The organism is Alginatibacterium sediminis (assembly GCF_003610775.1).
GTDB classification, from domain to species: Bacteria; Pseudomonadota; Gammaproteobacteria; order Enterobacterales; family Celerinatantimonadaceae; genus Alginatibacterium; species Alginatibacterium sediminis.
Genome location: NZ_RAQO01000012.1, coordinates 105,069 through 162,739, shown reverse-complemented (window position 1 = coordinate 162,739; position 57,671 = coordinate 105,069). Strand labels below are relative to the sequence as shown.

Genomic DNA, 57,671 nt, shown 5'->3' with positions numbered 1-57,671 from the left:
TGGTGGCGGTCAAAATGGTTGGTACTATTCCCCACTCGAAAGCGACGACTCTATCACTATCGCTGATCCCAACCTTTATTCTGATTGGTTATTTGGCCTATCATGCGGGATTAACCAAAGCCTTATTTGAAGCAGCCAAGCGTTGGGTTGGTTGGTTGCCAGGCGGCCTTGGCGTGGCTACGGTGTTTTCAACGGCGGGTTTTGCAGCCGTTTCGGGCGCATCCGTTGCGACCTCGGCAGTATTTGCGCGGATTGCGATTCCTGAAATGCTCAAACTGGGCTATGACAAGCGTTTCGCCGCCGGAGTTGTGGCTGCGGGTGGTACTTTAGCGTCCTTAATACCCCCGTCGGCAATTTTGGTTATCTACGCAATTATTGTAGAACAAGACGTTGGAACGCTGCTTATGGCAGGGTTTTTACCGGGTATCGTGTCGGCAGTTATTTACGGCGGCTTAGTGGTTGGTTTGGCCTTGCTCAAACCTGACCTAGGACCGCCAGTTAGAGGATTTACTTGGAAACAACGCTTTGAGAGTTTACCGGCAACATTCCCCATATTCTTTGTTGTTATCATTATTTTTGTATGTATCTATGGCGGCGTAGGCACCCCCACCGAAGCCGGTTCTTTAGGTGCATTTGTGATATTAAGTATGGCTTGGTATCGCGGCATGCGCTGGAAACAATTAAGCAGCGCATTAATGGAGTCTGCCAAGCTAACGGTAATGATTTTCACCATTATTTGGGGAGTACTAATTTACGTCCGCTTCCTTGGCTTTGCTGACCTACCCACAATTTTCGCAAATTGGATATCAAATTTAGACCAAGCGCCAATGCTGACTCTCATCTTTATATTGTTGGGCTACGCGGTACTGGGTATGTTTATGGATGCCATCGGTATGTTACTGCTGACCTTACCCGTGGTTTATCCAGCGGTAATTGCGCTAAATGGTGGTGAAATGGTGAGCGCAGCAGACTCTGCATTTGGCGTCTCAGGTGTGGGGTGCGCCATTTGGTTTGGTATTATTGTGGTCAAAATGGCTGAGCTGTGTTTAATCACGCCACCAATTGGTCTCAACTGCTTTGTCGTAGCCGGCGTTCGCAAAGATATATCTGTACAAGATGTATTCCGCGGGGCTAGTCCGTTTTTTGTTGCAGACGTAGCGACAATCGCAGTGCTGATTGCGTTCCCAAGTATTGTACTGTGGTTACCCTCAATGCTCTGAGTTTTCGTCAATAGATAGAAGCAATAAAGCAAAAGCCTAGCAACTCAAGCTAGGCTTTTCTTTGTACCAACGGTATCAATAGCATTGAAAACAGCTTGCTAAAGCTGCGCTACTCGCTCACTTCACGCACTTGCAGTTGCGCGCAGATCGCCGCATGGTCTGAGCATTGGCGATCACGCTCAAACTGATTGTTAAGCAAGTGACGGTCAAAAACCATTGCATTAGTGACGCCGGCCAAGGCAAAGTCACTGCTGCTCACAAACTCCTGTGATAACAATATATGGTCGATCCGTTGTCCGTGAGGCCCCCAGTAGTGAGTGGGTCGCGGGTGAGAGGGCAGCTCGCTGATATCAAACATAGAATGCAGGCTTATTTGCTGAGCATAGCTATGGATCTGATGGCTTAAATGTTTGTGTTCAATACCTATAAACGGCGGCCGTTTTCCTTTAGCGAAGGTTTCCAATACCGGGGATAACTCATGGTCATTAAAGTCACCAATAATTGCCGTTGGCAATTCACAATCGGCCTGTTGTTTGGCGAAATCAGCCAGTAACACTAAGGCTTCATGTTGACGTTGCACTTGCGACAAACTGCGGCCTAACTGTTGGGCTATGAACCAATCGTGGCTCGGGGTTTCAACGAGCTTGAGTTCATCTTTTAGCATAGAGCGGCCAGATTTAAGATGTAATACGTAAATGCGCATTCGCCCTAAGTGCGGTACATCAACAATTGAACGCAGCACCTGGCGGCTAAAACCAAAACTACTCAAGCCCAATTGTTCGAGCAGTTGTGGAGAAGGTTGAACTGCTTCTGCGCTTATAATGGGATAGCGACTTGCTAGGGCGACCACCGGGTCACTAAAAATGTAGTCATGTTCCAAGTTTGGGGTATCGACGCAAGCAAAATGACCTAGCTCGTGTTGTCCGGCGAGTGTTTGCAGTTGCTCAATACTAAACACCTCCTGAAAACCAATAATGTCGGCTTGCAGCTGTTCAAGCATGCTAGCGGTCCAGTCCCACTTATGCTGCCACTGTTGCTGATCAAGTATGTTCAGCGCTTCGTAGCTGGCATGGGGAGGCGCTGCAAAATTAAGCAGGTTGAGGCTTGCGAGGCGAAAGCTAAAGGACAAAGGTCACCATGATTGGACAAAGAGGTATTCATCTATATTAACAAACAATGAGACATTAGCGCAGTGATGGCTTTAGCGGTGCTAGAAATGTCACTACCTATTCGAGTACAAGATAGTAGATGCGTCGTAATGAACGCATGTTGGATATAACGTCCAATCCATAGAACTCAACTCCCACATTGTTTAGAGGCACGTATCATGAAAAAATCAATTATCGTATTGGCTATCGTTGCCACAACTAGCATTGGCTTTTTTGGTAATGCTAGTGCTAGTGCTAGTGCTAGTGCTTGTTCGCTAATGTACAAGAAGTTGTCGACTTCTTTGAAGCTGGCCGTTTTCAAACGGCGTGGATAACCGGCATTGGTGGCGTGCAGCATGGCTTCCATTTCTCTGTTCAAGATAAGTCAGGCGATATAGCCTTGTTCCAGCTCAATGAAGGCGGCGAAATGTTGATGCATCGAGGTGATGTCGACAGTGATTTGCGGGTGATGGCGAATGCGCCACTACAACAAGATCATCGCGCCTACGTAAAAACCTTTGATATGAATGATTCTTCTGCACTGCCTGGTTCGATTAGTTCTGCGGACCGCAATGTAAGAGGCTTGTATGCCACAGCCAATACCAATTTTGATAACGCGGATGCACAGTGGATAGATGTGCGTGGAAAAATGAAAGCCATGTTCGACTTTGGTAATAAAGTTCCCCAAGACCTAATTGACCCTAGCAACGATGAGTCTTACACAACTTGGGGAAACGTACGTGTACAACTTAAACTCCGGTGACATTACTTATTACAATGAAGGAAATGCCAGCCAAGTATCCTTAAACCTGAATGAGTTTACGGGTCTTGTCTCCGCCGGTGTGTGCTGATATTTACCAACAAGCAAAAACGACAGGTCAAATAAGCTTTAGTACTTGCCAGTCATAGAGCGTCCCGTATAGCTTGTTCTCTAGCAACTTCGTATAGACACAAAAAAGCCAGTCAATTTGACTGGCTTTTTGCTTAGAGTGCCAAGCGCTTAACCTAAGGTCACAACAACGTTATGCTCTCCACTATTACTTATCGGCAGGGTGTTGCCATCAATCAACTCACCGTTTAGTGAAACGCTAACAACGCCTTTGCTTACATGCTTAGGATTGAGTACTTCAATTTGGTATTTCGCACCGCGGAACATGCGCGTTACCTTGAAGCCTTCCCAAGACTTTGGAATACAAGGGTCAATTCGCAAGCCTTGCAAGCTGGGCTGAATGCCTAGTATGTGCTGGGTGCCAGCAACATAGGTCCATGACGACGTACCGGACAACCAGGCGTTACGACCCATACCAAATTGCTTGTGCTCGTCTCCCAAAATGTTCTGTGGATAGCAATAAGGTTCTGATTCAAAAATGTCTAGATTTTCATTGTGTGACGCCGGATTAATCTGATTGTAGTACTCAAAGGCGCGGTCGCCGTTGCCAGCAATCGTTTCTGCAATCATCACCCAAGGGTTAGAGTGCAAGAAGATACCACCGTTCTCTTTAGCGCCTGGAGGATAAGTACTCACGCCACCTAAATCGGGATCAAAGCCATTGTAGCCAGGGCCTGATAGCTTAATACCATATTTTGTGTTTAGCTTGTCAAATACCGATTGCAAGCCGCTAAGCATACGCTCGCCATCTGCAAATCCTGAGATTACTGGCCAGCTTTGACCATTAGTATAGATACTCCCATACTGGTTTTTAGACGAACCAATCGGCTCACCTTTGTCAGTGAAGTAGCGAACCCACCACTGACCATCCCAAGCATGCTGGTTCACTCGCTCTTTCATAATGGCGTGGTAGCTTTGGATTTTCTCAAGGTTGGCAGTGTCATCGATAGCGCGGCAAACTTCACTCAGCTCAATGATGGCTTTACCAAACAAGTTAGCGACAAATAATGACTCCGCGCCGGTCGGCAAGTTAACGGTATCATTCCAGTCGGCAAAACCCAGCAGTGGTAGCTGATGTTGGCCAATGTTATTCCAAGTGAACTCCAACGCGCGAAGCATGTGCTCGTATACGCTACCTTGCTCGCGTTCTTCTAATGCAAGGGTTTTGCTATAGAAGGGAATCGACTTGTTTAGAAACTCTAGGTCTCCAGTTTCTTTTAAGTATTGGCAAACCGCCAGTACGCTCCATAAATGATCATCACCGTAGTAATCTGGCAAGTGTTCTTCGTCACGAGAATCGCCTTCATTGGCTTCCATCGTTAATGGGAAATACTGATGCATGGCACTGCCATTCGGATTTTGAACCGACAATAGGCGTTCAACAAACTCGCGCGCTTCTTGAGGCATGTGTGACATAACTCCCAAGAGATCTTGCGATGAGTCTCTAAAACCGATGCCGCGGGCGCCATAACCGAGTTGATACAAAGACAAGTATCGCGACCAGTTTTTGGTGGTATGGCATTGACGTGGATTGTGTACGTTTAGCATGGAGTTCATGGCGGCATCAGGCGTATCAACTACCATAGTGGTTAAGTAGTCTTGCCAAAACTCACTGAGCTCTTCAAAAGCGGCGTCAATGTTCGCATGCTGACGGTAGCGTTGTATTTCATCTTGCGCTGCAGCCACACTGTCCGCTTGGCCCAATTGAGTAACGGTACGCTCAGTTTGCTCTGGAGAAAGCTGACCTAACTTGATCATTAAGGCAGCAATATTGTCACCACGATCACACTCTGAGTTGCTTAAATGCTCATTGTCGAGCGACAAAGGATGGGCCCAAGAGCCAAATTCATTGTCACCAAGAAATACGCGTCTATCGCCATCAAAACTGTCTACCGGCCGATCGCAGCTAACATAATTAATAGCCATGTCGCGTTTCATAAACGCATATTGCTCAAGCACTAAATGACCGCTGTCTTGCTTGTGAGCTTTAAGGGTCATGGTTTGTGGAACCCAATCGGCGTTAACCAGTTGCTTTAATGCATCAAAGTGCGTGAATTCATATACAGGAATAACATCGACATCGAGTACGTCATCACTGATGTTCGTTACTTGAATGTCTTGGGCTAAAGTATGCGAGCCTTGCGGTACAAACACAGTGATTTGAATACGAACGCCATGAGCTTCAACAGTCCAACGACTGTAGCTAAGACCAACGCGGCACTCAAAACTATCTAATGGTGTAAGCGTTGGCGCGAAAAAGGGAGAAAAAACCTGATAGCCTTTTTTGGTCTTTACGCGAACATAAATGGTTGAGCCTTTAAACTCAGATTGAGGCATCTGGGCAATGTACTTGGTAATTCGGTTAAGGGCAGGATCTTGCTTACAAATCAAACTGCCGCCGGTGCAATCAATAAGACCACCGAAATCAAGAGTTCCAACGTAGTTAGCCCACTTAATTGGCGTTTTAGGGGTATTAAGAACATATTCTTTGTTGGCATCATCAAAGTAGCCATATTGCTGTGACATAGTAACCTCGGAGCAAAGGAGCGACGCCTGCCGCTCAATTAAATTGAATGTGAATTAAGCTAAGGCTGAACCTAGTAGCATAGGTAAAGCGAAAATCATGCCTGGTCTAAAGTAGCGCCCAGCGGTATAACGCAGCCCAGTGTGATGCAGCAATTGGAACAAGCGTTGCTGTTCATCAACGCTTAAGTCGATGCTACTGACTACTGCGCTATAGGCTTCGAAATCTCGAGGGATTTCGGCGCTAATACGTCGGTCGTCTAGTACCAAGCCGCAGCTTTGTAGTTGTTCAAGCAGGCTCTGGGCAGGGATTGCAAATCCGGTTAATTTTTCAAGCTCAATACGGCTGGTTCCGTTAAATCCTTCGGGGGCTGCGAATGGTATGCGTGCATCGTCGTATAAGTTCTGATAACTGGCCTCTAGTAGCTCTAACGCTTGTTCATTAAGTCCAACTTCGTACATGGCGCAAACCAAAGAGTATTGAACCCCAATCCAAACATCGTGCGCTTGAAAGTTAAACCATTCCTTGGGTTCACCATTGAGGCCAACCAAATTTGCAGCGCCTATGCGGGCACTATTGGCTTTAAAATTGATATCGAACACCCGTTGAAGACTGCGAACTTTTTGTTGCTCACTGGCGATTGCTTTAAGACCTAATAGGTTGCAGTAACTGTCAGCCAGTAATTGATCGGCAAAGCTGTCATCGCTATCGTTGCGGATTTTGTTATAGAAGCTGGCGTTCCAAAAATCACCGGAGGCAAGCAAGGCCAGTTTTCTCATGCAGCGTCGTTGGCGGCGATTGGCTGTTTGTGGCCATGCTTCTTGGCAATGCATGTTCCAAAGCAACTCAAGAGCTTGGTATTCCTCGGTGGTCCATTGGTGGTCTGTATGCAGCCATTGATTGATGGCTCGAATAAAGCTGGCATCGTCTTGGACCTGTGTCCAATTTAAGCTCTGGGCGTGTACCGATGATTTTAGCGCAAACTCTAATTGGTCACGTTTATGCAGTTGTACATCTTCCATTTGCAGCGGTGTGACATAGAAATGATAGTAACCTTCATCTTCATCCCATAGCGCGGTATTGAATTCGATGCGGGCACTGTCAGCAAGCAGTTGGTACTCACTACTCAAGGCGGTTTGCTCCATCAAAGACGCAATTTCAGCGTAAGCTTGCAATCCAGCTATCCACAAGGAGCCACAATAGACAGAGATACCGTGTGAAGATAAATTGTCGAAGGTGTCATCTGTGCCGCGGGTTAGAGGGAACTGCTGACCATCTTCAACCATTGCACGTAAATGCTGCATGGCGGCTTTACAAGCGTTCCAACAGTCAGTGATCACGCTAACATCACCGGTTAAGCGATAATGGCGCAGTACCATCAAAATGTACTTCGGTGCTAGATCTTTCCATTCTTTAACGTTGTGCCAGTCGTAGGCATCTGGACGCGCATCAAAAGGGCTGCCTAAATCGTGGATAACGGCGCCAAAGACTGAGCGCGGACCTTCCAATTTTGGACTCGGCAAATCCGCATAGTCGTGCCCAACATATTCGTGATGACGGCGGACATCGTTGCCACTAGCAATGATGGCTTGGCCAAAATGACGCATGACCATACCGTCAAGTTGTGGTAACAAAGCGCACAAGCCAAAGGATCCGTAAAAGTAGACATCAAGCGAGTTGAAGAAGGGATAATCAGCACACTCACGCACCAAGAAGCGTTGTTCGCAATCCCAAACCGTCGCCTCAGCCAGAAATGACAAGGTGTTAAGTGCTAAGGTTTTCATGCGCTTGGATTGGGCTGGTTGTTCGCTGATTTGAGTTGCGACATTGTTTGGATATAAACGTTCTAACTGATCGACAAAGTCACTGCGAAGTTTAGCTTCATGGCGCAGTGCAAACTGAGCGATATTTAGGGCGCGCTGCTTAGAACTTGGAAACTGTAAGCAGTAGTTCTTTTGGCTCTGTAAGCCAGGCAGATTGATACTTGCGAAGTCTAGGCTTAAGCTAAATAGTACTTCTACACTTTCGCCTGGAGCAAGTTCACCGCTGACACAAAGTGCCGAACTACTAAGCTCTCGTCCGCAATGGATACCCACATCAAAGTGCTCGCTAATGTGGCCGCTAGCCAGCGCTCCAGATACCACCCGTTCTTGATGACAAGAATAAAAGTAGGGCTTAGCGCTAATACAGCAACTATCGGGGGCGCTAATACTCATGCACACTTCGCCGGCAAAGTCGCTGCGCTCCATTGATTCGCCTTGCTGTACCAGGTGCTTGATTTTGTGTCCAGGCAGTTGGTCATTATGAACACTAGTGTTTTGGTTTTTAGCGCTTCTAACCAAGGTAAAACTAGCGTCTTGAATACCGGGTCTATCTTTGAGTACTTGATAGCCACATATGTTTTCTAAGCAACGAACTAAATTAAAGTGACGGGTGTGTTTACTGTTATTGGTTAGCTTAATTCGAGTAAAGGAAATTGGCAGCGCGCACATTTCAGCGTTGCCAGCAACGATAGGGCTATAGTGGTACTTACTAATACTGATCCCATCTTCGTTGTTAAAGCCCTGGCGTGCGACTGGGTAGAGCGCTTCATAATCAACCTCAGCACTAGGCCAAGCTTGTTGACCCAAGTAGCTTTCTTGATGCCAGTCTGTCGTTAAGCTACTTTGCTGCTCGCTCTTGATTCCAATTGCGCCATCAAAATAATCCAGAATCCAGGCTCGATTGCGTTCGATGACACTGGATTTAGGGTCTGCTAGCAAGCGCTGGGTTGTCTCTGATAGCTCAATGCGCCAACGACTTAATGAAGCACGGTTCCAAGAGTAAAAGTGACTTTCTTCAAGTGCGGTATTTAGTTTTTCAAGGCTACGTTCAGGGCTGTCTTCGAAGGCATTGAGTAGCGCTTGCTCAAGGGCATTGAATAATGGATAAAACTTTAAGCGTTGGCAAAAATCGGAAAAGTTGACGATATACAGCTCTTGTTTATCGCAGCTGTATTGCGAAAAGTAATAGTCTTCAAGGCGCAAACCGTCATGGCTGCTATCTCGAACCTGTATTCCTGGTAACAAATTAAACACCGGGGTCGTACCGGCGGGGGTTAAAGTGTAGCAACTGCCAATACCGCCCAATGCAATACCAGTGCTATCTGGAGAGGTATCAAGAGGTGTGTACCAAGGTTGTTTGAAATCATCGGCAAGCCCAGCTTGCATGAGTTTAGAAACTTTACCTGCGTAGCTTCCGTGACTTAAATATTGGTCTAACATAGTGAACCTTTCAGCTAGCGGCCAAACTTTTACTGTGGATAAAGTAACAAGCAAAAGTATAGCGGATTGACAATGCGCATCTCATGTAAGCGCTTTCACGAAATTGTAGACCATGTTCTCCTATTTTCCGAGCTGAAAAGTGATGTTTTTCGTGATCAAACCCTATTTATTAGACTTTAGAGAGCGAATTTCCGTAACTAATCGAGAAGTTGAGCGAATTAAGTGAATTTAATTCGCTCAATTGGCACGCTTTCGTGTAAGCGCTTTCTTGGGGCGCTTTTAGCTTGTGAGATGTTTATCGAGATACAGTGAAATGAATAGTTTATTTAGACAAAGGCGTTGAGGGCCAATGGGAGCGCTGTTGTTTTTCGCAGCTTGCAAGGACTTTGGCAAGACTAGCAATAAGGTATTAAACAAGGTTGAAATCTAGACCGCTAGTTGCTGTAAAGCCTCAATATAGCGCCGAGGCACGCGGTCTAACTTCTGCGCGGCATATATTTTGTCGATAGGACAACTACAACGCATCGCCAATATGGATGCTGGAATACCTTGCTGACGCATTTTACGTGAAAATTGTTTACCGTTGATGGGGATTATGGCTGCCATATTTCTTCCTAATTCAGAAAACGAGCGTATTACAGCAAGGATTTATGACTTAGTTGTGACAGTTAAGCGTCAGTTAGGAGACAGCATCAAAAATGGTGATTTAGACAGTCATCTCCATTTTTACATAGGCAACATTGTGCTTATAAAAGAGTTTTGAGTTTTGCGATAGACCAAATCGTTGATAAAACCCCAGTGCATCTTGCCTCGCGTCACACCAGAACGTATCAATACCTGGATTCGCTTTTGCCATACGAATAATTTCATGTAGCACTGTTGAGCCTAAGCCTGAGTTTTGTAAACTGGTTTGACAGGCGAATTTGCGCAGCCTCAGTTTTCCTTGCTGCAAAAACAAAGAAGCAACGCAGACCAATTCTTTTTTGAAAAACAGTCCTAAATGCAAGCCAAAACCATCATCATCTACGCGGCTTTGGCTTAGTGGATAATCAGGCCATAGCACCGCTTGGCGCAACGCAAGTGTTTGCTCTGCGGTAATGGATTTGAGCTCAAATTCATGCTCTCCAATTAACAGCTGCTTAGTTTCAAAAGCGACCGTTTCAAAAATACGCGTTGGTATTTCCATTGCATCTTACCTAACTGATCAAAAGTGATTCGAATAGGAATCTTTACCGTTATTCGAACTAATAAAGCAGTCCGTAGACTGCCTCCAGTTTGTGCTATTTAAAGCTGTGCGACTAGTCCATCAAACAACGCACTATGTTTACTGGCCTTGCGATAAAACACGGGCGGTTTTCCGATTGGTGCTGCTATCGTGATCCAGCCACCTAGGAAAACCTCTCCAGTCCAGGCATGTACCCATTCATCTTTTGGCAAATAAAGTTCCCATTCGCTTTGCTTGGCTTGATGTACCGGTGCAACCAAAATGTCAGGCCCTAACAGATATTGATACTGGATATCATAGCAAGTTTCATCTTGCTCGTAGTGCATGAACAATGGCCGCTGTACCGGCGTGCCTTTGCCAGCGTTTTGGGCAACAATTTGTTTTAGGTAAGGTTTGAGATGCGTGTAGACTCGCGTCATTGAAGCGAGGTGCGCCATGCTTGCTGGGTCGTCAAAGTATTGGTGATTATCGTTAGGCCGATTACCTTCGTGACTGCGCATGATCGGCGTAAATGCAGCCATTTCGGTCCAGCGTAGCAACAGCTCTTGATCGCGTTTGTTGCCGTGTAGCGTTGTATAGCCACCAATATCGCTATGGTGAATACCGTTGCCGGTCATGGCTGTGGATAAAGCCCCCGGAATTACCGATGCTAAGCCATCATCCATTGACCAATCAACGCTTTGGTCACCAGCCCAAAGTGTATGACAGTAGCCCTGTATACCCGTGTAACCAGCACGCATAAAGAAAAGTATGTCGTCGGTTTTGCCAGACTCTGCAATAGCTTCATGGTTTATCTTAGCCCAGCGCCTTGGCCAGTCGTTATGCTCAAGTTCTGCGCTTTTTCCATTGTGCAGCACGCAATCAGTTGGTAGGTACTCGCCAAAGTCAGCCATCCAACCATCAAGGCCAAAGTCGATCATTTCACGCTTGATCACCTCTTTATACCAACGCTCACCTTCGGGATTGGTAAAATCGACAACACCGCAATCGAACTCTCCAAAATCTACAACATAGTCGCTACCGTCGATTTTCTTTGCTAGTAAGCCGAGTTCTTTGGCTTCATTGTAGAGCGGGTAGTCTTGCAGCACATATGGATTTATATACCCTAAAAAGCGAATACCATCTTCTTTGAGTTCATGGATGCGCTTGTCCAAATCGGGGTAAACCTCAGGGTTCCACTGCCAGTTCCATTGCAACCTTTTGCCGAAACTGGTGAACTTAATACCTTGCCAATCTTGGCACCATGCTGCCGATACTTTGATCCCGGCCTTACGCGCTTGTTCGACACGCTCAACAGTGAAGTCGGTTCCACCTTGAATGCCAAGGATAATACCGTTATAGACCCATTCGGGGAGTTCGGGCTGTCGGCCAAAGAAATCACTAAAATTTTCCATCAGGTCGATGTAGTTGTCTTCCATGCCAAACAGCAAATACTCCGGAATTTCCCAGCATTGCAGTTCATGGAATTGGTCATGACGGAAATCGAAATTAGCCCAAGCCGTGGTTTGTAAATGACAGAAATACTTTTGACTGGAGATAAAGGTTGGTTGAGGATAGTTGGTGGTGTAATAGTCACCGCCTGCTTTGTCATTTACGTCCGCTTGCCAAGTGGTGTAGGTTTCTTTGTTGCGACCAACTCCGGGCTCTGATGTCCACAACGGGAAGTCTTTACCGCGGAGATTGAAATGCGATAACTGCGCACCGCATCCATAAATGTTGTCGCTGGGCTTGGCATCAACACGAAGCCAAATTCGGTTGTAATCATCGCTAGCAGCTTCGAAGGCAATTTTTAGGCGTCCTTGCGCTGTGCTAGTCACAATGAGGCTTAGTTGAGTTGTACCTTCAATACTCAAATCGATTCGCGTGTTGTCGCTATTTTCTTGAATGGAAAATTGACGCAAGGCTAGGCGTTCAGTTAAATAATCAGCAATATCAAAGTTACCACGATACATATTAAACGTCGCATCGCCGCGACCTAAATAGAAAGCGGGCCGGTTATGGGAATGAGCAATTATAGTTCGCCCTTGGTGGCTAATTTGAAATTCACTTGTAGAGTGCTTAATGTCCATTTACTAACCTATTATTTTTATGGTTTAGATTTACCAATTGCTTGGTGATACTGACTAAAATGGGCGCAAAGCGCCCATATATCGAGTTATGGTTATTTTCAGCGCCCAATTTAAAAAACGCGTGATGATCGCTTCTTAGCCATAGGGCGCGTGTTGTTGCAATGCAATAAAAGCATCAAGCTCTTTTTGTGGCTGCACACTAAATTGAACTGAAGACATAATAGCTGCGCCGTCGACAACCGCTACTAGATAGTCTTGGAAACAAGAGCTGCATCTAGTTCTCCGTCAGCGGTCTTAAATAAGAATACGAAAACTTAAGTTAGTTGATGTAGCACAAAGGCTAAGCCCAGCTTATAGGTGGCAATGTTGGTGACGTCGTTAGTTCGACATATTAGCGGTTAAGATAGTTTACGTTTAAGACTCTTAAACAGTCATGTAAGAAAATAAAGAGCGATAATAAGATCGTAAGTCAGGGCTGAAAGCTATATCCACCTCGACTTAGGTTAGCGGTGTCACTGCTACAACTTGTGGTTTACCTGACTCAGTTATAGCTTATCGCCGATCCTTAACATAGTCGTGCTAATGCGCCGCACCGCGAATCCTATTACTAACTAAGTAAACCAAGTACACCAGCGTTCCCACCAAAATCCCTAGTCCAAAGTTGAATAAAACTGGGCTTATCGGCCCCCAAAATTGTTCTATCGTGGGTAGATGATCGAAAGCATCGGCTTGAGAATTGGACAAATGATGTAGCCAAGGGATCCCATGACTGAAGATACCTCCGCCAACTAGGAACATGGCGATGGTGCCAATTACACTTAAGGATTTCATTAACCACGGAGCAAAGTTAAGTAATCCCTGGCCGATGGACTGGTTAAGTGAGTTATCATTTGCTCGCCCGCGTTCTAACATCCATAAGCCTAAATCGTCGATTTTGACAATCAGAGCGACCAAACCATACACACAGACTGTAATTAAAATGGCGATGGTAGCGACAACAATAGCTTGCATTTGTAAGCTTTGATTTTGAACAGTGCCCAATGCAATAACCACGATTTCAGCCGACAAAATAAAATCGGTTCGAATTGCGCCTTTAATTTTTTCTTGCTCAAATTGCTGAACTTGCGCTTTGCTCATTGTTTGAGACTGGGCTTGGCTTGATTTCTGGCCTGGTTGTAGCTTGCGATGACGCCACCAGTGGCTAATTTTTTCTATCCCTTCAAAGCATAGAAAACAGGCACCACATAATAACAGTGGAGTAATTAGCCAAGGAATCAATGCACTAATCGCTAAAGCACTTGGGACTAGTATAAATTTGTTTTTAAAGGACCCTTTCGCGACTGCCCAAATCACAGGAAGTTCGCGGTCTGCTTTGACGCCACTGACTTGCTCAGCGTTTACAGCTAAATCGTCACCCAACACCCCAGCAGTTTTTTTGACTGCAACTTTGGATAGTATCGCTACATCATCTAGCAAGCTCGCAATGTCATCGAGAAGTGTTAATAAGCTGGCTCCAGCCATGGAAACTATCCTTGTAAGTTAGGTGGTCACTCTGAGCTTATACTAATCCCACTAATTCTATATCAGTTTAGTCGACTACAGTCACTTATCTCAGCGTCAAAAAAACTTGTCATTAGGTCAACTAGTAACTGCGCATTTTTTCTTGATCCAAGCAAATCTATATACGGCTAATGACGACCAACTAATGAGTAGGATTGGTAATAGTGGGGTTTGTGCGCTAGTACAAATTATTACCTTGATAGGTGGAAGTGGCGAGTTTGTCTTTAAATAGCAAGTGATTGGTACTAGCTTTCAACTGCATCTGAGACGAGTGTATTGAGCTTGTTAATTCGCTCTACAATAAACTTAAGAGCATGTACTCTTAAGTTTATTGAAAGAGCGCTTAGAGCGTAAATTGATGGCTGTGTTGATCTTGGGATTTAGCCAATACTTGTAACTCTTGTCCAAGCCCATTAAGTTCGTCAATCCGATTCTGATTCTCGTTAGAATCATTCGAAATAGCGTGAATGTGCTGAGATACATCACTTGCTGTAGCTGCTTGTTGGTCTGTTGCAAGTCTGATTTGTTCACTTTGTTGCGAAATCTCTCCCAGCAACTGATGGCTGGTTTGCATGTTTTCGTTTACTTCCCTGATCTGAGCCGCGTTGACATCGATTTGCTCGGCATTTTGGTGCAAGGCGACGGTTACCGCACTGCTGTCTTTTTGCAAACGATTTATTAACGTTTCAACTTGTTCGACAGATTCCCCCGTACGTTTTGCTAAGCTGCGTACTTCGTCGGCGACCACTGAGAAGCCGCGACCATGTTCTCCAGCGCGAGCTGCTTCAATTGCGGCGTTTAAGGCCAGCAAGTTGGTTTGATCCGCTATTGAAGAGATGACTTGTAAGATTTGGCCAATGTCTTTACTTGCACCATCTAGGCTTTTGCTATTTTCTAATGTTGCTTTTATTTGCTCAATGAGACTTGCTGTTGAACCGATGTTTTGCTGCATAATTGCTTGCCCTTGTTCGGCAACTTCATGCAATGTTTCAACCTGTTTTTGAGCTTGTTGAGCATTGTTGGATACATCAGTAAATGAGGCTTCCATTTGCGTGATCGCTGCAACAATGTTGTCTATATCACCACGTTGTGAACTGGAGGCTTGCTGGCTAGCGGCCGAAATTGCACTATTACGATTAGCAAGAGCCTGCATGTCCGCGCTGTCTTTGCTTAGCTGAGAAATAATAGCGTGTAGTTGCGAAACAACAGTGTTGATTGCAGTAGCGATTTGAGCGAATTCGTCTTGGCCTTGAATGTCAGTACTACGACTTAAGTCCCCACGGCTAACTTGATTTAAAACTTCAATAATATGCTTGAGCGGCTTTTTGATCGCGCGTCTTAGTCCTAGCATTGCCAAAAATGAAATAACCAAGGATACCAACAAAGCTGTGACCAGTGTTGAACTGGCTCTCATATTAGTATCATCAAGGTTTTGTTTTACATTTTCAGCGAGCTCCCCAACTAAATCTGAAAAGTTAGCTTGCTCATGCAGAGCGAAATCAACTTCTTTCGCAAACTTTTGTCGCTGAGTATTACTAGTTTCGATTGTTTCTAGCACCTGCAAGCGGGCAGCAAAAAGACCTTGTTGGTCGATGAATGCGCTATTAAGCAGCGCAATGTAAGGGCCCAATTTTTCGAATACAATTTCTGAGCCTTTTTCTAGCCTATCCATGCGCTGGGCGACTAGTTTTAAATCACCTTCAGCGGTAGCTTGAATGTCTAGTATTTCTGATACAGTTTGGTACGCGTAAATTTTGTTAATGTCGCCGCGCAAGCTAGCAACTTTTTGCACAGTATAGGTAATATCTGCTGCCAAGTTGGCTTTGGAGTAGTCCTCTTGTTGACCTAAGATCTGGGAAACTCGGTCTACAATTTTCATGTCATCGGTATAGCTTAGCCAAGCGTCACTTTGTCCTTGGTACTTGGTTTGGAAGTGCGCTTCTTTCTCAGCCAGTAAGTTCTGCGATTCAATTAGGCTTTTCCCGGTACTAAAACTCGCTTGCGCTTGTTGATTGATTTGTTCAATTTGGGCTTGCCACTGAGAATTGGATTGCATGAGTTGGGTTAGTGCAACTCGGCTAGTTTCGAATTCGGATATAGCTTGGGTAAAGGCTTGCTCTTGGGTTAACTTTAAGTCTGATTGCTTGGCAGCGCTATGTTCCGATACGGCCTTATTGGCATTTTGTGTTTCAAGCTGAATCAACGCGCTTAAATGCAAGGCTGGTAGCATTTCGTCGGTTAGGCTAGCCACTTGACGTGCAGCGTTGTTTTGGTTGAAGAATGCAACCACCGAGATGAAACCCATAAGCATTATAATAACTAGAATGACCAGAGTAACCTTTGCGATAAGAGTTCGCGTAAATGGGATGCGAGAGAGTATGGCACTCATTGGATAACTCCAGATAGTAATCGAGGGACGAATGTAGAGCTTAACGCAGCACGCGAGTACGTGCTGCGTTATGACTTAAAGGTAAAGAAACGACACTCCTTTATTATCAAACACATGCAATTTATCAGCTGGTGCTGTCAGGCTGATTTGGTCACCCTTTTTAACGTCAGCAATACCAGGTAACTTAGCTACAACGCTGTCTTCACCACCGCAATCAATATGCAGTAAAGTCACTTCGCCTAAAGATTCAATAAACATGACACTGCCGCTAAGTAGCTCGGTGTCGTTGTCTTGGCAAATCAACATATCTTCTGGACGAACGCCCCACTCAAGATCTTGCCCTTCAAGACCAGCAGCGCTAGATATAGGCACTTCAAAGCTATTGCCATTAGGCAGCGCTAACACACTTGAATCTCCAGCCTTGCTTAGTTTTGCTTTAGATATATTCATGGCTGGTGAACCAATAAACTTAGCCACAAAGGTGTTGGCAGGCTTATTGTAAAGCTCAAGTGGTGTGCCTACTTGTTCGATGAGTCCCGCAGACAAAACTACGATTCTATCGGCCAAGGTCATTGCTTCAACCTGGTCATGGGTTACATAAACCATGGTTGTGTCTGGCAAGCCTTCTTTTAGATTAGCAATTTCAATTCGAGTCGCAACCCGCAGCGCAGCATCCAAATTCGATAGCGGTTCATCAAACAAAAAAACTGTTGGATTGCGGACAATAGCACGACCAATCGCGACACGCTGACGTTGACCCCCTGAGAGTGCTTTTGGCAAGCGATCTAGATACGGCGTTAGCTGCAACATATCTGCTGCGTCTGTCACGCGTTTTTCTATTTCGGCTTTGTCAGCTTTTGCAATACGCATTCCAAATGCCATGTTGTCGTACACGGTCATGTGTGGGTAAAGGGCGTAAGTTTGGAAAACCATCGCGATACCGCGCATAGCGGCAGGCAAGTCATTTACTCGTTCGCCGCTTATTTCTAAGTCGCCGTCGGTGATGCTTTCAAGCCCTGCAATCATTCGTAACAATGTTGATTTACCGCAGCCCGAGGGGCCGACGAAAACAATGAATTCACCTTTTTGTACTTCAAGGTCAACCCCATGAATTACATCGGTTTTCCCGTAAGATTTTTTAATATTAGTAAGCTTTAATCCAGTCATAATTTTTGACTTCCCAAAATCTATTTAACAGAGCCGGCTAGCAAGCCGCGCACTAAGTATCGTTGTAAGGTGAAAAAGACAGTTATTGGAACAATCATTGTCACGAAAGCCGAAGCCGTTAGAATTTCCCAGTTACCACCGCGTGAACCGAGTAACTCGCGAAGACGTCCGGTTAGCACTAGGAATTCGTCGCCGTTACCTAAAAATACAGTTGCGACCAGTAAGTCATTCCAAACCCATAGGAATTGGAAAATGGCAAACGATGCCAATGCTGGAAACGACAGCGGCAATACAATACGGCGGAAAATATCAAAGTCAGTTGCGCCATCAACGCGAGCCGATTCAATGATTTCGCGCGGTAAGTTAGAGATGTAGTTGCGCAATAAATAAATCGCTAAAGGCAAGCCAAACCCAGTATGGGCCAACCATATGCCCAAATAGGACTTAGCACCAACTCCAAAGTACATGGCTATTTCGTTATACAAACGCAGTAAGGGAATTAAAGACATTTGTAGTGGTACAACGAGCAAACCAATGACGACCGCCAGTAGCAGACCTCGAAATGGCATTTGCATCCAAGACAGTGCATAGGCGGCGAAGGCAGCAATTAGAATTGGAATAATGGTTGCAGGAATGGTTACCGTTAAAGAGTTGATAAACGATTGTCCCAGGCCTTCTGAACTAAGTACCTCACGGTAATTATCTAATGTCCATCGAGGCTTTTCGACCGCTTGGTAAAATATACGTTTACCGCGGCTACCAGTAAATTCTTTTTCAGAACTAAAAACGTAATCACCATTTGTTTCAACATTTAAAGTATTGCCGTTGCGCAATGTGCTTGTGGTACCAGGTTCAAAGGCTGAAGGGTCCTGTGAGGAACTACCAAAGGCTAATACTTCAACGCTTTCACCCTCAGGCGCAATGTTCCCTTTAAGAATGTAGACACCATTTTCAAAAACCTGAGTGCTCGGAGCATTGGTGCGTGCAATTAAGTTTTGCTCTGATGATGAAAGTGCTGTCCACCAACCACTGACCGCGAGTTGATCTTTGTCTCGTATAGAAGAAACCAACAAGCCAAAGGTTGGAATAGTCCACATGATAACTAACAATAGTACTGACAGATGGACCACAATTGTAAGTGGCGAAATACGCTTCATACGTTGAACCAAGGTGGAAGAACGCGCTTGTGTTTGAGTTGCCGACATCTTAACGGTCCTCCATTTGTGCTTGGGCATTTCTAATATTCCAAACCATGATTGGAACAACAGCAACCATGATAATCACCGCAATTGCCGCGCCTCGTCCAAAGTCACCGCCTCCGCGGAACATCCAATCGAACATCATATTGGCGAGTACTTGGCTGTTCCATTGCCCGTTGGTCATCGCAAGCACAATATCGAAAACTTTGAGTACTGTGATGGTAATCGTCGTCCAAACAACGGCGATCGTCCCCCAAATTTGAGGTACTAGAATTTTGAAGAATATTTGTAGGCCATTTGCACCATCAAGAACAGCAGCCTCAACAGTTTCTTCAGGAATACCACGTAGCGCCGCAGATAGAATGACCATTGCAAAGCCGGTCTGAATCCAAACCAGAATAATCATTAAGAATAGATTGTTCCAAAAAGGTACTGCAATCCATGCCTGAGGCTCAAAGCCGAGGTATTCAACGAAGGCATTTAGCAGACCAATTTGGTCGCTGCCGGTTGGACGATAATCGTAGATAAACTTCCAGATGATCGATGCGCCAATGAACGAAATAGCCATCGGCATAAAGATAAGGCTTTTGGCAATGTTTCCCCAGCTAACTCTATCGGTAAGTGCAGCGATGATTAAACCAAAGAATGTAGAAGCCGCAGGAACGATGAGAAGCCACAGGACATTGTTTTTTAATGACTCTTGAAACTCAGGGTCATTGAATAGCCAAACATAATTACTGATACCAACGAATTCTTCGCCGGAGCGGCCCATAAATGAAAGACGCAGCGAATCAATGACTGGATAAACTAGGTATAAAAATAGGAAGAATAATGCTGGTCCAAGGAATAACCAAGGACGTACTGAGCTGGCAATACGTAGATTACGCGCCGCTTGCTCATGGCTTTGACCACGGAACGGGAAAATAATTCCAAGTAGCCAATTTGAACCCCAGAAATACAGGATACATCCTGCAACTCCCAAGCTCATTGTTAATAAAGCGGAATAAATCTGGTCCATTTGAACCTCTATAGCTGACCGGGTTGAAAGTCACACCAAGCCCTGAGGCTTGGTGTGATTGAGCTTACTTGATAGCGTCCCAAGTACCTTGGATACTATCTGCTACTTCTTTTGCAGTTTTGCCACCACTATAGTCGACCATTCCAGTCCAGAATGCGCTTGCACCAATTTTGCCAGGCATTAAGTCAGAACCGTCAAAGCGGAAGGTTGTTGCATCAAGCAAAATTTGACCTTGCTTCTTAAGTGTTTCGTTTGCGTAAACTTCAGTATTTGCAGTTTTAAGCGGCGTTAAGAACCCTGATTGCGCCATCCAAATTTCGTGGGCGATCGGTGTTTGGAGGAACTCAAAGAACGCTGCAACAGCAGGTGCGTCTTGGGTAATACCCCAAACTGTACCGGCACCAAGAACAGGCTTACCTAAGTCCTTGCCTTCATAGGCAGGGAAGTAGAAGAAGTCAGCATCTTCACCCAAAACCGTACCTTCTGGGAAGAACGATGGGATAAATGAAGCTTGGCGATGCATGTAGCATTGTGCAGGAGAAGTAAACATACCTTTAGGGCTGTCACGGAAGTCAGTTGTCGCTACAGCAGCTGCGCCACCATAAACGTAAGCATCATTCTTAGAGAACCAGCCATAATCTTCAATTGCTTCGATGACTTTAGGATCGTTGAACTTAAGTTCGTTAGTAACCCATTTGTCATAGTCTTCTGGTGATTGGGTGCGCAACATCATGTCTTCTACCCAGTCAGTAGCCGGCCAACCAGTTGCACCACCACTACCTAGACCAATACACCAAGGTGTACCGCCATCATCAACAATTTGTTGGGTCAATTCTTTTAGCTGTTCCATGGTTTCAGGAACTTCGTAGCCTGCATCTTCAAAGTTTTCAGGTGAGAACCAAACTAATGATTTCAAATCAACTTTGTAGAAGAAACCGAATAAATCTTTGTTACCCGCCTTATCAGGGTAGGTACCTAGGTCAACCCAAGATGAACCAGCAGCATAGTTTTCTTCAACCCATGCACCTGTTGAATCAGGAAGAGGTGTAAGGAAACCTTTGCTAGCCAAATCTGCCGCTAAACCTGGTTGTGGGAAGATTGCAATGTTCGGTGGGCTACCAGCTTGAACATCAATTGCAATTTGTTGTTCAAATGAGTCTGAACCAGCGTATTTAACCTCGGCTCCGGTAGCTTCACGGAAGTAGGCAAGAACTGATTCGATCAACTCACGGTCTGGACCGAGCCATGGACCGCTAATTGTAAGAGTTTCGCCAGCTAGGTCAGTCTTCTCTGCAAACGTTTGGTAGCTTTCCCAACTGAAATCGCTGTTTTCTCCTGGTGCATATTTCAGGTGCCCATCAGCAAGAGCCATGTTACTTGCGAGTGTTAATGCAATGGCACTGCATAAAATAGTGGGTTTCATATCGCTTTTCTCCTTAAGCATTTTACTTCACGTAATTACGCCCACCAAAACGAGGAGCGCAACAATGCGCAAACATTTGCGCGGTCAGCGAGCTGACAAAGAACTAAACAAGAAAGGAATAACTGAACCGGTTTAGTTTCGTCTTTCAGTTAAAGACTAGTTCGAATAAAGAGCAAGTTATGCAATGCATTTTTGTGCGCTAAATCATACGCAGGCAGTCATTAGTGTTACATTCGTCACGTTTTTGAAATAAATGATTGAGTGGCGACTGCTGCCAATGAGACTTAACCGGTTCAGAATAATTCGTGAGCAACATCACAAAGGTTTAGTAATCTATTAGCCATATAGACGATCTGTGCGCAAACTAAGATGCATTAAATGCTTAATTTAGATCTTTAAGGAACTCTGTATGGGTCAGCAACTACAAGACAACTCCCTAGAACCCAAACAACTTCTGGTTAACGAAAGTTTATTTGCCCAAGGCAACGGCTACCTTGGTGTACGGGGTAATTTCGAAGAAGGCTATGCCGAAGACATGGCTTCAATTCGAGGCTGTTACGTCAATGGATTCTATGAAAATGTAGATATTAGTTACGGCGAAAAGTGTTTTGGTTTTCCTGAGACAATGCAAAAACTACCGAATATTCCAGATGCTCAAACGGTTGAGCTGTATTTAGGTCATCAACTAGAACGGTTCAGTTTATTTTCTGGTGAACTTTTGGGCTTTGAGCGAAGCCTTGATTTTGACACCGGAATCAGCCTTAGAAAAATTCATTGGCGTAGCCCATTAGGTTTAGAGATTGAGCTTGAAATTAGGCGCATGGTGTCTTTTGTAAAACGAGAGCTTTTTGTCATCGACTATCAAGTTAAAGCCTTGAACTTTGATGAACCCATTGAGATACGCAGTAGTATTAACGCATCTATCGAGAACTTTACCACCGATGATGATGTTCGGGTTGCAAGTGGGCACGCTAAGTTATTGTGGCCTACCGATTGCGTTGCCGGTGGGTTTGCACAAGTTGTCGCAAAGACGCATTCATCTGCGCTTGAAATTGCCTTAAGTAGTTATCATCGCTGTAGCGAAACCCAAAGCCAAGAGTTTAGCTCTGCGGAGAACCAAGCTAAAACTGTTGTGCGCTTTGCTGCAGGTTCAGCTGTGCGGATGACCAAATACGCCGTATTTACTGATACTCGACGTCACCCCATGCCGGCGCAACAAGGATTAGAACTATTACATTCCTTCAGTGCTTTCGACTTTGAAGCCTTGGCCAGTGAGCAAGCCCAGTATTTGTCGCAGTTTTGGAATCGCTCGGCGATCGCGATCAAAGGGGATGAGCAGCTTGAGCTTGGCCTGCGCTTTAACGTGTTTCAATTATTGCAATCACTTGGCCAAGATGCGGTAAGCAATATAGCCGCAAAAGGTTTAAGTGGTGAGGGCTACGAAGGACATTATTTTTGGGATACCGAAATCTACGTGTTACCGGTGTTCATTTTAACTCAACCTGAGCTAGCTAAAAACCTACTACGTTTTCGCTATAATACGCTTGATCAAGCACGAGCGAGAGCACGGGAATTGGGCCACACAAAGGGTGCATTGTTTCCTTGGCGTACCATTAATGGTGACGAGTGCTCTTCATTTTTTGAAGCAGGTACCGCTCAGTATCATATAAGCGCAGATATTGCATGGGCTTTTGCGCAGTATTGGAAGGCAAGTGCCGACTTTGACTTTATGTGTGAATGTGGCGCTGAAGTTTTATTTGAAACCGCTCGTTTATGGCTCGAAACCGGTCATTTTAATCGACAAGGACAATTTTGCATCGATTCAGTTACCGGGCCTGATGAATATACGGCCATCGTGAATAACAACTTTTATACCAATTCAATGGCGCAACACAACTTGAATTGGGCCGTAAAAATGCACGCTGAACTGGCAAACAAAGCTCCAGATGTTTTGGGTCGGATTTCAAGTCAAATTGGCCTAGATGCCGCTGAGTTAAAGCAATGGCAAGCTGCCTCAGACGCAATGTTATTACTTTTTGACGAGAGCTTAGGAATTAACCCTCAAGACGATAGTTTTCTAAACAAAAAAGTTTGGGATTTTGAGAACACACCGAAATCGAAGTACCCATTGCTTCTTAATTTCCACCCTCTAGTTATCTATCGCCATCAAGTGAGTAAACAACCAGATGTGATGTTGGCTCATTATTTACTAGATGGTATCAGTGACGAACAAACCATGGCCAAATCCTATGATTACTATGATCAGGTAACGACTCATGACTCGTCCTTGTCATCGTGCATATTTAGCATCATGGCAGCGCGGATTGGTCGATTGGATGTCTCTGGTAAGTGGTTTGCGCAAACGGCGCGCTTGGATCTGGATAATACTCATGGCAACACGCGCGATGGCTTGCATATTGCCAACCTTGCAGGTACTTGGCAGTGTTTAGTCTATGGCTTTGCAGGAGTGCGCTTAGCTGACCAGCATCTTAAATTAGCACCAGCCCTCGCACCCGATTGGCAGGGCTATAGTTTTTGTCTGACATGGCGCGGAAGACAGATAGAGATTGACGTTAATCCAAAGCAAACCCAAGTTCGTCTCTTAAGTGGTGACGCAATGGATATTGAAATTCATGCTAAGATGCGCCGCTTGGAAACGAGCTTGAGCGTCGAAACCCTGGGCTCAAATGACTAAATACATGGATACGTATTGATGGAAAAAACGGCAGGCCGCAAGCTAACCTTGAAAGAAATGGCTGAGCAGATAGGTGTTTCAAAGGCGACAGTTTCCAACGCTTTTAATCGCCCCGATCAGTTATCTAAACAGCTCCGAGAGCGCATACTTGCGCAGTGCGAAGCGCTTGGATACAGCGGGCCCAATATGAGTGCGCGCAGTTTGCGTACCGGTAAAACTGGGATTATTGGCGTGTTGCTTGCCGACACTTTGTCGTTTAATTTTTCCGACCCCGTCGCCAATCAATTTTTGGAAGGGCTAGGTAATGCACTGGATAAGCAACATGTAAATATGTTGCTGCTGCCGAGCTGCGAGGAGAACTATCAAAGCAGCCAAGTTCAAACTATCCCTGATGGGTATATCGTCTATGGGCAACCTCTAAAAGAAAGCTTAATGCGTCGTTTGGAGCATCAGGGCAAGCCTTTAGTGACGGTTGACTTTACGGCGAGTTTTGGGCAAAGCGTTTCGGTACATGTTGATAACCAGAAAGCGGCCTGCGAAGCTGCTATGCACGCGGTAGCGCCGGTTGAGCATCCACGAGTAAGTATCTTTGGATTACGATTAACATCGGCTATTCAAGCGGGACTAATTGCAGATAAAGAGCTTTTCGGTATTGAAGAGTCGATTTCTAGGCGCCGCTTAGAAGGTTACCGAGAGGCACTGGTCAGACTTAAAGTTAAACCTGACATGATTAGTCTATGGAACTTCCCACATAACGACCAGCAGCAGGTTCGGGTGATGGCAAGGGGTATCTTGTCGGCGCCAGAGCGACCAAATGTGCTGCTATGTATGAGCGACAAAATTGCCCTGGCTGCCTTGGATGCTGCACGAGATCTTGGCATCAAAGTACCGCAAGAATTACGTGTGGTCGGGTTTGATGATATCCCTGAAGCGATGGAGCGACAACTCACTACTGTGCATCAGCCACTGAGAGAAAAAGGTCGGATTGCCGCTGATATTGTGTTGCAGCTACAAAGTTTCGAAGATCACGTGTTGTCTACCGAGTTGTTAGTACGTAATTCTTGCCCTTAAACAAGTGCTTATGGAGTCTTGTTGTTTACCGCTGACCGAGAATGATAAGCCTGTTTCGTTTTTTCTTGTAAAGCCCGCGTTTTCTAGAGTGTTTTTGCGTATAAACGACCCATTTATGAGCTGTTAAACATAGGTGTGAATACTCGATGTTGGAGTACTCCTCTTTACTTTTTTACCCATTCCCGAAAAGACCACATAAAACAGAAGCTTATAATTCAGGGGTTTTTACTCTAAATTATGTGCATATGTTGCATTTTTATTAATTGTAGTAACGAGCGGCTTGATTAGGAATTGACTTTAGTCGTATAAAACCCTAACTTTTACGTGGCGCTGGCAAGGTATAGCAGCGCACAAATTGATTCGCTCAGCGTGGAGTCTTAACACCGCGATGGTGGTTTGATTTAAATAAATGGTGCTGGACCAAGGATTGGTTAATGGGTAGTCGTAAAGATCTTATTAGGGCTAGTGGAATTGAGTTTGCAGCGATTTATCGCCTTACCGACCTAGCTATCGTGTTTATTGTTCTAGAAATTGCTCTTGAACTTAGGGGGGTAGCTTTAGAAGCACAGTATCAATTAATGGGCGTTACTATGTATGCCTTATTTTTGATCATTGCCGAGTACTTGCAATTGTATCGGCACATGCAGTCTATAGACCTATTCTCTCAGCTAAAAACTGTCGCCCTTACTTGGATTTTTTCGGCACTAGTACTCACATTCCTCGGCTATTTCTTAAAAGTTTCTGAGCAGTATTCTAGATTTGCAATTGGTACTTGGATAGTCATTACCCCAATTGCTTTGGCGGTTGCGCGGGTTGCCTACCGACAACTGCACAATATGATGCGAACTCAGGGTTATATGTCTCGAAAAGCTGCAATTATTGGTGCGACTGATTGTGGAAATCGATTATTTCAAGAGTTTGAAGCCAATCCACAATTAGGGATCGACTTTGTAGGTTTCTTTGATGACCGAAGCCCGCAGCGCCTGCCTCAACTTGACGAAGGACAGTATCAAAGTACTAAGCGCGCCTTTGAACTCGCTCGTGAAGGCGAGATTGACGAAGTATATATAGCCCTACCAGTACACTCTGAAGAGCGTATCGCTGACTTTTTAAACCAACTTTCAGATACCACGGTTACCACCCACTTAGTCCCTGACTTTTTCGCCTACAACTTGATGCAAAGCCGCTGGGTTCCTATCGGCAATATCCCCACAATTAGCGTTTTTGACAGCCCATTTAGTGGGGGGAGCGTATTGGTTAAACGTCTGCAAGATATAATACTGTCTGCGGCAATTTTGTTGCTGATAAGTCCTTTGCTGTTGCTTATTTCGATCGGCGTAAAATTGAGCTCAGCAGGGCCTGTTTTATTCAAACAAGACCGCTACGGTCTCTATGGCAAACCCATTAAAGTTTGGAAGTTTCGCAGCATGTCTACCCAAGATAATGGGGATGAGGTTCGGCAAGCTACCCAAAACGATCCTCGAGTGACAGCCTTTGGTAGTTTCCTTCGCCGCACCTCACTTGATGAACTTCCTCAGTTTTTTAATGTACTTGCAGGCAGCATGTCTATTGTCGGACCTAGGCCACACGCGATAGCGCATAACGAAGAATATCGTCAACTGGTACACCGATATATGCTGCGTCACAAAGTAAAGCCTGGGATTACGGGTTGGGCACAAATTAACGGGTTTCGTGGTGAAACGGACACCCTTGATAAAATGGAAATGCGGGTCAAATATGACTTGGAATACATACAGTCATGGAGCTTGTGGATGGACGTTAAAATTGTCGTTCTGACCGTGTTTAAGGGCTTTGTGTCTAAGGCCGCTTACTAAATGAGATGGCTAAGTCTAGTCTTCGTTTTATTCTTAGTCCCAAGCTTAGTGTGGGGGCAAGAGAATACTGACTATCGATTAGGTCCTGGCGATGTGATAGACATTATTGTTTATGAAGAACAAGATCTTAGCATGCAAGTCATGGTCAGCAGCAGTGGCTTGGTCAATTATCCTTATCTCGGAAAAATAAAAGTTAGTGGACAAACGCCCGAGCAGGTCAAGTTGAGTCTCGAACATGGCTTGGCTGGTGATTACCTTATCGATCCGAAAATCGCCGTAAATGTAGTTAGCTATCGGCAGATTTTTGTTAATGGCGAAGTTGAAAAGCCCGGCGCATATGCATATCAACCTGGATTGACGATAGAAAAGGCGGTCGCCTTAGCGGGAGGGTTTTCGCAACGCGCTTACGATGGAAATATTACCTTAACCCCTGGTAATGGGGCAGATGATAAAAGTAAGGTCAGCTTAAAACTCAGTATCGATCCCGGTGACATTATCATGGTAGGAAGGCGCTTCTTTTGAAACCAGCACTTATAAATAAGGCCAAAAACAAGTTAAATGGCGTTCCCAATACCGACCTGATCGATCTTAATTTCTATTTTGACGTTCTTAAGTCTCGCTGGTTTTTCATCAGTCTATTTACGCTCTTGGTATTGGTCGCGACAATCGTTTCTCTGATGGCTGTGCAGCCGATTTATCGAGCGACTGCGGTCTTGCTAATTGAGTCTGAACAGCCTAAAGCAGTGGTTAGTATCGATGAAATATATGGTATTGATTCGAGTAAGAAAGAATACTACTTCACACAATTTGAGCTTCTTAAAACTCGTAGCATAGCGCGTAAGGTTTCTAGACAGTTGGATTTGTATAGTCGGGCAGAGTTTATTGGCGTGAACGACCGTTTTGCAAGTTTAAAAGCGCTTGCTCGCCATTGGGAGCCTACAATTGGCGACTATATTGATGTTGAGTATTGGTTAAGTTTCTTACCTAAACCGGCTAAGTCGGATCCCTTGCTTGCAGCCCAGCGTCTTGAACAACGAGTATTAAATAAATTTAAGCAAAGCCTCACCATAACCCCCATCAGAAATACTCAGTTGGTTCGAATTTCGTTTGATTCTATTGATCCGGAACTCGCCGCTGCCGCCGCCAATGCTGTTGGTAAAACTTATATAGATTCGAATCTAGAAGCTCGTTTAATGGCAAGTCGTGAAGCCACTGAATGGTTAAGCGTTCGGGTTGAGACATTAAAGCAATCGGCATTAGATTCTGAAGATAAACTCAGTGAGTATCTAGAACAAGAGGGTCTAGTTGATGTCAGCGGGATTGATAGTTTAGCGGGTACGGAATTGACAGACCTAAGCCGTAGATTATCTGACGCCAGAGACAAGCGGGTTGCGGCTGAATCGATATTTTATCTTCTCAAAGAGAATCAAGGATCTGGCTTGGCAGGTTTAGGATCGTTAGCCGGTAATGCAAACCATCCGCAATTACGCGATATTCGTTTAGCAGAGATTGATGCAGAGCGCCGGGTATCTGAGCTTTCAAAACGATACGGCCCAAAGCATGATCGAATGCAGCAAGCCCAAGCTTATCTGCAATCGGTTAGAGCGAATGCTAAAGAAGTGCTACAAGACTTAGCCTCCGGGATTAGTAAAGAGCTGCGTAGTGCCCGGCAACAAGAAGCCTCTTTAAAGGCTGAACTGGATGCTAAAAAACAAGAATTTCAGTCGCTTGCAATCAAACGTGCTAGTTATGAAGCCTTAAAGCGGGAAGTTACCAGTAACCGTAGTCTTTACGACCTATTTCTGACGCGCCAAAAAGAAACCTCGGTGACTGGAGATTTCCAAAGCGCAATCGCACGTTTCACGGACTATGCAACAGCACCTTTAGAGCCAGCAAAACCACGTAAAAAATTAATTAGTTTGGTGGCTCTGATCCTAGGCTTTATCGCCGCAGTGCTGCTTGCTTTTGCCAGTCATAGTTCAAACGACACGATTTCCCAAGCATCTGATATTGAAAGCCGCTTACGCTTGCATCCATTGGGCGTTATCCCAATGTTGAAAAAACGTCGCTTTGGTAGCCAAGAACTTAGCGATGCCTCGGTACTCTATGATAAACGGCAAACTCGATTCTCTGAAGCGATTCGCACCGTTCGGACTGCCATGATGTTAAGCCTAGCGCAAAGTAAACGAAAGTTTGTATCGGTTACCTCCTCGGTACCGGGGGAAGGTAAAACGACAGTCTCCATAAATCTAGCCCAAGCAATGGCTGGTATGGAAAAGGTACTTTTGATTGACTGTGATTTACGGCAACCTTCGGTTGGGGAGCGCTTTGGGCTTAGTAGTAGTCATCCGGGGTTGAGTAACCTTTTAGTGATGGGCGCAGACCTAGAAGATTGTGTATTTGTGCATGAAAAAAGTGGTTTGCACGTATTGGCAGCAGGCCTGCTATCGCCTTATCCGCAAGAGCTTTTGAGTTCTCCTCGATTTAGAAATTTGCTACGTGATTTAAGCCGCCAGTACAATAAAATAGTTATTGATACGCCACCCATCAGCGCGGTTAGTGACGCATTGATAGTTGGCCGGCTCACTACCGCTAGTATTTTAGTGGTAAAAGCGGATAGCACCCGTTTTGAGCAAGTGTCTCAAAGCATTGCGAAGTTGATTCACGTGAATGTGGCCGTCGATGGCGTAATTTTGAATCAGATTTCGGAAAAGAACGAAAAAGAATATAAGTACTACAACTATTACCGCGATTTACAAAAAGCCTGATAGCACTAAATTGTTCTGAGGGTTGCTATGCTGATTTTGGATAGCAGCTTCTATCGATGGCATCAGGCCAGACCTAAAGGATATGTTTTTGAACCAACCTAATTTGCTGCTTGCTGGTGCTCCAAAATGTGGGACTACATCTGTTTATGATTGGTTGATTGCTCATCCAGAGGTTGGCGGCGGTGTGGAAAAAGAGCTGTTTTACTTAATGGATAGCCATGATTGGAAATTCAATCCCCGAGCTAATATCAGTCAGCATGGCGAGGAAACCTACCACGCTTTCTTTAAGCAAAGTGCTAAGCATATAGTTGATGGGACAACCTTAAACTTATATCAAGAATCCGCAATTAATTACGCAGGAAAATACCAAACGAAAGGGGTGTTTTTCGTGCGTGAACCGGCTGCGCGGGTTTACTCTACCTTTCGCTATTTTCGAGATACCCGCACCATGATTGATAGCTCAATTAGCTTTGAGCAATTCTTAGGTATGCTGGAGCAAGGTCAACAATTTAATAAGAACAACCAAATATCGCAATGTATCGAGCAAAGTAACTACGTTGATTATTTAACAAAATGGCAGTCGGCGATTGGTCAAAAGAACATGAAAATTTTCGTATTTGAAGACTTCATTCGTAATCCAGAAGCGGGGATGCGCCGATTGTGTGACTGGTTAGAGATTGATGCGGATTTTTATAAAGACTTTGACTTTAACAAAGCTAACGAGAGCATCGTAATTCGCAATCGCAAGCTGAATAAGCTTAAAGAATTGTTTGCACCATTTGTGCGTAGTAAAGGGTTCAAGGATTGGCTACGGCCGCTATACTATCGATTGAATCAAGCACCTAGCAACCTTAGTGAAAAACAACAAGACAAAGCTATTATAGAGCAACTAAAGCAGCAATTTGATGGTAAGAATAGGCAACTCGCACAAGTCTTTGGATTGGATTTAAGTGCTTGGAGCAAAAAATGAAAATTTTGGTGTTAGAGCGCTGTGGCTTAATGTATGGCAGTGCTTTTAACATGTTGCAATGGGCTAGGCATTTCATCGACAGCGACTTAGCAAGTGTAGACATGGTGCTTGCAGAACCTGGTGATTTTGCTGTGCAAGCTGAAGAATCCGGCGTTTCAACCCAGATTTGGGGCTTACCAAACAAACTCAATAGTTATGGCAAGCAAAACTTAAAGTGGTTGAGCGCGCTAATCACTTTACCCTTGTTGATTTGGTTTAATTTCAAATGCATTCGTAACTATGCTAAGCAAAACGAGCCTTACCAGCTCGTCGTTTGTAACAATTATCGCAGCTATATTTACTTTTTTGGCTTGCTTGTTTACTTACGTTACTACAAAAAAAAGCGCTGTATTTTACGCCTACAGGTTTCTCATACTCCGATTAACTTGATGGCGAAACTGGCTCCTAAATTATTCTCTAACATTATTATTCATGGTACGCCTGGTTACGCTAAAACGCATGTGAACCCAAGCATTGCCTTGGCGCAAAACTCCTTGTGCTTGCCAAACCCAGTCGACACCAATGCCTACCGACCCATCCCTGAGCGGCGAGCCCGTTTGCGGGAGCAACTAGAGATATCTGCTAATGACTATGTTTTCATTTGCGTAGCGTCGATAGAGCCACGTAAAAAAGTTTTGGAACTGGTTCAAGAGTTTGTGCGAAGCGCTCCAAGCAATGCGTTGTTAGTGCACGTTGGCGGTAATGATGCCCATCCTAAGTATCAGCAACAACTTGAGCTTGCGGTAAGCTCTAGGGTTCGGCTTTTAGGTCAACGCAATGATGTTGTTGACCTACTGCAGGTCGCTGATGCCTTTGTGCTCTTTTCGGAGTATGAGGGGATGCCGTATGCGATTGTTGAGGCAATGGCTTGTGCGTTACCAGTGCTTGCGACAAACGTTGGCTCAAATTGCGAGGTCTTACAGGGTGTTGGCAAAGTAATAGAGGTTAATAATCAGCAACAGTTGGCGCAGGGGATGATTGAATTTGTATCGCAGCCTGAACTTCATCGAGATCAAGGTCTACAGGCGCGAAACAAAGTTATCCAAGAGTATTCTTGTGAAGAGTATTTAAAACGCGTTGAAGCCATTTATTGTCAAGGTGCCTAGTTTCAAATGCCCTATGTGTTGTGGTTAATCTATAGCGTAATTTTATCCTATGCGGTTTTAAAGGCGCTTAGAACCAGACGGGTCGCGTTTGCAGCCTCTAGTGGGTTAATGCTTATTTTGGTCGGTATTAGACCAATGCTTCTCCTCTTTGATCTCGATACCCCCATCCCTGACCACCAGTTCATCGGAAACTATAACGACGCCATGCTGCTAGCCAACTTGGCCATTTTAGTGTGGGTTTGTATATTGGTTGTAAGCTACTCACGTGGTAGTCAACTTGAAAAACTGATGGCTAGTTTTATTCCTAATCGCGCTCAAAAAAGTCACCCTTCGATTTTAATGATGCTTACGCTGACTTTGAGCGGTTTTAGCTTTCTGTGTACCGCGGTATTAGTTCTTCAAATGGGGTCGATCTCCAATTTCATGTACTTTGTAAAAATTGAGAAAGGCGCGGCGGGATTATACATTTTCCGTGAAATAGCCACCTTAGCGGCGGTTATTAGTGTGATTGGCTTTGTCGCAACCGCGAAACAACAGTTGTCTCGATTGCAGCGCTTTATTTTTATTGGCGCAATCTTGGTCAACCTAGCCATCATTTACAGTTGGGGTAACCGTACATTTGTAGGATATGTGTTTGCAGTGTTGGTGATATCCATGTATTACCTACTACCCAACATCAAAATGTCAAAGTTAATATTGATTGTGCTGGCTTGTGCCGTGTTACTACAGGGCTTGCGAGAGGGACGCGATCAATTGTTTGATAATGCGCGAGGCTATGAAGGCCCGACACTTGAGCATAGCTCACAAATCCGCAGTCTATCGCTATCAATGCACCTAGCCGAGTACGATGGCTTAGTTTTGGCAACACGGGACGTGGGGACGGTATTCCCTTATCGTTATGGAGAAGATTTTTACAATGGCTTGGTCAGCTGGATCCCACGATTCTTATGGGCTGGAAAACCAAGTACTTTTTTCATTGGGCAATGGTTCCGGCAAGTTTACGAAGACGAGAAAGTAAACGGATGGCCAATAACATCGATAGGTAGTTGGTATGTCAATTTTAGCTGGTTAGGTGTCGTTATTGGCGCTTTCTTAACGGGAACCTTACTACGCGCAATCGACAATAAATGTAAAACGACGAATAGCTGGAGCTTAGTCGTATCAGCAGTAATCGCGGTTTTTGTTATTGGTGATGGTGTAAACACCAATATGCTGCAAGCTTATTTCTTTCTAGGCATCCCATTGGCCCTTACCAGCTTGCTGTTTAGGCGAAAACAACGTTTAGCCGTGCTGTCTCAAAAGGAATATCATGAGCAAGACCAAAGTACTACACATCGCTGAGTCCTACGGTGGTGGTGTTACTGCAGCTATCCATAGCTATGTGAAACACAGCCCACACTGCGAACACTTTCTATTCGCAACGATCCGTGTAGATGATGCAACTGGTGAAGAAACCAGAGACTTATTCTCTGAGCAGCGTTTGGTTTCTCGTTCCTTGTCTTCTTTACTTGAGTTACGCCGGTGGATGCGAGATCTAGATCCAAATGTGGTGCATTTACACTCAAGTTTTGCCGGTGGCGTTGGTCGATTGCTGCCGTTTATTGCAAGGTCAAAAATCGTCTATACCCCCCATGGTTACGCTTTTTTCCGCAATAGTGCGCGTTGGAAACAGAGCCTTTACCGTAGCCTTGAGCAGCTGCTACTTAAACGAACGGCTGTGGTGGCTGGCTGCGGGGAACACGAGACCCTAAGTGCCAAGCAACTCGGTGCAACACACGCGTTGACACTAACCAACATTTGCGAGCCCATTGACAATTCGGTGCATAGTATTTCAGCGCCGATACGGACTAAACCTCGAATTGTGATGCTTGGACGTGTGAGTGAGCAAAAAGGCTATCGATACTTTGCCAAGGTTGCCAAATTTCTTGAAGGTAAAGCGCAGTTTGTGTGGATCGGTGGTGGTGAGACGGAAGGGTGTAGAGTCTTAAGCCAAGCAGGGGTTGAAGTTAGCGGCTGGCTTAGTCGAGAGCAAGCCTTACTGCAATTATCCCAAAGCGATTTGTATTTACACACGGCGGCTTGGGATGGCTTTCCTATATCTGTTCTTGAAGCCGCAGAATTACAAATACCAATTATGCTACGTGCAATTGGACCATTTACCAGCGAAGGGCTTGACTGTTTTTTCGATGTGGAAAGCGCGATGGATGGGGTTAAATCATGGTTAGAAGCCCAAACCAAAGCTCGCGATTTAGCTCTAGAGAACCTAAACCTCATTCAGCAACAGCATACGGCTGAGCGTCTACAATCAGACCTCAAGTTGCTCTATCAAGAGTTCAGTAATGCTTAAGCGATTTCGTGGACCAAACAATCTGCTGACGCAAGCGGTTTGGGCAGCTTTGGTTAAAGTTATCGGTGCGGTTGCGGCGCTAATTCTGAGCTTGATCATCAGCCGACAGCTTGGGCTAGAACAATCGGGTTACTATTTTTTGGCTTTCAGTCTCGTCAGTGTTTTAGCTGCATTATCCCGCTTCGGTTTAGATAATACAGTTCTGCGGTTTAGTGCTCAATTACATCAACTTAAAGACCGGCAAGCCATCATCGAATTGCTGCATCGTGCCTTGGCCTTGAGCTGTTTAATCGCATTGGCGCTATGCTGCCTTATGGTATTAGCCGCCGACGGAATAGCAAATTGGGTGTTTTCTAAACCAGAGCTTGCTCCGGTGTTACGTGCAATGAGCTTTGCAGTCGTTGGAATTGCTGGATTTAGCTTGTGTGCTATGGCACTGCAAGGCCTGTCGCGCATTGGTGCCAGTGTTTACAGTCTAAATATCGCTATGCCAATGTTATTAAGTATTTTAATTGTTCTTGGAGCATGGCATTTTGCTTGGCAAGCGGCTTGGTGCTTAAGCTTGGCAGCTTTAATTGCAGGTCTACATAGCTATTTACTTTGGCGACGAGCATTGCCTAAGACGAACAGCCCATCAAGCAGTCCGATTGCTTGGTCTAAGATATTCGCTAGTTGCATTCCACTATGGGTGGTTATGCTTATGAACCAAAGTAGCCAATGGTCTGGGCAGTTAGTTGCCGGAGCATGGGTTGATGCTGGAGAAATCGCTTTGTTGGCCGTGTCACAACGTATTGCACTTCTGAGTGCTTTGGTTCTGATGGCTGCAAACTTAGTATTAGCGCCTAAATTCTCTGTCTTATACCAACAACGCAATTATGTTGAACTACAGCGTCTTTGCCGTATAGGGGTGCGAGCCATGTTGTTGGTTGCCACTCCAATTTGTATCTTTATGTTGGTTTTCCCTCATTGGTTATTAGGTTTGTTTGGGCAAAGCTTTGTTGAAGGAGCTGCTTTGTTACAAGTATTAGCTGTGGCTCAGTTACTTAATGTTGCTACGGGTTCAGTGAGTTTGTTGTTGTCAATGTGTGGTTACGAGCGTGAATTGCGAAATACGGTACTGATTTCAGGTCCAATGGCTTTAGTTCTCTCGCTCATCCTAGTACCTAGTTTTGGGGTTATGGGCAGTGCGCTCGCCACAGCGATAGCGATCACTAGTCAGAATCTACTTGCGGTTTATTGGGTTAAACGCCGACTTGGATTTAATACGCTAAAAATATGGTGATTTTAGTATACTGCTAGCTCCAGATTGAATTTTGAGAGTCTTACGTTTACTCGTGTATATTTATCGTCGTCCAAAGATCAAGCACCTCACAGTACTTTCCATCAGCGTCATTAGCATCGTTGTTACTGCTAGTGTGCTTAAATCATTGTCGATGTTTCGTCCGACATTTCATGCGGTAGAGATGGCTATTGGAGGGGCATGGGTTCTGCATTTAGTGCTAAGTTTTACGATAAGCTTATTGTTAATGCTTAGTGTGCCGCCGCGTTGGTTCCATATGCGTTGGTGTAAATTGAGTTATGTGCAGTGGTTTTTATTATTTGCTTTTTGTTTTGACGAAGGGGCCCAATATTGGATTCCATCTCGGTATTTTTCTTGGTTGGATTTGGCAATAAATATCAGTGGGTTGGTGATTGCTACGTTACTTATTCGTTTGCTGAGTCGTCCTTACCTAAAGGATGGGAAAAAGGATCAAGCATAGCCATGCTTGATCCTAAATAACTTAGTTAGCTAAGTTAAGTTTGTAAATAGCAAAGCCTTCACTATCCACTTCACCAGTTGCTTCAACGGCACTTAGCTTTTTAGCAAACTCTGCTGTCTCAGCTGATGGTGATGACTTCAAGGTCACATTCACCGTATCGTTAATGCTTGCGAAATCCCAGTTGCCATCTGCTGATGGGTCAAAGCCATCAACGTTGGCAGCTGCTAGTTCAGCAATATAATCCGCAACAACCTGACGGTTTTCGTTCGGTGCTTTGATTGCGATATTAGCGTCGTTAACGTTAGGGAACTTGCCGCCGCCTGATGCACGGTAGTTGTTTGAAACAACCAAGAACTCTTGTTTAAGATCAATCGCTTTACCTTTATAGCTTAAGCCAACAATACGTTGTGCATCGGCGTTGTTGATGCTGCCGTCTTTGTTGTATTTAGCTGGTTGGGTAATATCAATTTTGTACTGCACGCCGTCAATGACATCGAAGTTGTAGCTTGGGAAGTCAACATTAACCAAGGCTTGAACTTCAGTGCTTGAAGCATCAATTTGATTAAACTGACCCGCGGACATTTCTAGCCATTCTTGAACTTGCGCACCGTTTAGTTTTAGGATTTGCAGAGTATTTGGATAGATATATAAGTCAGCTACATTGCGGTAGGCGATATCGCCTGCAGCTACGTTCGTAAAGTCACTTGGGCCTTGACGACCAGCACGGAACGGCGCTGCTGCTGATAATACTGGCAATCCATCATACTCAGTACCTTTGATAAGTTTTTGGCCATACCAAATTTGAGCATCACTTACGATTTGAATTGAAGGGTCGTCTTGTGCCAACGCAAAGAAGCTATTCACTGGCTCTGCAATTTTGGCAAAAGGTTCGCTAACCCATTGATCGGTCGCTTGGTGTGCATCTGCAACGGAGGCAAGTATATCGGCATCTGCGGTGCTGTTCTCAACAGAGCGAAGCTCAGTGGCAAAGCTTTCAACAGACCACTCTCCCGCTTGGTACTGTAGGTTTAAGTCAATCAAACCGATGTGGTTGGCCCAAAAACCAGGCATAACCGCTGGGATACCGTTTATGCTACCGTTTACGTTATCAATACCTTTATCTTCAAGGCCGTTATAGCCTTTGCCTCCAGGGAAGTTCTGGTGTGCATGACCAAATAAGATTGCATCGATACCTTCAACGCTAGCAAGGTGGTAGGTTGCATTTTCATCTAAGGATTGGTAAGCGCCGACACTTAATCCTGAGTGTGGGATCGCAACGACGACATCAGCACCTTCGGCTTTCATTTGAGGCACATATAGATTAGCCATCTCAATGATGTCTTTGCTAACCACCTTTCCTTCCAAGTTAGCTTTGTCCCAGTTCATGATTTGAGGGGGAACAAAGCCGATAAAGCCGATTTTCAGTTGACGCATTTCGCCATTAGCATCTTTAACTGATTGCTCAACAATATGGTAAGGCTGAAAATATGGCTTTTCATTACCGTTACCGTCATCAACGAATACGTTAGCACTGATGTATGGGAATTCTGCACCGGCGAGAGTTTTAGCTAGGAAATCTAAACCAAAATTGAACTCGTGGTTGCCAATGTTACCTACGGCATAGTCAAGTTGGTTCATCGCTTTATAAACCGGGTGAACTTCGCCATCACCTAAGCCTTTACGGGCCATGTAGTCGCCCATTGGACTACCTTGGATTAAATCTCCATTATCAACCAAGACACTATTGGCTACTTCAGCGCGCGCTTCCTTGATTAAAGTGGCAGCTTTAACTAAACCAATTTTCTCGTCGGTTTTGCCTTTAAAATAGTTGTAGTTCATTAAGTTCATGTGGATGTCTGTAGTTTCCAACAAACGCAGTTGAACTTGAGTATTCTCAGGGATGTCAGCGGCAAATCCTAAGTGGCTTACAAGGGCTAGGCTAACAGCCAAACCTAGGGCATTTCGAGTGCTTTTCACGACGATGTTCCTTATTGTCGATGGATAAAAATAGATTCTTAGTGTCAGTAGCAACTATTACAGTTAAATGACAAACACCAAGAGTTTGCTCTTTTCCACCGAACTCTGTCAATCCCTAAGCACGGTAGCGACTCAATCAGAACAAAAACTGACCCCATGGTCAACAATCATTCATTGATTCTGTCGGGTATGCCAAGGAAATAATCATTGGCGCAAAAATCTCCAGAGCTAGCTATTTGTTGGCCCGCTAGCACTTCAATTATTTGTGTAATTGCGCCTTGCGATAGTCTCTTGGGGCTTGTTTATAGAAAGCGTTGAACCGATGGGTAAAGGTAAAAGGATCGTCATACCCCAACTGACTGGCGATACTGCTAACCGACCAATTGGTAAATGTAAGCAACTCAGCGGCTCGTTGCATTTTTACCTTGAGAAGATACTGCTTGGGGCTTTGTTGATAAAGCTGCTGGCAGATGCGGGTAAAATGGGCATTACTTAGGTGTGCTTGTGCGGCCATTTCACTAACGCTTTGGGAGCGATGTAAATGCAAACTAGCATCACGGATGATATGTCGAACGCGGTCACTCGCATCGGGCTTAGAGTGACTTGCGAGGCTAAATTGTAATGCATCTTCAAGCTGTTCAATCCAAGTAGAATTGTGGGATTTTCGCTGCTGCATATCGTGAAACATTACTGTTAGTAAACCCCACAGCAGTTCAGCATGAGGGGCTGAAGTGACATAGGCATTGCGTTCACTCAAAGAGGCCCACAATTGTGAGCGGTCTAAGATAAGCCATGCCATATCCCAATGGCCCGATTGCGGGTCCAGTACAAAGCGAAATGGCTTATGTGCAGGTAGAAACGCTAAATGCCCACTAGGAATGGCTAATTGCTCATCTTCTACATATAAAATTCCAGCGCCATGAATACTATAAATCAGCGTGTGATAACTCGGATTTGCACGTTCCACATGATAACTATTACGCAAATTAGCCAAGCCAGCCATATGAATATGGCTGCTTGATAGCTCGGGGATATCGCTCTGAGTTAAAAATCGCTCGCGACACTCCGGATCCAAATAGACTTTATCGTTCCATTGCATGATGTTTGTTATTAACAGGTATGTGGTGGTTTTTACTATGTTAGTTTATCGCTACTAAAATTACCTTAGCCTTGAGCATATTTCTTATTTATCGAATGCTATTTTTGACTTCGAATCGCTTTAATCTGGATTAAAATCATGACCTTTCTAGGCTTAGACTCGCAACAGTATAAAACCATTTCTGGGATCGCATTACCGATCGCCTTACAGTCGGCTATTTTGGCGGTACTTTCTATGGCGGACGTGTTGATGGTTCATGACCTTGGGCCTGCTGCTATAGCATCAGTTGGTGCAGCCGTTAAGTGGCACTTTGTTGCGATTATGATTATGGCAGGCTTTGGTAGTGCCTGTGGTAGTTTAGTGGCTCAATATTGGGGCAAAGGCCAACGCTCTAAAGCCGCATGGATCAACTGGTATGCGGTGCGCAGTGGTGCTTGGGTAATGCTTCCACTCACCGCAATGGTCTTTATCTTCGCCGAACAAATGCTGTCGGTTCAAAGCACCGATGCACAGGTGATTGCCTATGGAAGTTCATATCTAATCTACAGTTTGCCCTTGTTGTTGCTAACGCACGTTATTATCGCCATCGAATCGAGTTTGCGTTCGAGTGGACAAACCTTACTACCCATGGCTTTAGTTACGTTTACTGTCGTCGTCAACATTGTATTGAATTATGTATTAATACCGATTTATGGTGTTAAGGGAGCTGCAATCGCCACGACTTTGGCGCGAGTGATGCATCTGTGTGCGTTTTTACTGGTTTTATATAAAACAAAAAGTTGGTTGTTTGAGGTCTACCAGGAAAAAATATCGCCTCAATTAAAAGGTGACTTTAAGGCCTTGGTGTTGCCATCGGTTGCCGCGTCATTGGTATGGGGGCTAGGTACCTTGGTGTACCAAATTGTGATTGGGCGTATGGGAACACAAGAGCTGGCTGTGTTTAGTTTACTTGGTCCTTTTGAGTCTCTGTGCTACTCGATATTCTTTGGTTTAGCCGCAGCTTGTTCCGTCTTGGTTGGCCAAAGCCTAGGACGCAATGACTTTGCTAAAGCACGTTTGTTTGCACGTTTCTTTATCGTATCGATTCCAAGTATTTGTGTGGTTTTGGGAGTCGCCCTTTGGCTAGCTCGAGAGCCAGTATTGGCGTTATTACATTTGGATGGAGCTGAGCTATTGCCGGTTGCGTTGCCAACCTTTGCTATTTTTTGCGCGGTGATGTGGATGCGGATGGGTAACATGGTGATGGTGATGGGAATACTACGCGCTGGTGGGCAAGTTAACTTCTGCCTACGTGGTGATATTATCGGTATGTGGTTAATCGCTGTACCATTGGTTTTCTATGGTGCCTTTATAGGTAAATGGGATTTTCAGTGGGTTTATTTAGCGCTTTGGACAGAAGAGATCTGTAAATTTGGTATCTTCTTTTATGGTTATCGCCGCGGTCTGTGGCTGCGCAACCTAACCCGTGATGACGAGGAACTAGAAAGTTTAGTTAGCACAGCCTAGAAAGCGGATTTACCAGGTTTACCGTTTTTGGTTTTCCAGCATTCGAACGCATTTGCATGGGTTTTAAATGCGAAATCTTGTGCCTTAATGCTAACGATTGGCAGCCACAAAACTTCCTGAACCTCCGAAGGTTCAGCTTTAAAATTGTGATCAAGCACTTCAACTTCAAAAAATGCGTCGCTGGTATAGTACACAATACCAGCGTACTCATAAGGGTTGCAGGCTGAATACAAATAGCTCATCGCACAGCAGTCCAAGCCGATTTCTTCTTTCACCTCGCGCGTTAAGGCTCTTTCCAAACTCTCGCCTGGGTCAACAAATCCTCCGGGGAAACCGAGCTTGCCAAGGCCCGGTTCTTTGGCCCTTCGAATTAATAATAGCTGCTCGTCTTTTACAATGAGCGCTGCTGTTGCAGCGGCTACGTTTTGGAAGAACACTTGCTGGCAATCGGGGTTAACACAGCTAAATTGCTGGCCATGCTGCTTTAAATCCGAACTTGCACAGCGTGGACAATAATGAAAAATGTGGGTCATAATTATTCCTGATGCTCATTCTGTTTGCGCTGGACTATTTTACTTACTCTATACAAGTTGCGCCTGCATCCAAGGTTTTTATTTCTGCATTTTGGCTGGCCATCAGTGAGGAGTAGTGTCTAAGTTGGCTTAACAATGTTTCGTTAACTGGACTCGAAGGGCGCGCGTAAATCCCAATGGGTGCCCAGGGCGAGGGATTATCTAGCGGCAAAGCCAGAATGCCTTGCTTGCGAAACTGCACTTCGAGTGCGCTAGGATAAGGCATCACAGCATCACTATTTAACAGCAAATCTAGACTCGCCTTGTAACTATCCACTTCCATGATGGACTGCTGTGATTGCTGTCGTTGCCGCATCATATATTGTTTTGGCAATGGATCATCGAGCAAATGCTGCATTGAATCTCGGTCTGGAGTTACAGCGATCAAGGGATATCGTTGCAATGGGTCTACTGACATCGGGGCTGAAATATTACTGTTGAGTAATAGCGGATGTTGCTCTCGAGCGTAGTAGCTGTCGCGAGCATAGAAAAGTGTTTCGAAAGCAATGTCATTTTGGTGGCTTAAACCATCAATTTGATGGCCAATAAATAGATCAAGGTCAGCGGCGAGCAGTTGCTCCATCAATTCCAAGTGATTGCCAAAACTCAAACGTATGGTTGGGGATTGAGTACTTAAAAACTGAGTTACACTATCCCGGGCAAACAGCTCCCACCAGGCGTCACCGCAACCGAAGCGAAGTTTGCCTTGCCGACGTAGCTTTAAATCTTCAAGTGCGACATGAAATCGCTGCTGGCTATGTTGTAGCTCTCGGCAGTGTTTAAGCAATAATTCACCATATTCACTAAGTTCAATACCACGACTTAAACGTGAATAGAGTTTTACGCCCAGCTGCTGCTCCAGCCGCTGCATGTTAGCACTAACCGTTGGCTGGCTTACATGTAGTAATTGTGAGGCTTTGGTGATGCTTCTGAGTTCACCTACAAACAGAAATTGTTCGTAATAGCGTTCCATCAGATGCTGTCCTTCGATTGGTTGTGATATAGATACTATCTATATCATTTGGTGAAAAAGCAATTATTTGTTTAGTATGGAAAGAACTACACTAGGGGTATTATTGTGAACTTTATAAGTGGTGACTCGAATGCAGACCCCTCCAGTTGAACAAACAACTAAACCAGTAACGTGGTGGCATAACAGCGTTGTATATCAAATTTACCCGCGCAGTTTCTGCGATTCTAATGGAGACGGTATTGGTGATATTCCGGGCATTATTTCTAAGTTGGACTACCTTGAGAAATTAGGTGTAGATGTAATTTGGTTGTCTCCAGTTTATAAGTCGCCTATGGATGACAATGGCTATGATATTTCTGATTACCAAGATATCGCTCCGGAGTTTGGAACTCTAGAAGATATGCTTGAGCTGCTCAAATTAGCTAAAGCTCGAGGAATTCGAATCATTATGGATTTGGTTGTCAATCATAGTTCTGATGAACACGAATGGTTTAAGCAAGCACGTAAATCGCGTGACAACCCCTATCGCGATTACTTTATTTGGCGTGATGGAAAGGGTGACGGTGATTTACCCGATGACCAAGGCTCTGTCTTCGGTGGCCCTGCATGGGAGTATGATGAGCAAACGCAAGCCTATTTCTATCATCAGTTTTCCAAGCGTCAACCCGATTTGAACTGGGAAAACCCCAAGGTTCAAGATGAAGTACACAAGATGATGAACTGGTGGCTAGATAAGGGCATCGGTGGATTTCGACTTGATGTTATCGATCTCATTGGGAAAGATGTCGATAAAGGGATTCGTGGAAATGGTCCCCGATTGCATCCGCTCTTAAAAGAGATGAACCTAGCAACATTTGGCAATCGAGATGTACTAACGGTTGGTGAAACATGGGATGCAACTCCCGAGACGGCTAAGCTTTACTCCAATCCAGAACGTAATGAGCTGTCGATGATATTTCAGTTTGAACATATTACCTTAAGCTGGAAAGGAGGTGATAAATGGCAGCCGATCGAACTTGATCTTAAAGCGTTCAAACAAGTAATGACCCGTTGGCAAACTGAGCTATCCGATCAAGGATGGAATTCTCTCTTTTGGAATAACCATGATTTACCTCGTGCAGTTTCCAAATATGGGGACGACGGCGAGTACCGGGTTAAATCGGCGAAGATGCTAGCGACCGCTTTGCATCTTCTAAAAGGCACGCCGTATATCTATCAAGGCGAAGAGTTAGGCATGACTAATGTCGCCTTTGATAGCATTGATGATTACCGAGATATCGAAACACTTAACTTATATGCCGAACGGGTTGCTCAAGGGGTTGATCCCAAAGCAATGTTAGCCGCGATCCATGAAAACAGTCGTGACAATGCTCGAACACCAATGCATTGGAACAATCAAATTCATGCAGGCTTCACGACCGGACAACCTTGGCTAGCTCTAAATCCTAACTATCCACAGATTAATGCAGCTGATGCTTTGGGTGACGAGAATTCAACTTTTTATCATTATCAAACGCTAATTTCGCTTCGTAAGCAATTTCCAATCATTGTCTATGGGAGCTTTCGCGCGGTTGAACCTGATCACGAAGCTGTGTTCGCATATCTTCGTGAGTTTGAAGGGCAGCAGTTATTGGTGGTGGCAAACTTCAGTGCCCAGAAACAACAATTGTTATTACCAAAAGAACTCCATGGCCGCAGCGGTGAGTGTTTAATCCAAAATCAGCCTGTAGAAAGTCAGTTGGTAGACAATTTGTCGCTAGATGCTTATGAGAGCTTCGCTTTATTGCTTAACTAATTAAGTACAGAGGAATCTTTTTGATGCTAAAAACTGAAAAGCAAAAAATGTTGGATGGTGAGTTGTACTTTGCGTTCTCAGAGCCTTTAAACTCAGAACGAAAGCAGGCAAAGCGTTCTGTTTTGCCCTTAATCAAACCAGTCCTGACGAGCGCGATAAACGCAGTGAGATAGTAGAAGAATTACTAGGTAGTGATGATGCGTTTATCGAATCGCCGTTTTATTGCGATTATGGCTATAACATAAAGCTGGGTAAGAATTTTTACGCCAATCATGGTTGCACCTTCTTAGATTGTTGCGAAATTAGCATTGGCGATAATGTTCTACTCGCACCAGGAGTTGTGATTAGTACCGCTTCTCACCCTCTCGATGCTGATACCCGCAATACAGGACAAGAGCTAGCGGCGCCAATCCAAATTGGAAACTCGGTTTGGATTGGTGCCAATGTCACCATTTGTCCAGGGGTAAGTATCGCAGACAATGTCGTTGTTGGTGCTGGTTCAGTTGTTACCAAAGATCTGCCTGAAAATTGTGTTTGCGCCGGTGTACCGGCGAAAGTAATTCGCAAGCTATAGGCTAATAATCAGTGCCAAAACACTACACCTGCCAGTTGATAGGAGTTCTGCCTTGTTGCGTCAACAAGGCATTGGCGGCAATGAAATGATCGCAGCCGAAGAAACCTCGATGAGCTGATAACGGTGAAGGGTGCGGGGCGCTAAGAACATGATGACGTTGGTTGTTAATGTTGAGTCCCTTTTTCTGAGCATGACTGCCCCAAAGTAAAAAAATAACGCCTTCACAGTGTTGATCAATGGTAGCAATGGCTGCATCGGTAAATTGTTCCCAACCCCATTTAGCATGCGCATTTGGCTTGGCTTGTTCGACACTAAGAACCGAGTTGAGTAGCAGTACTCCTTGCTTCGCCCAGCATTCTAAGTTGCCATGTTGTGGTTGCTGCCAATCCGCATACTCATTTGCGAGTTCTTTATATATATTGCGTAATGAGGGGGGAATTTTTTGACCCGGTTTTACGCTAAAACTAAGACCGTGAGCTTGGTTTTCGCCGTGATAGGGGTCTTGCCCGATAATGACAACCTTTGTTGCGCCTAAAGGTGTGTGTTCAAAGGCAGCAAAGCGTTCGCTTTCTGGCGGATAAATAATACGACCGGCACTCATTTCGCTAGCTAGTCGCCTTTGCAAAACACGATAATAGTCTTGGCGCTGCTCTGTGCTTAAAAACGTGTCCCAATTCATAAACTAACCTCTACAATTAATCGAAAAGCGCTGTTGAAGAGCAAGCACCGTGTTTTTCTTACAGGCTAGACTATCGAAGCTTTGCTGAGCAGTCTACAATGCTATTGAACAATGATGAGTGTTTATGCCGATCGCAAAAAATATCATGCACAGCAAGAGCTTAATAATCCGTATCGTGCAAATCTCAAGGTATAATTCTATGGAAGTGGAAAGGTGTTATTGATGAAGTATTTACATACGATGGTTCGTGTCGAAAACCTCGATGAATCACTAAAGTTTTATTGTGACCTACTTGGATTAAAATTATCTAAACGTAATGATTACGAGGCTGGACGCTTTTCTTTGGTGTATTTAGCCGCCCCCGCAGATATTGAACAAGCACAGCAAGAGCAAGCCCCCTTATTAGAATTGACCTATAACTGGCCGAATGAAGGTGAAGTGGGTGAGCGCTATTCTGGGGGCCGTAACTTCGGACATTTAGCTTATGAAGTTGATGACATTTATGCCTTATGCCAAAAGCTTATGGATGCCGGTGTTGTTATTAACCGTCCGCCACGCGACGGGCATATGGCGTTTATAGTTTCTCCTGATGGAATTTCGGTGGAGCTACTGCAAGCTGGAGAGCGACTAGCTCCAAAAGAACCTTGGGCTTCAATGCAAAATACTGGAAGCTGGTAAACCTAAACACCAACAAAGAGAGAATATTATGAAACGTTTTTTGTTACTAATTGCTGCTGTTCTTTTGAGTTCTACAGCGATTGCAGATGAATTCGGTAGTACGATATCGACTTTTCGTCAAGCTTCTCAAACGGCTCCTTTTTTTGAAGGCGCATATGGTTACGCTGTATTTCCATCCGTGGGCAAAGGGGGCATTGGCTTAGGTGGAGCTTATGGGCAGGGACAAGTATATCGCGGTGGTAGCGCTGTGGGTAAATCAAAACTGGTTCAAGTTACTTTTGGTTTTCAGCTTGGCGGTCAGGCCTTCAGTCAAATAGTCTTCTTACAAGATAAGCGCGCATATGACGAATTTACTAGTGGAAGCTTTGAGTTTGGAGCGCAAGCTAGCGCTGTGGCGATTACTCTAGGCGCATCGGCGCAAGCTGGAACAACAGGCACCGGTGCTCAAGCCGGAGATAATCAAGCCAAAGCCAACTATGTTAGTGGCTACGCAATATTCACTTCAGCCAAAGGTGGACTGATGTACGAAGCGACGATTGGCGGGCAAACTTTTACCTTCGACCCTTACTAGAGCAAAACATGGAGTGTTAGCAATGCGCGTTGCGTTTGTTGGATTAGGAACGATGGGCTACCCAATGGCTGGTCACTTACTGGCCTCGGGTTTTGAGGTTTGCGTATACAATCGAAGCGCTGATAAATCAGAGCGTTGGTTGGCCGAGCATCCCCGGGGTGAAATCGCCAATACACCGCGAGAAGCGGCGATGAACGCTGATGTAGTGTTAAGCTGTGTGGGAAATGATGACGATGTCCGGTCAGTTTATTACGGCGATGATGGAATATTTGCCGACCTAAATCGCGGCGCAATTTGTGTTGACCACACCACCGCTTCGGCAAGTCTTGCTAAGGAATTAGCAGCAGCAGCAAAGCAACTCGATTGTGGCTTTTTAGATGGGCCGGTATCGGGTGGTGAAGCCGGTGCTATAAATGGTGTGCTTACGGTCATGATGGGTGGTGAGCAAGTTCATTTTGATAAAGTGGAACCCGTGCTCAAAGCCTTCTCTAAAGCGGTAACTTTAGTGGGTGAACATGGAGCTGGGCAAGTTTGTAAGATGGCCAATCAGCTTTGTATTGCTGGAGTGCTGCAAGGCCTCAGCGAAGGGCTTAAGCTTGCTCAAAGCGCGGGATTGGATATTGAAACGGTGCAAGCTGTTCTGAAACATGGTGCCGCTGGCAGTTGGCAGCTTGAGAATAGAGCCCTTACTATGGCCAAAGGTGAGTTTGACTTTGGTTTTGCAATTGATTGGATGCGTAAAGACCTTAGTATCTGCTTTGAGCAAGCTGTTCAGTTAAACGTTGAGTTGCCATTGGCAAAGCAAGTTGATCAACGTTATGCACAACTGCAAGAGCGAGGCTTTTCGCGTAGTGATACATCAGTCTTGATCAAACAATTTGATCAAGACCAGCACGCTTAGGAAAATTTATGCTGCAACAGCTTAGCGCTCTAGAGCAACGGGTTATTGGTGTGCTTTTGGAGAAAGAAGAAACCACGCCAGAGCAATATCCGCTATCTCTAAATAGTGTTCAAACGGCTTGTAACCAAAAGAGTAACCGCGAACCGGTTATGGAATTAGACGAAGCTAGTGTGCTAGATACATTGCAGTCACTGATGGATAAGCACTTACTTAGTGAGGCGCCTTTAAGCGGGCGGGTTATTCGTTATCAGCATCGTTTTTGCAACACTCAGTTTGGCGACCTGCAGCTAAGTCGTCAGCAAAAAGCCATATTGTGTGTGTTATTTTTACGCGGCCCTCAAACTCCAGGCGAGCTCCGCACGCGTTGTGCTCGTCTAGGCGAGTTTACCAACGTTAGTGAGGTAGAGTCTTGCCTCCAAAGCTTAAGCAGCTATGAAGGCGGTGCTCTCGTGCTGCGTTTGGAGCGGCAAGCTGGAAAACGCGATGCGCGCTATTGTCATTGCTTTATGGATACCGAAAATCTGGCGCAGAATACTTTGGTAGTTACTACCAACATTGACGGTCGTGCTCAGCATGATGATTTCAACGAGTTAAAGCTAGAAGTGGCCGCACTGCGTGAAGAACTTGATGCCTTAAAGCGACAGCTGCAAGATCTACTTTAAGCACTTTTTATCCATTAATAAAAAAGCCCAGTAACTTTTGGTCACTGGGCTTTTTAGTAAGCTGAATTTATCTCTTAATGGAAAGGAAATAGATAGTTAACCCAACCTTGCATACGCAGCAGTATTTTCCGAATGATAGACACATGGTGGAAATGCTCAGTGTAGATGGCAACTTGAGCGCTTATGCCTAGAGGAAAGTCGTATTCCGCAAACTCTGGGTCTGGAGTAATGGATACAATGGCTCGACTATGCATAAATAGTTTTGAGGTTCCGATGAGGTTACCGTGCGCTTGGTATTCGCCTTCAGATATCGTCGGAATAATTCGTTTGACCTTACCTTTAAATACCTTACCGGGTAAAGCGGTTACGATGAATTCAGCCTCGTCGCCTTCTTTGAGTCGGTTGAGAGAGTTTTCCCAGAACGCCCCAATAATGACGGGATCTTCTGACGGAACAAAACTAATGACTGGACGAAGAGGCGCAGGTACCGCCATCATTCCTCGGCGCAGCGTAAGCTGAGCGACTATACCGTCGACGGGTGCCTTAACCGTTGTCTGTTCGAGATCGAACAGCGCTTTATCTAACTCCGCACGTAGTATAGCGACTTGCGTATTCTCGCCATTGATATTGCTTTTAAACGCAAGTTCTGCGGAGCGTTCTTGAGCCTTGGAGTTGGCAAGTGATGCCTCTGCTGATAAGAAAAGTTGTTTACGGTTTTCAACTTCAAGCTCAGAAAAAGGACTATTCGCGCCACCTTTCTTACGTCCGGTTTCGTAGCGTTCATAGCTTTGTTTGGCACGATCCCGGTCCGCTTCAGTAGACTCGCTGCGAGCTTTGGCTGCAAACCAATCCGCTTCAAGTTGCGGCACTTCATTGATAGCTGTTGCTAGCTGTGCTTGCTTTTGGTCAACGATAGCCTGATATGGACGAGGGTCAATCTGGAACAAGGTTTCGCCTTTCTCGTACTTCGACTCCACCTCTACAGGCACGTCTACAACCATGCCCCGAACTGCGGGCATAATCGGTATTGAGACAAAAGCTTGGCGAGCGTTAGCCGAGAACGGGTGATTGTAGTTCATAATCACAAGCAGCGCCCCAATCAAAACAATACCACCGAGGATGGCTGTTGGAACTGTCCATTTGTTTAGTGGGATATTGAATATTTTAAAAATCGCTATACAGATACCGGTGTAGGTCAATATAAGTAACAAATCCATGCTTATTGTTCCTTTTGCGAGCTTGATTCGTCGAGCTGATTTTGACGGCTGAGTAACACCATTTGGCGCTGTAGCAATTGCAGTTGCTGCTCTAGCTTCTCAATTTTTTCGAGCTGAGCGGTATCAGTTGCCGCAGGTAACTGCGTGTCTTGCGTTACCGCCTCTTCATTATTGTTAGCCTGCGTTTTGTCGACAAAGCCCCAACCACGATCCTCGCGGTATAAAGTTGCCCATATCCACAAAAACGGCCACAGTACATGCAAGGTAAATAGACTTACCCAGCCTGCAACATGTAACGCATCTTGTTGGGGGTGATTTCGTTTTTTGGCAATCTCATAAGGGATATCGTGGATTGCAATAACACCATAAAAAATGGTTAAGCCTACAAAGACCAGTAAGCCAAGGGCAAAGAAATCGAGGAACATACCTGTCACCTGTGATTTATTTAAGAATTAGAAAGATAGTAGCCGAAATCAAGCAAAGCTGGCTAGCGCTAATACAATGTTTGTAAAGGCTAAGCCAATAATTGTAGCAAAGGTAGTATACATCCCCCAGCTTCGACCAAACGAAAGTCCGCGTGAGCGAGAATATCCCCAAGCGTGAAGTAGACGAGAGATTAAAGCCAGACTTCCGAATCCCCATACCAGTAGCTCGGGGGCTCCATTGAGCTCTGCGATAGCCAACAGAATCAAGCTGATTGGCATATATTCACAGGCATTTGCGTGAACTCGTTGTTGGTGTTTAAGGTCGTCAGGACTCGTTTTGGTCTTGTACAACTGTAGTGCTCGCCTTTCTTTTACCACGGCAGCTGAGAGGCCTAGTAAGAGTAAAGCGCACAATGATGCGAATAGTGCGGAGATGGGGAGCATTGCAATTTCCTTATGCTAAGTTCGTAGTTGCCGTTACTATAGCAGAGCAAGTAGTTTAATTAACTGAAACTAGAAAGGTTTTGAGGTCTACATGGAATCATTTGTTGATGTTGCACGAATATGGGATCAAGGTGAGCATAATGCATTTTGTGATCTCTGTGTGTGGAATGACAGTTTAGTTGCGGTTTTTAGAGAAGCTTCGGCCCATGTATCTGTGCAAGGCTCAATTAGAGTGCTTCAAAGTACTGACGAGAAAAGCTGGCTTTCGGTGGCGCTTCTGCAAGCTGAGAGCTTGGATTACCGAGACCCCAAACTCACTGTGCTCACAGATGGTCGTCTGATGATGAATATTGCGGTGGTTAATCGAACCGGAGAAAATAAAGGCCTACAAAGCGCTGTGTTATTTAGCAAGGATGCGCGTAATTGGAGCGATCCAAAAACCGTTGGATTAGCAGGGGATTGGTTGTGGCGCAGTACCCAGCTCAGTGACGGTATATATAGCATGAGTTACCAAAAAACCACTGAAGTGAATCGCTTGTACAAATTTGATGGAAAAGATGCTTTTGATCTTTACCTAGATCCGATGTTTAGTAAGCAGAATAATGGCTTAGGTTACCCAAATGAGCATGCGATGTGCTTGCTGGAAGATCAACGCGCCTTATGTTTATTACGGCGTGACGCGGATAGCAGCAGTGCCCAATTAGGCATCGCGAGTCCGCCATACACCGACTGGAGCTGGCAAGACTTAGCGATTGCGATAGGGGGGCCTGAACTATGCAAATTATCGCAAGAGGTGGTTCTTGCCGCGGTTCGTTTGTATGAACCCGCCCGCACTAGTATCGCAATGCTTGATTATACCAATGGGAGCCTTCGAGAACTATTCAGCTTACCATCGGGCGGAGATAATTCGTACGCTGGACTGAAACTATGGCGAGGACAGCTTTATTGCGTTTATTACTCGAGCCATGAACAACATAGCTCGATTTATTGCGCGGTAATAAGTTTAGAAGGTATAGCTCAAGCCAAGGCTTGCGACTAGTGCTTTGCTGTCGTAGAAGCTTATGTTCGCATCGTTATTGGTATAACCTGCAAGGGCGTTAAAGCTAACATCTTTCCAAGAAAAAGGTTCTTTGTAGGCGTAAATAGCAAACAGGTTCCAATGCTTATCTTCTTGGGTGCGTCCGTCGAAAACAGGATTTGAGCCATCGTACTTGCGTTGTCCATAACCAAGATTAGCACTCACAATATGCGCTTGGTGACGATACACTGCATTCGCTGATAATTCCCAGTCATCACTACTCATGGCTGTCCCATCGGCTTTGGTTTGGGTATAGCTTAAACGAGGTTCAACAAACCATTGCTTCGATAAAGGCACAAATACACTGGCCGCAAATCGATGAATATCGGCATTACGATTAAGTGACGATTGCTGCGCCGAAGACAAACCGGCGCCACTACGTTCTTGTTCAATATCACGTTTAGCGTAGGCGTACTTCAAACTTACTGGGGATTCTGCGATAAAGTCCCATGCAACCCTACCCCCTAAGTAGTTTTCTTCGGTTTTGCTACGAGCACTGTTAGTTAAATATGGGTCTTGCCAAGTTTCGTTGGCGAATGGCAAACTTGGGAAAAGCGCAGCTGTAACACGGCTGTTCTCACCTAACTTTCTTGTATACCCCAACTCGTATTGAAATTGTCCTCGACCGACGTTTTCGGCACTGTTACCAAAAAATAGCTGATCTTGCATTGACTCGAAAGTATATGAGATGCGGCCAAGGGGGTAGACAATCGCTGAGCTACTAGATTTAGGGTCCTGTTCTAGGTCGCTGATCGTGGCATTGTCGTCATCTGTTGAGAATTGCGAGCTACTTTGAACAACACCAACGTTTAAACCAAGAGTCACATCCCAGCCAGGCTCCTGAGCCAATGGTCTAGCATTAACTAAAGAGCTACTTAGACCTATTACTACTAAGGGCAGTACAACTGTCTTCATGGTCATCATCCTTTAAATACCTAATGTCCTACTATTCGCAAGCGAGATGCAAATAGATCAATGTGCAATACGATTAATCTAGTTCATGGAAAAATCTGCTATCAAAGCTTTTCTCACAGTAGTGACATTTTAGTTTCACTTCATTGATATTTTGACGCAGTGCAAACTTACTTGCGACGGATTCACTGTGAGTAATGCAATTGCTATTAGGGCAATCTAACACTCCTTTGATTGATTCGGGTAGTGCAACATTGAACTTGTTTACCACTTCATACTGGTCGATGACATTAATGGTTGCTTTTGGAGCAAATAAAGCGAGTTGATTGGCTTGTTCACTCGTAAAGGCGATGTTCTCAACTTTGATAAGGTCCTTTTTACCGCCATCGTGGGTGGGTAGATTAATTCCAACCGTCAGGCGCTGGTCATCATCAGCGAGTTGGAAGAATTTTAATATGCGGATGCCTTTGCCGGCAGGGATATGATCAATAACGGTGCCGTTTTCAATCGCTTCAACTTTTAGTTTACGTTTCATGTTAGACCCCATATTGATTGGTTAGAACCAGTGCAAGTAAGGCTTGTCGTGCATAAACACCATTTTGCGCTTGCTGAAAATAATAAGCATAAGGAGTCTCATCGACGTCAGAATCAATCTCATCAATACGCGGCAGAGGGTGCAAGACTTTAAGGTTGGATTTTACGCGACCTAACATTGAGGCATTGAGAACAAAGCTAGATTTTATGTGTTGGTATTCGGTTTCGTCAAAACGTTCGCGTTGTACCCGCGTCATATACAGCACGTCGAGTTCATTAACAACGGTTTCGATACTTTGGTGAATGGAAAAACGGATCTGTTTTTCTTTTAGCTCTTCAATCAGATAGTCGGGCATTGCCAGGGCGGGTGGGGCAATAAAGTAAAATTCACAATCAAATAAGGATAGAGCTTGAGTCAAAGAGTGAACGGTACGACCATATTTGAGGTCGCCTACAAATGCAACTTTTAAGCCCTCAAGGCTACCTTGGGTTTCATAGATACTAAATAGGTCGAGCAGGGTTTGGGTGGGATGTTGGTTGGAGCCATCACCGCCGTTGATAACCGGTACACTAGAGAACTCGCTAGCTAAACGTGCTGCGCCTTCTTGCGGGTGGCGCATAAAAAATGCATCGCTGTAGGATGAAATAACCTGAACTGAGTCAGCTAAGGTTTCCCCTTTTTTACCTAACGAGGTATTACCACCGTCATCAAATCCAATAACGCTGCCGCCAAGCCGTTGAACAGCAGTTTCAAATGATAAACGAGTACGGGTTGAAGCTTCAAAAAAACAGCTAGCTACAACCTTGTTTTTCAGCAGTTCAACTTGAGGTGATGCTTTAAGTTTAGAAGCTGTGGAGACAATGAGCTCAAGTTCTGAGCGAGACAAATCAGCAATTGAAACTATGTGCTTTTGATAAAGCGGGTTATTCATGCGAGGTCCTGGTCCGATTGGTTGAATCGGACCGGAATTATAGCAGTGCTAAGGGCTTTGGAATACGCTTTTTTAGCGCATACTTCCATTTGAGCGTTCACGAACGTCTTGGCAATCAATGCAATAGCGAGATTCAGGGCGAGCATTGAGGCGTGGCATGGAAATATCATCACCACAACTTTCACAGAAGCCGAAATCGTCTGAATCAATGCGTCGTAGTGCATCCTTTAAGCTTTTCATAAGCTTAAGGTCATGTTGACGACGATTTAAAAGCAATTGTTGGCTTTCTTCCTGATTGGCACGATCAACTTCGTCACCGGTCTCAGTCGCATCACGCTTAACTGCTTCATGATCTTCCAAACGCTGCGTGACATTATTGAGTTCATCCAGCAATTTTTGCTTAAAAACATTAATTTCTTGTTCGTTAATCATCGTTGAGCAATCGGCCTTGGTTGGGAGCATTTCAAAATTCAAGCCGTCTATTATATGTAAAACCTTTGCATGAAACTAGGGCTAGCAGTCTTTTTGAGATTATATTTCGCTCAAATTGTCTGTTTTATCCCAATAATGATAAGTCGGAGGTATAAAAAAACGCCGAACAATGTCGGCGTTTAAAGGCTTGTACATGCTAAGTTATGGGTTACTTCGCTTGTGGTCCTGCTGCAACTAGCGCCTGGCCTTCAGCATTGTCAGTATACTTATCAAAGTTCTTAATAAAGCGGTTGGCTAAATCTTGAGCTTTGCTATCCCACTGTAGAGGATCTTGGTAGGTATCACGAGGATCTAAAATACCACTGTCTACACCACGTAGTGTGGTTGGGACTTCCATATTAAAGACGGGTAACACTTTGGTATCAGACTCTTCAATAGAACCATCTAGAATAGCGTCAATAATAGCGCGCGTATCTTGAATAGAAATACGTTTGCCTGTGCCATTCCAGCCGGTGTTCACCAAGTAGGCTTCTGCACCAGCTGCTTCCATACGCTTCACTAGTACTTCTGCATATTTGGTAGGGTGCAAGGTTAAGAAAGCTGCGCCAAAACAAGCCGAGAAGGTTGGTGTTGGTTCAGTGATTCCACGCTCTGTACCCGCTAGTTTCGCGGTAAAGCCCGAGAGGAAATGGTACTTCGTTTGCTCTGGTGTCAATTTAGCCACTGGTGGTAGTACGCCAAAGGCATCAGCTGTTAAGAAAATAACTTTCTGAGCATGACCCGCTTTTGAAACCGGTTTAACGATATTATCGATGTGATAGATAGGGTAAGAAACACGGGTGTTTTCGGTTTTAGAACCATCATCAAAATCAATCGAACCATCATTACGTACGGTCACGTTTTCAAGCAAGGCATCACGACGAATAGCATTGTAGATATCGGGTTCAGCTTCTTTACTAAGGTTAATGGTTTTAGCGTAGCAACCACCTTCGTAGTTAAACACGCCGTTGTCATCCCAGCCATGCTCATCATCACCAATTAATTGGCGTTTAGGGTCAGTTGAAAGGGTTGTTTTACCTGTGCCTGACAAACCAAAGAAAATTGCAACGTCGCCTTTTTCACCAACGTTAGCACTACAGTGCATAGATGCGATGTCTTGCAGCGGCAAGAAGTAGTTCATCATGGCGAACATACCTTTCTTCATTTCGCCGCCGTACCAAGTACCGCCAATGATTTGCATTTTCTCGGTTAAGTTAAAGACTGTGAAGTTTTCAGAATTTAGACCGTGTTCTTTCCATTTTTGATTGGTTGTTTTGGAACCGTTCATCACTACGAAGTCTGGCTCATAGGTTTCCAACTCTTCTTCAGTTGGGCGAATGAACATGTTGGTTACAAAGTGCGCCTGCCATGCTACCGCGACAATGAAGCGAACTTTTAGACGGGTATCTGGATTTGCTCCGCAGTATGTATCAACTACAAATAGGCGATTTTCCGATAACTCGTTAGTAACATTCTGTTTGAGATCGTCCCAAACTTCTTGTGTGATGGCTTTATTGTCATTTTTTGCTTTTTCACTGGTCCACCACATGGTGTCACGAGTGACGTCATCTTCAACAATAAATTTATCTTTTGGCGAGCGACCAGTGAAAATACCGGTATCAACTGCTACTGCACCCATGTTGGTTACAACACCGCGCTCATAGCCCACCAAATCATCGCGAGTTTCTTCAGCAAAAAGCACTTCATAAGATGGATTGCGAAGAATTTCTTTCGCGCCCTTGATGCCGTATTGTTCTAGGTCGACGTTTACTTTTTCAGCCGTTTCGATCATTTTTTTCTCCTAGGGTAGAGGTTTTATTTTTTTAGTTCGAATCTGAGTTTGATTTTATGGTTTTGGGCGGGGGAAAAAGAGATAGAGTTCAAAAAAAAAGGACAATGTAGTTAACTATCGACAAAATGAGCGAGAAATGAGCAGTAGATCTCATTTCCCGCAGTTTACTAGTGGATTTGTGGATTGTTTTCGGTTGTTGTTTTGTTAAACAACAACTCAATATCTTCAGCGTTGAAGCGGTATTCCTTGCTGCAAAAGTCGCAATGCATAACAACTGCACCAGTTTCGCTACAAACTGCTAACAACTCCTTAATATCCATACTGTGCAAAGCATTTTCGCAACGTTGACTCGAACAAGTACATTTGAACGAAACATCCAAGGGTTCGTAAAGCTGAACCTCTTCTTGATGATATAGTCGATACAGCGCGTCTTGGTTACTTAGGCCAAACAACTCTTCTGCGCGAAGTGTGTTTGCCAGCTGCGATAAATCCTCAAGTTGTTCACTCGATTGCTCTGACTCGCCAGGTAGAACTTGCAACAGTTGCCCACCACAATGAGAGCTATCTTTGCCAAGTAAGGTGTATAGCCAAATACGCGTAGGAAGTTGCTCAGATTGCGCAAAGTATGCTTCTAAACTCTGAGCCAAACCACGCGGATCAATAGCGACGATACCTTGGTAGCGTTCACCTTTAGTTGGGCTGATGGTGATTACAATATGCGCTTTGCCGACTAATTCAGTAAAACTAAGGTCTTCGACGAGCTCTTCTTCGTAGCGAGCGGTTCCACGTAGTTGTTGTAAATGATCTCCGCTTACCGCAGCAAAACTAAGTGGACCATCGCCTTGAATTTGAACGGTTATGTCGCCTTCAAATTTAAGAGTTGCAGTCAGTAGTGAGCTTGCTGCCAATAGTTCGCCAAGCAGAACTTGCACGCATTGCGGGTAGTGTTTTGTTTGCAGAACTTCAGTGAAGCTCTGTTTTAGTTGTACGAGTTCGCCGCGAATGTTTTTATCTTCAAACATAAAACGCTGCAAACTATCTTTGGTTTGGCTCATGCTAGTTCCTATTGCTCACTTTTAAACTGAATTATTTTACGCCGTTGCTTCTTGTCCGGTCGCCCTTCACTTCGATGGTGCTTTGCCAGCAATCGTCGCTGCTCAGCTTCAGCATTTCGTTTTTCTATGCTGCCTTGTGTTTCAAGATAAAGTTCTTGCGCAATGCTGGCTTGGCTGCGTTTATCGCTAAGCGCTATCACGGTTATGGTCTTTCGAACATTGGACTGCCAGAGCGTAATCTCTGCACCAATGTCTACCGTTTTACTCGGCTTACAGCGTTGTTCATTATAGTGGACTTTACCACCTGCAATCATTTCTGTGGCTAAGCCGCGAGTTTTATAGAAACGAGCAGCCCATAACCATTTATCCAGTCTAACCTTCATCCACTTAATCCTGTTTACGCCTCAAAAACCATTTTAAGCTAAAATTGTTGTTGTGAGGCAGCTGGCCTAGCTATATGGTAGCATTTGCTTTCAATTTCAAGGTTTGTCGCTTGGTATGCGAAGCATTTTCCTAACTAAGCTTAAGTAAAAGCGTTTTATTTTGTTGATTTTCAACACTTAGATGACATGGACTGTGGCTCGCAAAAATACATGCAAAAAATAGATTTTTCGGATCAACTAAATCGTTTGGCGCTTTCAACGCAGCTTAGTCGCTGGATATTCCTTGTTTTGCTGATTAGTGGAGCGTGGATCGTCGGACGAAGTGCTAGTCTGTTATTGCCCCAAGAACCGTCGCGTGGTCTCATAACGAGCCATACAGGCTCGTTGGTTCAAAGCCCGCTCTCTGAGGGGCAAAGTATGGATTCTGTGATTGCCTTGCATTTGTTCGGTGAGGAAAAGTCCAGCTCAACGGTCATTAAACAAGTTAGTTCAGAAGCACCTACAACTCAGCTCAATTTGCGTTTAAGTGGCTTGGTTTACAGTACCGACCCTAGTCGAGCAAGTGCCTTGATTGATTCCAAAGGTAAGGAGCAAAGCTACCGCAGCGGTGAATCAATTATAGGAACCCAGGCGAAGTTAGTTGAAGTTCAGTTAGACAGAGTCATCATAAGCCATCGTGGTAAAAATGAATCCTTGCTCTTGGATCCGCCCAAATCTAAGAATTCCAGTAAAACTCCTGCTCGACAAAGCAACAAC

Annotated in this window: 49 protein-coding genes (2 of these 49 cut by a window edge); 22 read left to right on the top strand and 27 right to left on the bottom strand. The window is 44.8% G+C overall.

The features are described from left to right. Positions 1–1,220: the 3' portion of a TRAP transporter large permease gene (locus DBZ36_RS19500; RefSeq protein ID WP_199711931.1), read on the top strand. 175 nt of this gene lie to the left of the window's left edge; 1,220 of the gene's 1,395 nt are visible here — the last part of the coding sequence; its start codon lies beyond the left edge, outside the window; the stop codon is at positions 1,218–1,220. Between the two features lie 109 nt (positions 1,221–1,329). Here the strand turns inward: DBZ36_RS19500 and DBZ36_RS19495 are convergent, their stop codons facing one another. Next, positions 1,330–2,349 (bottom strand): endonuclease/exonuclease/phosphatase family protein, encoded by a 1,020-nt coding sequence (locus tag DBZ36_RS19495; protein ID WP_120356658.1) that lies wholly within the window; start codon positions 2,347–2,349, stop codon positions 1,330–1,332. A gap of 287 nt (positions 2,350–2,636) precedes the next feature. On the opposite strand from DBZ36_RS19495, the gene DBZ36_RS19485 reads away from it, so the two are divergent. After that, on the top strand, positions 2,637–3,131 hold the full coding sequence (locus DBZ36_RS19485; RefSeq protein ID WP_147395049.1) for a hypothetical protein: 495 nt from the start codon (positions 2,637–2,639) through the stop codon (positions 3,129–3,131). Positions 3,132–3,368: 237 nt separating this feature from the next. Here DBZ36_RS19485 and DBZ36_RS19480 read toward each other — a convergent pair whose 3' ends face one another. The 11 genes from DBZ36_RS19480 to DBZ36_RS19430 form a co-directional block, all read right to left on the bottom strand. Further along, positions 3,369–5,783 (bottom strand): GH36-type glycosyl hydrolase domain-containing protein, encoded by a 2,415-nt coding sequence (locus tag DBZ36_RS19480; protein WP_120356655.1) that lies wholly within the window; start codon positions 5,781–5,783, stop codon positions 3,369–3,371. A 54-nt stretch (positions 5,784–5,837) separates the two neighbouring features. Next, entirely contained in the window at positions 5,838–9,044 is a 3,207-nt protein-coding gene (locus tag DBZ36_RS19475; RefSeq protein ID WP_120356654.1) for a GH116 family glycosyl hydrolase, read from the bottom strand. Positions 9,045–9,470: 426 nt separating this feature from the next. Further along, positions 9,471–9,650 carry a hypothetical protein gene (locus tag DBZ36_RS19470; RefSeq protein WP_120356653.1) on the bottom strand — a complete coding sequence of 60 codons (180 nt, stop codon included), beginning with the start codon at positions 9,648–9,650 and terminating at the stop codon, positions 9,471–9,473. 100 nt (positions 9,651–9,750) lie between these two features. Further along, positions 9,751–10,230 (bottom strand): GNAT family N-acetyltransferase, encoded by a 480-nt coding sequence (locus DBZ36_RS19465; protein ID WP_120356652.1) that lies wholly within the window; start codon positions 10,228–10,230, stop codon positions 9,751–9,753. Positions 10,231–10,328: 98 nt separating this feature from the next. Beyond that, positions 10,329–12,338: an alpha-glucosidase gene (locus DBZ36_RS19460; protein WP_120356651.1), complete on the bottom strand. Its 2,010-nt coding sequence runs from the start codon at positions 12,336–12,338 to the stop codon at positions 10,329–10,331. A 579-nt stretch (positions 12,339–12,917) separates the two neighbouring features. Then, positions 12,918–13,859 (bottom strand): DUF808 domain-containing protein, encoded by a 942-nt coding sequence (locus DBZ36_RS19455; RefSeq protein WP_120356650.1) that lies wholly within the window; start codon positions 13,857–13,859, stop codon positions 12,918–12,920. Between the two features lie 382 nt (positions 13,860–14,241). Next, on the bottom strand, positions 14,242–16,287 hold the full coding sequence (locus DBZ36_RS19450) for a methyl-accepting chemotaxis protein (protein WP_120356649.1): 2,046 nt from the start codon (positions 16,285–16,287) through the stop codon (positions 14,242–14,244). A 75-nt stretch (positions 16,288–16,362) separates the two neighbouring features. Continuing rightward, complete coding sequence (locus tag DBZ36_RS19445; protein WP_120356648.1) at positions 16,363–17,454, bottom strand: ABC transporter ATP-binding protein; 1,092 nt, start codon at positions 17,452–17,454, stop codon at positions 16,363–16,365. A gap of 20 nt (positions 17,455–17,474) precedes the next feature. Then, complete coding sequence (locus DBZ36_RS19440) at positions 17,475–18,659, bottom strand: carbohydrate ABC transporter permease (RefSeq protein WP_233558190.1); 1,185 nt, start codon at positions 18,657–18,659, stop codon at positions 17,475–17,477. 1 nt (position 18,660) lies between these two features. Further along, complete coding sequence (locus tag DBZ36_RS19435; RefSeq protein ID WP_120356646.1) at positions 18,661–19,671, bottom strand: carbohydrate ABC transporter permease; 1,011 nt, start codon at positions 19,669–19,671, stop codon at positions 18,661–18,663. A 64-nt stretch (positions 19,672–19,735) separates the two neighbouring features. Next, complete coding sequence (locus DBZ36_RS19430) at positions 19,736–21,094, bottom strand: ABC transporter substrate-binding protein (RefSeq protein ID WP_120356645.1); 1,359 nt, start codon at positions 21,092–21,094, stop codon at positions 19,736–19,738. A gap of 409 nt (positions 21,095–21,503) precedes the next feature. Here DBZ36_RS19430 and DBZ36_RS19425 point away from each other — a divergent pair, with 409 nt between their 5' ends. The 11 genes from DBZ36_RS19425 (at position 21,504) to DBZ36_RS19375 (ending at position 35,685) form a co-directional block, all read left to right on the top strand. Next, positions 21,504–23,789: a glycoside hydrolase family 65 protein gene (locus DBZ36_RS19425; RefSeq protein WP_120356644.1), complete on the top strand. Its 2,286-nt coding sequence runs from the start codon at positions 21,504–21,506 to the stop codon at positions 23,787–23,789. 18 nt (positions 23,790–23,807) lie between these two features. Next, the gene (locus tag DBZ36_RS19420; protein ID WP_120356643.1) at positions 23,808–24,860 is read left to right on the top strand and encodes a LacI family DNA-binding transcriptional regulator; all 1,053 of its coding nucleotides are present in this window, start codon (positions 23,808–23,810) and stop codon (positions 24,858–24,860) included. 434 nt (positions 24,861–25,294) lie between these two features. Continuing rightward, positions 25,295–26,695, top strand: a complete 1,401-nt coding sequence (locus DBZ36_RS19415; protein WP_120356642.1) for an undecaprenyl-phosphate glucose phosphotransferase — start codon at positions 25,295–25,297, stop codon at positions 26,693–26,695. Next, the gene (locus DBZ36_RS19410; RefSeq protein ID WP_120356641.1) at positions 26,696–27,217 is read left to right on the top strand and encodes a polysaccharide biosynthesis/export family protein; all 522 of its coding nucleotides are present in this window, start codon (positions 26,696–26,698) and stop codon (positions 27,215–27,217) included. Beyond that, positions 27,214–29,463 carry a GumC family protein gene (locus DBZ36_RS19405; RefSeq protein ID WP_120356640.1) on the top strand — a complete coding sequence of 750 codons (2,250 nt, stop codon included), beginning with the start codon at positions 27,214–27,216 and terminating at the stop codon, positions 29,461–29,463. Before DBZ36_RS19410 ends, DBZ36_RS19405 begins: the two co-directional genes overlap by 4 nt. Positions 29,464–29,551: 88 nt before the next feature. Next, a complete protein-coding gene (locus DBZ36_RS19400; RefSeq protein WP_158589155.1) occupies positions 29,552–30,433 on the top strand; it encodes a sulfotransferase domain-containing protein in 882 nt (293 codons plus the stop codon). Continuing rightward, positions 30,430–31,578, top strand: a complete 1,149-nt coding sequence (locus DBZ36_RS19395) for a glycosyltransferase (RefSeq protein ID WP_120356638.1) — start codon at positions 30,430–30,432, stop codon at positions 31,576–31,578. The genes DBZ36_RS19400 and DBZ36_RS19395 overlap by 4 nt, the downstream gene beginning before the upstream one ends. Positions 31,579–31,584: 6 nt before the next feature. Further along, positions 31,585–32,919: an O-antigen polymerase gene (locus DBZ36_RS19390; protein ID WP_120356637.1), complete on the top strand. Its 1,335-nt coding sequence runs from the start codon at positions 31,585–31,587 to the stop codon at positions 32,917–32,919. Beyond that, positions 32,888–33,925, top strand: a complete 1,038-nt coding sequence (locus tag DBZ36_RS19385) for a glycosyltransferase (RefSeq protein WP_120356636.1) — start codon at positions 32,888–32,890, stop codon at positions 33,923–33,925. Before DBZ36_RS19390 ends, DBZ36_RS19385 begins: the two co-directional genes overlap by 32 nt. Beyond that, positions 33,918–35,207 (top strand): oligosaccharide flippase family protein, encoded by a 1,290-nt coding sequence (locus DBZ36_RS19380; protein ID WP_120356635.1) that lies wholly within the window; start codon positions 33,918–33,920, stop codon positions 35,205–35,207. Before DBZ36_RS19385 ends, DBZ36_RS19380 begins: the two co-directional genes overlap by 8 nt. Before the next feature lie 52 nt (positions 35,208–35,259). After that, positions 35,260–35,685 (top strand): VanZ family protein, encoded by a 426-nt coding sequence (locus tag DBZ36_RS19375; protein WP_147395048.1) that lies wholly within the window; start codon positions 35,260–35,262, stop codon positions 35,683–35,685. A gap of 21 nt (positions 35,686–35,706) precedes the next feature. Here the strand turns inward: DBZ36_RS19375 and DBZ36_RS19370 are convergent, their stop codons facing one another. Together DBZ36_RS19370 and DBZ36_RS19365 are read right to left on the bottom strand one after the other, a co-directional pair. After that, positions 35,707–37,662 (bottom strand): bifunctional 2',3'-cyclic-nucleotide 2'-phosphodiesterase/3'-nucleotidase, encoded by a 1,956-nt coding sequence (locus DBZ36_RS19370; protein WP_233558189.1) that lies wholly within the window; start codon positions 37,660–37,662, stop codon positions 35,707–35,709. A 259-nt stretch (positions 37,663–37,921) separates the two neighbouring features. Beyond that, positions 37,922–38,761, bottom strand: coding sequence for a helix-turn-helix domain-containing protein (locus DBZ36_RS19365; RefSeq protein ID WP_120356633.1), 840 nt, complete (start codon positions 38,759–38,761; stop codon positions 37,922–37,924). Positions 38,762–38,899: 138 nt separating this feature from the next. Between DBZ36_RS19365 and DBZ36_RS19360 the strand changes: the two genes are divergently transcribed. Then, the gene (locus DBZ36_RS19360) at positions 38,900–40,267 is read left to right on the top strand and encodes an MATE family efflux transporter (protein WP_120356632.1); all 1,368 of its coding nucleotides are present in this window, start codon (positions 38,900–38,902) and stop codon (positions 40,265–40,267) included. Here DBZ36_RS19360 and DBZ36_RS19355 read toward each other — a convergent pair. Both DBZ36_RS19355 and DBZ36_RS19350 read right to left on the bottom strand, forming a co-directional pair. Beyond that, positions 40,264–40,800: an NUDIX hydrolase gene (locus DBZ36_RS19355; RefSeq protein ID WP_120356631.1), complete on the bottom strand. Its 537-nt coding sequence runs from the start codon at positions 40,798–40,800 to the stop codon at positions 40,264–40,266. The two genes, DBZ36_RS19360 and DBZ36_RS19355, sit on opposite strands and share 4 nt — an antisense overlap. A 43-nt stretch (positions 40,801–40,843) precedes the next feature. Next, positions 40,844–41,812: a LysR family transcriptional regulator gene (locus tag DBZ36_RS19350; protein WP_120356630.1), complete on the bottom strand. Its 969-nt coding sequence runs from the start codon at positions 41,810–41,812 to the stop codon at positions 40,844–40,846. 130 nt (positions 41,813–41,942) lie between these two features. Here DBZ36_RS19350 and DBZ36_RS19345 point away from each other — a divergent pair, with 130 nt between their 5' ends. Both DBZ36_RS19345 and DBZ36_RS20785 read left to right on the top strand, forming a co-directional pair. Continuing rightward, complete coding sequence (locus DBZ36_RS19345) at positions 41,943–43,607, top strand: glycoside hydrolase family 13 protein (RefSeq protein WP_120356629.1); 1,665 nt, start codon at positions 41,943–41,945, stop codon at positions 43,605–43,607. Between the two features lie 340 nt (positions 43,608–43,947). Continuing rightward, positions 43,948–44,181, top strand: a complete 234-nt coding sequence (locus DBZ36_RS20785; protein WP_325049140.1) for a DapH/DapD/GlmU-related protein — start codon at positions 43,948–43,950, stop codon at positions 44,179–44,181. Between the two features lie 22 nt (positions 44,182–44,203). Here DBZ36_RS20785 and ung read toward each other — a convergent pair whose 3' ends face one another. After that, the gene (gene ung / locus DBZ36_RS19335; RefSeq protein WP_120356628.1) at positions 44,204–44,860 is read right to left on the bottom strand and encodes a uracil-DNA glycosylase; all 657 of its coding nucleotides are present in this window, start codon (positions 44,858–44,860) and stop codon (positions 44,204–44,206) included. Between the two features lie 222 nt (positions 44,861–45,082). On the opposite strand from ung, the gene DBZ36_RS19330 reads away from it, so the two are divergent. From DBZ36_RS19330 to DBZ36_RS19315, 4 genes are read left to right on the top strand one after another with little or no spacing between them, the layout of a single operon-like run. After that, entirely contained in the window at positions 45,083–45,538 is a 456-nt protein-coding gene (locus DBZ36_RS19330; protein ID WP_120356627.1) for a lactoylglutathione lyase, read from the top strand. A 28-nt stretch (positions 45,539–45,566) separates the two neighbouring features. Continuing rightward, positions 45,567–46,109 (top strand): YSC84-related protein, encoded by a 543-nt coding sequence (locus DBZ36_RS19325; protein WP_120356626.1) that lies wholly within the window; start codon positions 45,567–45,569, stop codon positions 46,107–46,109. A gap of 22 nt (positions 46,110–46,131) precedes the next feature. Continuing rightward, a complete protein-coding gene (locus DBZ36_RS19320; RefSeq protein WP_199711930.1) occupies positions 46,132–47,010 on the top strand; it encodes an NAD(P)-dependent oxidoreductase in 879 nt (292 codons plus the stop codon). Positions 47,011–47,018: 8 nt separating this feature from the next. After that, positions 47,019–47,672 (top strand): YceH family protein, encoded by a 654-nt coding sequence (locus DBZ36_RS19315; RefSeq protein ID WP_120356624.1) that lies wholly within the window; start codon positions 47,019–47,021, stop codon positions 47,670–47,672. A 74-nt stretch (positions 47,673–47,746) separates the two neighbouring features. On the opposite strand, the gene DBZ36_RS19310 is transcribed toward DBZ36_RS19315, so the two are convergent. From DBZ36_RS19310 to DBZ36_RS19300, 3 genes are read right to left on the bottom strand one after another with little or no spacing between them, the layout of a single operon-like run. Further along, entirely contained in the window at positions 47,747–48,889 is a 1,143-nt protein-coding gene (locus tag DBZ36_RS19310) for an HlyD family secretion protein (protein WP_120356623.1), read from the bottom strand. 2 nt (positions 48,890–48,891) lie between these two features. Beyond that, positions 48,892–49,314 carry a DUF3302 domain-containing protein gene (locus DBZ36_RS19305; RefSeq protein ID WP_120356622.1) on the bottom strand — a complete coding sequence of 141 codons (423 nt, stop codon included), beginning with the start codon at positions 49,312–49,314 and terminating at the stop codon, positions 48,892–48,894. 48 nt (positions 49,315–49,362) lie between these two features. After that, complete coding sequence (locus DBZ36_RS19300; protein ID WP_120356621.1) at positions 49,363–49,758, bottom strand: MAPEG family protein; 396 nt, start codon at positions 49,756–49,758, stop codon at positions 49,363–49,365. A gap of 91 nt (positions 49,759–49,849) precedes the next feature. Between DBZ36_RS19300 and DBZ36_RS19295 the strand changes: the two genes are divergently transcribed. Beyond that, on the top strand, positions 49,850–50,797 hold the full coding sequence (locus DBZ36_RS19295; RefSeq protein ID WP_120356620.1) for an exo-alpha-sialidase: 948 nt from the start codon (positions 49,850–49,852) through the stop codon (positions 50,795–50,797). On the opposite strand, the gene DBZ36_RS19290 is transcribed toward DBZ36_RS19295, so the two are convergent. From DBZ36_RS19290 to DBZ36_RS19260, 7 genes are all read right to left on the bottom strand, one after another. Continuing rightward, positions 50,762–51,751: a DUF2860 domain-containing protein gene (locus DBZ36_RS19290; protein WP_158589154.1), complete on the bottom strand. Its 990-nt coding sequence runs from the start codon at positions 51,749–51,751 to the stop codon at positions 50,762–50,764. The genes DBZ36_RS19295 and DBZ36_RS19290 overlap by 36 nt on opposite strands. A gap of 73 nt (positions 51,752–51,824) precedes the next feature. Next, complete coding sequence (pyrI, locus tag DBZ36_RS19285) at positions 51,825–52,283, bottom strand: aspartate carbamoyltransferase regulatory subunit (protein WP_120356618.1); 459 nt, start codon at positions 52,281–52,283, stop codon at positions 51,825–51,827. Between the two features lies 1 nt (position 52,284). Next, on the bottom strand, positions 52,285–53,214 hold the full coding sequence (gene pyrB / locus DBZ36_RS19280; protein WP_120356617.1) for an aspartate carbamoyltransferase: 930 nt from the start codon (positions 53,212–53,214) through the stop codon (positions 52,285–52,287). Between the two features lie 72 nt (positions 53,215–53,286). Beyond that, positions 53,287–53,676, bottom strand: coding sequence for a TraR/DksA family transcriptional regulator (locus DBZ36_RS19275; RefSeq protein ID WP_120356616.1), 390 nt, complete (start codon positions 53,674–53,676; stop codon positions 53,287–53,289). Positions 53,677–53,854: 178 nt separating this feature from the next. After that, complete coding sequence (gene pckA / locus DBZ36_RS19270) at positions 53,855–55,477, bottom strand: phosphoenolpyruvate carboxykinase (ATP) (protein ID WP_120356615.1); 1,623 nt, start codon at positions 55,475–55,477, stop codon at positions 53,855–53,857. Positions 55,478–55,644: 167 nt separating this feature from the next. Next, a complete protein-coding gene (gene hslO, locus DBZ36_RS19265) occupies positions 55,645–56,532 on the bottom strand; it encodes an Hsp33 family molecular chaperone HslO (RefSeq protein ID WP_120356614.1) in 888 nt (295 codons plus the stop codon). 8 nt (positions 56,533–56,540) lie between these two features. Continuing rightward, positions 56,541–56,915, bottom strand: coding sequence for an RNA-binding S4 domain-containing protein (locus DBZ36_RS19260; RefSeq protein ID WP_120356613.1), 375 nt, complete (start codon positions 56,913–56,915; stop codon positions 56,541–56,543). A 210-nt stretch (positions 56,916–57,125) separates the two neighbouring features. On the opposite strand from DBZ36_RS19260, the gene gspC reads away from it, so the two are divergent. Continuing rightward, positions 57,126–57,671, top strand: the 5' portion of a protein-coding gene (gspC, locus tag DBZ36_RS19255; RefSeq protein ID WP_158589153.1) for a type II secretion system protein GspC. 321 nt of this gene lie beyond the right edge of the window; the window shows 546 of its 867 coding nt (coding positions 1–546); its start codon is at positions 57,126–57,128; its stop codon lies beyond the right edge, outside the window.

Excerpts from the sequence above, each read along its gene's own strand:
- DBZ36_RS19450 (WP_120356649.1), bottom strand. The coding sequence starts at position 16,287 with ATGAGTGCCATACTCTCTCGCATCCCATTTACGCGAACTCTTATCGCA.
- DBZ36_RS19355 (WP_120356631.1), bottom strand. The coding sequence starts at position 40,800 with ATGACCCACATTTTTCATTATTGTCCACGCTGTGCAAGTTCGGATTTA.
- DBZ36_RS19315 (WP_120356624.1), top strand. The coding sequence starts at position 47,019 with ATGCTGCAACAGCTTAGCGCTCTAGAGCAACGGGTTATTGGTGTGCTT.
- DBZ36_RS19330 (WP_120356627.1), top strand. The coding sequence starts at position 45,083 with ATGAAGTATTTACATACGATGGTTCGTGTCGAAAACCTCGATGAATCA.
- DBZ36_RS19290 (WP_158589154.1), bottom strand. The coding sequence starts at position 51,751 with ATGAAGACAGTTGTACTGCCCTTAGTAGTAATAGGTCTAAGTAGCTCT.
- DBZ36_RS19425 (WP_120356644.1), top strand. The coding sequence starts at position 21,504 with ATGGGTCAGCAACTACAAGACAACTCCCTAGAACCCAAACAACTTCTG.
- DBZ36_RS19350 (WP_120356630.1), bottom strand. The coding sequence starts at position 41,812 with ATGGAACGCTATTACGAACAATTTCTGTTTGTAGGTGAACTCAGAAGC.
- DBZ36_RS19385 (WP_120356636.1), top strand. The coding sequence starts at position 32,888 with ATGAGCAAGACCAAAGTACTACACATCGCTGAGTCCTACGGTGGTGGT.
- DBZ36_RS19390 (WP_120356637.1), top strand. The coding sequence starts at position 31,585 with ATGCCCTATGTGTTGTGGTTAATCTATAGCGTAATTTTATCCTATGCG.
- DBZ36_RS19325 (WP_120356626.1), top strand. The coding sequence starts at position 45,567 with ATGAAACGTTTTTTGTTACTAATTGCTGCTGTTCTTTTGAGTTCTACA.
- DBZ36_RS19460 (WP_120356651.1), bottom strand. The coding sequence starts at position 12,338 with ATGGACATTAAGCACTCTACAAGTGAATTTCAAATTAGCCACCAAGGG.
- hslO (WP_120356614.1), bottom strand. The coding sequence starts at position 56,532 with ATGAGCCAAACCAAAGATAGTTTGCAGCGTTTTATGTTTGAAGATAAA.
- pyrI (WP_120356618.1), bottom strand. The coding sequence starts at position 52,283 with ATGAAACGTAAACTAAAAGTTGAAGCGATTGAAAACGGCACCGTTATT.
- DBZ36_RS19295 (WP_120356620.1), top strand. The coding sequence starts at position 49,850 with ATGGAATCATTTGTTGATGTTGCACGAATATGGGATCAAGGTGAGCAT.
- DBZ36_RS19445 (WP_120356648.1), bottom strand. The coding sequence starts at position 17,454 with ATGACTGGATTAAAGCTTACTAATATTAAAAAATCTTACGGGAAAACC.
- DBZ36_RS19365 (WP_120356633.1), bottom strand. The coding sequence starts at position 38,761 with ATGCAATGGAACGATAAAGTCTATTTGGATCCGGAGTGTCGCGAGCGA.
- DBZ36_RS19305 (WP_120356622.1), bottom strand. The coding sequence starts at position 49,314 with ATGTTCCTCGATTTCTTTGCCCTTGGCTTACTGGTCTTTGTAGGCTTA.
- DBZ36_RS19310 (WP_120356623.1), bottom strand. The coding sequence starts at position 48,889 with ATGGATTTGTTACTTATATTGACCTACACCGGTATCTGTATAGCGATT.
- DBZ36_RS19465 (WP_120356652.1), bottom strand. The coding sequence starts at position 10,230 with ATGGAAATACCAACGCGTATTTTTGAAACGGTCGCTTTTGAAACTAAG.
- DBZ36_RS19430 (WP_120356645.1), bottom strand. The coding sequence starts at position 21,094 with ATGAAACCCACTATTTTATGCAGTGCCATTGCATTAACACTCGCAAGT.
- pckA (WP_120356615.1), bottom strand. The coding sequence starts at position 55,477 with ATGATCGAAACGGCTGAAAAAGTAAACGTCGACCTAGAACAATACGGC.
- DBZ36_RS19480 (WP_120356655.1), bottom strand. The coding sequence starts at position 5,783 with ATGTCACAGCAATATGGCTACTTTGATGATGCCAACAAAGAATATGTT.
- pyrB (WP_120356617.1), bottom strand. The coding sequence starts at position 53,214 with ATGAATAACCCGCTTTATCAAAAGCACATAGTTTCAATTGCTGATTTG.
- DBZ36_RS19415 (WP_120356642.1), top strand. The coding sequence starts at position 25,295 with ATGGGTAGTCGTAAAGATCTTATTAGGGCTAGTGGAATTGAGTTTGCA.
- DBZ36_RS19275 (WP_120356616.1), bottom strand. The coding sequence starts at position 53,676 with ATGCTCCCAACCAAGGCCGATTGCTCAACGATGATTAACGAACAAGAA.
- DBZ36_RS19380 (WP_120356635.1), top strand. The coding sequence starts at position 33,918 with ATGCTTAAGCGATTTCGTGGACCAAACAATCTGCTGACGCAAGCGGTT.
- DBZ36_RS19300 (WP_120356621.1), bottom strand. The coding sequence starts at position 49,758 with ATGCTCCCCATCTCCGCACTATTCGCATCATTGTGCGCTTTACTCTTA.
- ung (WP_120356628.1), bottom strand. The coding sequence starts at position 44,860 with ATGAATTGGGACACGTTTTTAAGCACAGAGCAGCGCCAAGACTATTAT.
- DBZ36_RS19345 (WP_120356629.1), top strand. The coding sequence starts at position 41,943 with ATGCAGACCCCTCCAGTTGAACAAACAACTAAACCAGTAACGTGGTGG.
- DBZ36_RS19410 (WP_120356641.1), top strand. The coding sequence starts at position 26,696 with ATGAGATGGCTAAGTCTAGTCTTCGTTTTATTCTTAGTCCCAAGCTTA.
- DBZ36_RS19260 (WP_120356613.1), bottom strand. The coding sequence starts at position 56,915 with ATGAAGGTTAGACTGGATAAATGGTTATGGGCTGCTCGTTTCTATAAA.
- DBZ36_RS19455 (WP_120356650.1), bottom strand. The coding sequence starts at position 13,859 with ATGGCTGGAGCCAGCTTATTAACACTTCTCGATGACATTGCGAGCTTG.
- DBZ36_RS19320 (WP_199711930.1), top strand. The coding sequence starts at position 46,132 with ATGCGCGTTGCGTTTGTTGGATTAGGAACGATGGGCTACCCAATGGCT.
- DBZ36_RS19470 (WP_120356653.1), bottom strand. The coding sequence starts at position 9,650 with ATGGCAGCCATAATCCCCATCAACGGTAAACAATTTTCACGTAAAATG.
- DBZ36_RS19360 (WP_120356632.1), top strand. The coding sequence starts at position 38,900 with ATGACCTTTCTAGGCTTAGACTCGCAACAGTATAAAACCATTTCTGGG.
- DBZ36_RS19435 (WP_120356646.1), bottom strand. The coding sequence starts at position 19,671 with ATGGACCAGATTTATTCCGCTTTATTAACAATGAGCTTGGGAGTTGCA.
- DBZ36_RS19440 (WP_233558190.1), bottom strand. The coding sequence starts at position 18,659 with ATGTCGGCAACTCAAACACAAGCGCGTTCTTCCACCTTGGTTCAACGT.
- DBZ36_RS19395 (WP_120356638.1), top strand. The coding sequence starts at position 30,430 with ATGAAAATTTTGGTGTTAGAGCGCTGTGGCTTAATGTATGGCAGTGCT.
- DBZ36_RS19475 (WP_120356654.1), bottom strand. The coding sequence starts at position 9,044 with ATGTTAGACCAATATTTAAGTCACGGAAGCTACGCAGGTAAAGTTTCT.
- DBZ36_RS19420 (WP_120356643.1), top strand. The coding sequence starts at position 23,808 with ATGGAAAAAACGGCAGGCCGCAAGCTAACCTTGAAAGAAATGGCTGAG.